39 protein-coding genes and 1 rRNA gene (1 of these 40 only partly in view) are annotated in these 52,938 nt (G+C 50.6%); 30 read left to right on the top strand and 10 right to left on the bottom strand.

Annotated elements, in window-relative coordinates:
• From rrf to L6H70_RS18880, 9 genes are all read left to right on the top strand, one after another.
• Positions 1-117 (top strand): 5S ribosomal RNA (rrf, locus tag L6H70_RS18920).
• Between the two features lie 278 nt (positions 118-395).
• Positions 396-1,103, top strand: coding sequence for an SDR family oxidoreductase (locus L6H70_RS18915; RefSeq protein ID WP_236335572.1), 708 nt, complete (start codon positions 396-398; stop codon positions 1,101-1,103).
• Positions 1,104-1,326: 223 nt separating this feature from the next.
• A complete protein-coding gene (locus L6H70_RS18910) occupies positions 1,327-2,517 on the top strand; it encodes a sensor histidine kinase (RefSeq protein ID WP_236335571.1) in 1,191 nt (396 codons plus the stop codon).
• A 3-nt stretch (positions 2,518-2,520) separates the two neighbouring features.
• Entirely contained in the window at positions 2,521-3,174 is a 654-nt protein-coding gene (locus L6H70_RS18905; RefSeq protein ID WP_236335570.1) for a response regulator, read from the top strand.
• A 55-nt stretch (positions 3,175-3,229) separates the two neighbouring features.
• Positions 3,230-4,006: an NAD-dependent epimerase/dehydratase family protein gene (locus L6H70_RS18900; RefSeq protein ID WP_236335569.1), complete on the top strand. Its 777-nt coding sequence runs from the start codon at positions 3,230-3,232 to the stop codon at positions 4,004-4,006.
• Positions 4,007-4,183: 177 nt separating this feature from the next.
• Positions 4,184-6,391 carry an MMPL family transporter gene (locus tag L6H70_RS18895; protein WP_236335568.1) on the top strand — a complete coding sequence of 736 codons (2,208 nt, stop codon included), beginning with the start codon at positions 4,184-4,186 and terminating at the stop codon, positions 6,389-6,391.
• Positions 6,363-7,148 carry a glycosyltransferase family 2 protein gene (locus tag L6H70_RS18890; protein ID WP_236335567.1) on the top strand — a complete coding sequence of 262 codons (786 nt, stop codon included), beginning with the start codon at positions 6,363-6,365 and terminating at the stop codon, positions 7,146-7,148. Before L6H70_RS18895 ends, L6H70_RS18890 begins: the two co-directional genes overlap by 29 nt.
• Before the next feature lie 237 nt (positions 7,149-7,385).
• Entirely contained in the window at positions 7,386-8,324 is a 939-nt protein-coding gene (locus L6H70_RS18885) for a ring-cleaving dioxygenase (RefSeq protein ID WP_236335566.1), read from the top strand.
• A 27-nt stretch (positions 8,325-8,351) separates the two neighbouring features.
• Positions 8,352-8,945 (top strand): flavin reductase family protein, encoded by a 594-nt coding sequence (locus L6H70_RS18880; protein ID WP_236335587.1) that lies wholly within the window; start codon positions 8,352-8,354, stop codon positions 8,943-8,945.
• 25 nt (positions 8,946-8,970) lie between these two features.
• Here the strand turns inward: L6H70_RS18880 and L6H70_RS18875 are convergent, their stop codons facing one another.
• The 5 genes from L6H70_RS18875 to L6H70_RS18855 form a co-directional block, all read right to left on the bottom strand.
• The gene (locus L6H70_RS18875) at positions 8,971-10,365 is read right to left on the bottom strand and encodes a HAMP domain-containing sensor histidine kinase (protein ID WP_341482753.1); all 1,395 of its coding nucleotides are present in this window, start codon (positions 10,363-10,365) and stop codon (positions 8,971-8,973) included.
• Positions 10,359-11,054, bottom strand: coding sequence for a response regulator transcription factor (locus L6H70_RS18870; protein ID WP_236335564.1), 696 nt, complete (start codon positions 11,052-11,054; stop codon positions 10,359-10,361). Before L6H70_RS18870 ends, L6H70_RS18875 begins: the two co-directional genes overlap by 7 nt.
• Positions 11,055-11,068: 14 nt before the next feature.
• Positions 11,069-12,538, bottom strand: coding sequence for a VCBS repeat-containing protein (locus tag L6H70_RS18865; protein WP_236335563.1), 1,470 nt, complete (start codon positions 12,536-12,538; stop codon positions 11,069-11,071).
• Between the two features lie 221 nt (positions 12,539-12,759).
• A complete protein-coding gene (locus L6H70_RS18860; RefSeq protein WP_236335561.1) occupies positions 12,760-13,665 on the bottom strand; it encodes an ATP-grasp domain-containing protein in 906 nt (301 codons plus the stop codon).
• 46 nt (positions 13,666-13,711) lie between these two features.
• Positions 13,712-14,752, bottom strand: a complete 1,041-nt coding sequence (locus L6H70_RS18855; RefSeq protein ID WP_236335560.1) for a LacI family DNA-binding transcriptional regulator — start codon at positions 14,750-14,752, stop codon at positions 13,712-13,714.
• A gap of 479 nt (positions 14,753-15,231) precedes the next feature.
• Here L6H70_RS18855 and L6H70_RS18850 point away from each other — a divergent pair, with 479 nt between their 5' ends.
• The 6 genes from L6H70_RS18850 (at position 15,232) to L6H70_RS18825 (ending at position 25,408) form a co-directional block, all read left to right on the top strand.
• Positions 15,232-16,125 (top strand): ABC transporter permease, encoded by an 894-nt coding sequence (locus L6H70_RS18850; RefSeq protein WP_232381218.1) that lies wholly within the window; start codon positions 15,232-15,234, stop codon positions 16,123-16,125.
• A gap of 17 nt (positions 16,126-16,142) precedes the next feature.
• A complete protein-coding gene (locus L6H70_RS18845) occupies positions 16,143-17,024 on the top strand; it encodes a carbohydrate ABC transporter permease (RefSeq protein WP_236335558.1) in 882 nt (293 codons plus the stop codon).
• A gap of 59 nt (positions 17,025-17,083) precedes the next feature.
• Entirely contained in the window at positions 17,084-18,700 is a 1,617-nt protein-coding gene (locus L6H70_RS18840; RefSeq protein WP_236335556.1) for an ABC transporter substrate-binding protein, read from the top strand.
• Between the two features lie 421 nt (positions 18,701-19,121).
• The gene (locus L6H70_RS18835; protein ID WP_236335554.1) at positions 19,122-20,606 is read left to right on the top strand and encodes a glycoside hydrolase family 32 protein; all 1,485 of its coding nucleotides are present in this window, start codon (positions 19,122-19,124) and stop codon (positions 20,604-20,606) included.
• A gap of 18 nt (positions 20,607-20,624) precedes the next feature.
• Positions 20,625-21,515, top strand: a complete 891-nt coding sequence (locus L6H70_RS18830; RefSeq protein WP_236335553.1) for an ROK family protein — start codon at positions 20,625-20,627, stop codon at positions 21,513-21,515.
• A gap of 92 nt (positions 21,516-21,607) precedes the next feature.
• A complete protein-coding gene (locus L6H70_RS18825) occupies positions 21,608-25,408 on the top strand; it encodes a GH32 C-terminal domain-containing protein (protein WP_236335552.1) in 3,801 nt (1,266 codons plus the stop codon).
• A gap of 121 nt (positions 25,409-25,529) precedes the next feature.
• On the opposite strand, the gene L6H70_RS18820 is transcribed toward L6H70_RS18825, so the two are convergent.
• Together L6H70_RS18820 and L6H70_RS18815 are read right to left on the bottom strand one after the other, a co-directional pair.
• Complete coding sequence (locus L6H70_RS18820) at positions 25,530-25,898, bottom strand: hypothetical protein (RefSeq protein WP_236335551.1); 369 nt, start codon at positions 25,896-25,898, stop codon at positions 25,530-25,532.
• 67 nt (positions 25,899-25,965) lie between these two features.
• Entirely contained in the window at positions 25,966-26,439 is a 474-nt protein-coding gene (locus tag L6H70_RS18815; RefSeq protein ID WP_236335550.1) for a DUF2798 domain-containing protein, read from the bottom strand.
• A gap of 137 nt (positions 26,440-26,576) precedes the next feature.
• Between L6H70_RS18815 and L6H70_RS18810 the strand changes: the two genes are divergently transcribed.
• The 3 genes from L6H70_RS18810 to L6H70_RS18800 all read left to right on the top strand — a co-directional run bounded on the left by L6H70_RS18810 (position 26,577) and on the right by L6H70_RS18800 (position 29,800).
• Complete coding sequence (locus tag L6H70_RS18810) at positions 26,577-26,993, top strand: MarR family winged helix-turn-helix transcriptional regulator (RefSeq protein ID WP_236335549.1); 417 nt, start codon at positions 26,577-26,579, stop codon at positions 26,991-26,993.
• A 113-nt stretch (positions 26,994-27,106) separates the two neighbouring features.
• Positions 27,107-28,936: an APC family permease gene (locus L6H70_RS18805; RefSeq protein ID WP_236335548.1), complete on the top strand. Its 1,830-nt coding sequence runs from the start codon at positions 27,107-27,109 to the stop codon at positions 28,934-28,936.
• A gap of 147 nt (positions 28,937-29,083) precedes the next feature.
• Complete coding sequence (locus L6H70_RS18800) at positions 29,084-29,800, top strand: hypothetical protein (protein WP_236335547.1); 717 nt, start codon at positions 29,084-29,086, stop codon at positions 29,798-29,800.
• Between the two features lie 105 nt (positions 29,801-29,905).
• Here L6H70_RS18800 and L6H70_RS18795 read toward each other — a convergent pair whose 3' ends face one another.
• Positions 29,906-32,245 carry a helix-turn-helix domain-containing protein gene (locus L6H70_RS18795; RefSeq protein WP_236335546.1) on the bottom strand — a complete coding sequence of 780 codons (2,340 nt, stop codon included), beginning with the start codon at positions 32,243-32,245 and terminating at the stop codon, positions 29,906-29,908.
• Between the two features lie 195 nt (positions 32,246-32,440).
• On the opposite strand from L6H70_RS18795, the gene L6H70_RS18790 reads away from it, so the two are divergent.
• The 8 genes from L6H70_RS18790 to L6H70_RS18755 all read left to right on the top strand — a co-directional run bounded on the left by L6H70_RS18790 (position 32,441) and on the right by L6H70_RS18755 (position 42,776).
• Entirely contained in the window at positions 32,441-33,964 is a 1,524-nt protein-coding gene (locus tag L6H70_RS18790; protein WP_236335545.1) for an extracellular solute-binding protein, read from the top strand.
• A gap of 86 nt (positions 33,965-34,050) precedes the next feature.
• Positions 34,051-34,599, top strand: coding sequence for a CueP family metal-binding protein (locus L6H70_RS18785; RefSeq protein ID WP_236335544.1), 549 nt, complete (start codon positions 34,051-34,053; stop codon positions 34,597-34,599).
• Positions 34,600-35,445: 846 nt separating this feature from the next.
• Positions 35,446-37,008, top strand: a complete 1,563-nt coding sequence (locus L6H70_RS18780) for an extracellular solute-binding protein (protein WP_236335543.1) — start codon at positions 35,446-35,448, stop codon at positions 37,006-37,008.
• Between the two features lie 133 nt (positions 37,009-37,141).
• Entirely contained in the window at positions 37,142-38,110 is a 969-nt protein-coding gene (locus L6H70_RS18775; protein WP_236335542.1) for an ABC transporter permease, read from the top strand.
• 22 nt (positions 38,111-38,132) lie between these two features.
• Positions 38,133-39,008: a carbohydrate ABC transporter permease gene (locus tag L6H70_RS18770; RefSeq protein ID WP_236335541.1), complete on the top strand. Its 876-nt coding sequence runs from the start codon at positions 38,133-38,135 to the stop codon at positions 39,006-39,008.
• 27 nt (positions 39,009-39,035) lie between these two features.
• On the top strand, positions 39,036-40,163 hold the full coding sequence (locus L6H70_RS18765) for a glycoside hydrolase family 88/105 protein (RefSeq protein ID WP_279306774.1): 1,128 nt from the start codon (positions 39,036-39,038) through the stop codon (positions 40,161-40,163).
• A 36-nt stretch (positions 40,164-40,199) separates the two neighbouring features.
• Positions 40,200-41,549 carry a glycoside hydrolase family 28 protein gene (locus L6H70_RS18760; RefSeq protein ID WP_236335584.1) on the top strand — a complete coding sequence of 450 codons (1,350 nt, stop codon included), beginning with the start codon at positions 40,200-40,202 and terminating at the stop codon, positions 41,547-41,549.
• Positions 41,550-41,765: 216 nt separating this feature from the next.
• On the top strand, positions 41,766-42,776 hold the full coding sequence (locus L6H70_RS18755) for a ketoacyl-ACP synthase III (RefSeq protein WP_236335540.1): 1,011 nt from the start codon (positions 41,766-41,768) through the stop codon (positions 42,774-42,776).
• A gap of 547 nt (positions 42,777-43,323) precedes the next feature.
• Here L6H70_RS18755 and L6H70_RS18750 read toward each other — a convergent pair.
• The gene (locus L6H70_RS18750) at positions 43,324-44,340 is read right to left on the bottom strand and encodes a LacI family DNA-binding transcriptional regulator (protein WP_236335539.1); all 1,017 of its coding nucleotides are present in this window, start codon (positions 44,338-44,340) and stop codon (positions 43,324-43,326) included.
• Between the two features lie 225 nt (positions 44,341-44,565).
• Here L6H70_RS18750 and L6H70_RS18745 point away from each other — a divergent pair, with 225 nt between their 5' ends.
• Positions 44,566-49,569 carry a carbohydrate binding domain-containing protein gene (locus tag L6H70_RS18745; protein WP_236335538.1) on the top strand — a complete coding sequence of 1,668 codons (5,004 nt, stop codon included), beginning with the start codon at positions 44,566-44,568 and terminating at the stop codon, positions 49,567-49,569.
• 180 nt (positions 49,570-49,749) lie between these two features.
• Here the strand turns inward: L6H70_RS18745 and L6H70_RS18740 are convergent, their stop codons facing one another.
• Positions 49,750-50,307, bottom strand: a complete 558-nt coding sequence (locus tag L6H70_RS18740; protein ID WP_236335537.1) for a GbsR/MarR family transcriptional regulator — start codon at positions 50,305-50,307, stop codon at positions 49,750-49,752.
• 255 nt (positions 50,308-50,562) lie between these two features.
• Here L6H70_RS18740 and L6H70_RS18735 point away from each other — a divergent pair, with 255 nt between their 5' ends.
• The 3 genes in view from L6H70_RS18735 to L6H70_RS18725 are tightly spaced (at most 16 nt apart) and all read left to right on the top strand, a layout consistent with a single transcriptional unit that may run on beyond the window.
• Positions 50,563-51,762 carry a quaternary amine ABC transporter ATP-binding protein gene (locus L6H70_RS18735; protein WP_236335536.1) on the top strand — a complete coding sequence of 400 codons (1,200 nt, stop codon included), beginning with the start codon at positions 50,563-50,565 and terminating at the stop codon, positions 51,760-51,762.
• Positions 51,759-52,592, top strand: a complete 834-nt coding sequence (locus tag L6H70_RS18730; RefSeq protein ID WP_279306773.1) for an ABC transporter permease — start codon at positions 51,759-51,761, stop codon at positions 52,590-52,592. Before L6H70_RS18735 ends, L6H70_RS18730 begins: the two co-directional genes overlap by 4 nt.
• Before the next feature lie 16 nt (positions 52,593-52,608).
• Positions 52,609-52,938, top strand: partial view of a glycine betaine ABC transporter substrate-binding protein gene (locus L6H70_RS18725; protein WP_236335535.1) — the 5' portion only. 546 nt of this gene lie beyond the right edge of the window; only the first 330 of its 876 coding nucleotides appear in the window; its start codon is at positions 52,609-52,611; its stop codon lies beyond the right edge, outside the window.

Here is a 52,938-nt window from a genome sequence, read left to right as displayed (position 1 = left end):
TTTGGTGGCGATAGCGGAAGGGTTCCACGCGTACCCATCCCGAACACGACCGTTAAGCCTTCCAGCGCCGATGGTACTTGGACCGAAGGGTCCTGGGAGAGTAGGACGCCGCCAAGCACTTTGAGAGCATCCCCTAGGGGATGCTTTTTTTGTTTCTGTGTCGTATATTGATTGAAAACATTGAACAAGCAGGAATTATATAATGAGAACGATCGGTAAAATAATACTTTACTGATCGTTCTCATTATGTTAAGCTTTCACCATAGTCAGGAAAGTGAACAGAAGGATGGTAATACTAGAACGATCGTTCACAAATATCAGGGAGTTCCGCTGACAATAGGTTATTTTTTTGAAGTAATTAGAATGGTCGGTCTCAAAAATAAGGAGGAATTATGATGAGTAAAAAAATCGCATTAGTAACAGGAGCCAGCAAAGGGATCGGTTTTGAAGTCGCAAAACAATTAGGAGAACAGGGAATTACGGTATTGGTGTCGGCACGTACTAAGGCTGATGCTGATTCAGCAGCCGGCCAGTTGAAGGAACTGGGGATTGATGCCTTAGGTGTAGAGCTTGAGGTGACCAATGGTGAGCATATCGCCGCCTTGGCTAAATGGATCGGCGAGGAATACGGTAAGCTTGATATTCTGGTAAATAACGCTGGGATCTGGGCGGAGCCGTCGAAAGTCGAGGGTGCTTTTGAAACTACTTTCGAGGTCAATACATTTGCGCCGTATCACATCACCGAAGCTTTGCTGCCGCTGCTGTTGGAGAGCGATGCAGGCAGAATTGTAAACCAGAGCAGTGCCTTAGGGTCGATTCAGTTCCTGCTGAGCAATGAGCTCGCACAACGGCTTGCTACGCCTGCTTATGCAGCGTCCAAGGCGGCACTCAATATGCTGACTGTCTATTGGGCGAAGAAGTACGAGGGGACGAATCTGAAGATTAATACTGTACATCCAGGTTTGGTAAAGACCCGTATGGGCGGAGAGAAGGCTGAATTGTCACCTGAAGAAGGTGCACGGACAGCTGTTCAGTATGCAACTCTGCCAGCGGACGGTCCAACAGGCGGTTTCTTTTATATGGATAATGAGCTTCCATGGTAATTCAACAGATTGAACAGGACTATTGTTTATGTGATTATTGAAAATAGAGTCTGATTCAAACTAAGCCGGTATTCTTTGAATGCCGGCTTTTTGCTGTTTTTTTGCCGAAATGCCGGAACTTAACTGATGGATGACAGCCCTGGATGTACGAAGGTACATGTACCTTCGTACATATGAACACAGAGCATAAATCCTTATAATAGAACATAAGGAGGGCGGCCAAGTGAAAGAAAAAAAAGACGGACTGGTGTTAATGAATGAATTATTCGAATCCAGAGTGACCGTTCTGATCTGGGTGTCGGTCGTTTATGTAGCGGCCATACTGATGCAGTTCATTCATGAGCCTCAAATATTGAGAAGTTTAGTGTTCACCGGTTTATTTACGGTCCATGTTCTGCTGCACTGGAATTTTTACCGGATATCCAATAAACAATTCTGGCTGCACTTTGCTGTGCAGGGTGTTCTAATCTATCTATGTGCAATTCTGCTGCCGGATGGTTATCAGGCTGTATTAATCGGGCTACTTCCGGTATTAGTTGCGCAAAGCTTAGCCTTTTCGTACCGGATCAGAAATGTTTTTTTTGTGTCAGTGATATGTTTGGTGCTGTTTTTTGATGCTGCTCTTACTTTAAGCGATACGGATGAAGTGGTCTTCATCCTTCCCTTTTTTGCATTGATGCTGATTGTTGTAGTGGCCTATGCCCTATTGTTCTTTCAGCAGGTTCAGGAACGGCTCCGGATTCAGAATTTCCTGCGTGATCTTAAGGAAGCGCATATGAAGGTAGAGGAGCTGACCCTTGCGGGTGAACGTCAACGTATGGCCCGCGATCTGCATGATACGCTGGCACAGGGAGTAGCAGGGCTGATTATGCAGCTTGAAGCTGCGGATGCCCATTTGACGCAAGGCCGTACGGAGCGAACGCAGGAAATCATCAGACTGTCGATGAAGCAGGCCCGCCGGACGCTGGCGGAAGCACGGCTGGCCATTGATAATCTGCGGTTGAAGTCGGCCTTTGAACTGGATTTCAGGGAATCCGTTGAGGCTGAAGTGCAGCATTTTAAAGACGCGACCGGTATCGACGCAGTAACTCAGCTGCAGCTCACGAAACGCTTGTCCAGGATGTTAATGGAACACGGTCTGCACATGGTTAAGGAGTGCCTTACCAATATTGCCCGGCATGCCCAGGCGGACAAGGTGTGGGTGAGTGTGTCTGACCAGAACGGCCGGTTGAGGATAGTGATCAGAGACAATGGAATCGGGTTCAGCGCGAATGCTATTGGGAAGGAGCCCGGACATTATGGTCTTTTGGGGCTTCAGGAACGGGTCCGGCTGATTGGAGGCAAAATGGAGGTTGACAGTAGCCAGGAAGGGACAAGCATTACAATCGAAGCATTATTCACCGAGGGAGAATAAACGATGACCCAATATAGAATCCTGATCGTAGACGATCATTTCGTTGTCCGGCAAGGCTTAAAGCTGATCCTGGAGACAAGTGAACAGTTTCAGATTGCCGGGGAAGCAGAGAATGGACAGCAGGCGCTAAGTCTGATTGATGAGGTGCAGCCGGATGTGATCCTGATGGATTTAAATATGCCGGTGATGAGCGGACTGGAAGCGATGCAGATACTGAGAGAGAGGGATATATCTGTACCGGTAATTATTTTGACGACCTATAATGAGGATGAATTAATGATTAATGGTCTTGCCTTGGGGGCGAGAGGTTATCTGCTGAAGGATACAAGCCGGGAGAATCTGTTCAGAAATATTGAATCGGCAGTGAGAGGGGAGACTTTACTGTCAGCAGAGATCATGGAAAAGGTAATTGCCGCCCGTGAGTACCAGAGGAGCCCTATACCGGTTAAGGGGGCGAGTTCCCTGTTGAGCGATAAAGAGGTGCAAATTCTGCAGAGCGTCGCCCGGGGATTCAAGAGTAAAGAAATTGCCTATGACATAGGGATTTCAGAACGGACGGTAAAAGCTCATCTAACAAGTATTTATAATAAACTTGGAGTGGATTCCCGGTCACAGGCAGTGGCTGCTGCTATGGAGCGTGGGATTATACAGATGTAACCGGGTAATAACTAACATTGCGATTAATCCACGGACGGGGAAGGAGCTTGCGATAATGAAACGCAAACTGCTTATAACAGGTGCGGCTGGCAGAATAGGCAATGTGATCTATCAGGGTCTTAAAGAAGATGGACGCTATGAGGTTAGCGGGGCGGATATTCAGGCGGACGACAGGCAAGAGATCCTGGAATTGGACATTACGGATGATGCAAGGCTGGCTGAGCTGACGCAGAATGTTGATACCGTGCTCCATTTTTCCTCGATTAAGGATGAGGAGGATTTTCTCGGCAAGGTGCTGCCGGGAAATGTGAGCGGTGCGTACAAGCTATTCGAAGCTGCGGTGCAAAACGGGGTGAAACGCATTGTATTCGCCAGCTCCAACCATGCGACTGGATTCTACAAGACGGATGAGAAGCCAGATCCGCTGGACCCTTACCGTCCGGATAGCTTTTACGGGCTGAGTAAATGCTATATCGAGTTGCTTGGCCGTCTATATGCGGATCAGGGCAAAATCTCGTCCTTCAATATCCGCATCGGCAACTTTCCGGGAGATGACCGTCCTCATTCGGAGCGTGCAGGGCATATTTGGATCTCGGAGCGAGACATGCTGCAGCTGGTTATTTGCTGTATCGAAGCAGATGAGCGAATGCCGTATTTGAATCTGTATGGCACGTCAGCCAATAGTGACAATTACTACAATATCGATTATTTGGAAGCATTGATCGGATATAAGCCGCTGGATGACGGAACTGAGCTGCTTGAACAGGCGAAGGCCGCGGGCTGGAAGGTACGTCAGGATGAAACCGCCTATCAGGGAGGACAGAAGCTGTAACAAGGAGCTATAGAATAAGCATTGATGCAGGGCCCTACATTGTGGGGCTCTTTTTTTTGTGTCTAAAGGGCTGCCCGAAAGGGCAAAGATGCCCCGCCCGTTCGGACGATGGCGGCAGGCCCCCGGTTCTATAAGATAAAGGCATAGAAAACACAATAAAGAGGAGACGATACTGAGATGTCAAAATTATTGTACCGGCTGGGATTCTGGTCGGCAAAGAACCGGATTAAGGTCCTAATAGGAAGCTTTACTCTGTTAGTAGTAGCAGCTATTGTGGCACTGTCTATGGGAATCCATTTTGGAGAGGAGACCAGCATTCCCGGGCTGGCCTCGCAAAAAACACTGGAGGTTATGGAGAAGGAATTTCCCAACCCGCAGGGTGACCTCGGTACTACCCAGCTTGTACTGAAAGCTCCGGATAATGAAACATTAGCTTCCGACGCAGCTCAGCAGCTAATTGGCACGCAGCTTAAAAAGGTGGCAGCAGATCCGGAGGTGGCTTCGGTTGTCAGCCCGTATGATAACCATTCACTCAATGCAGACAGCACGATTGGCTATGCCACCATCAATTATAAAGTGCCGGGTGCAGATGTCACCGAGGCTTCGAAAGACACAGTAATTCAGGTTGCGGACACCCTACGGGATGCCGGGTGGCAGGCCGAACTGATCGGGGACGGCTTTGTGAAAATGGCAACCAGCAGCCCGACCGAAGGGCTCGGGGTACTGCTGGCACTGGTCATCCTTGCGGTTGCACTGGGTTCTATCCTTACCGGCGTTCTTCCGATCCTGACGGCGGCATTGGGCATTGGCTTTGGGATCATGCTGATTATCATCGGAACAAGCCTGTTCGATATTCCTTCATTTGCTTTATCGCTGGCCGGTATGCTTGGACTGGCTGTAGGTATCGATTATGCACTGTTCATTATCGCCAGATACCGCCAGCAGCTTGCTGAAGGTTATGAAAGACGGGAAGCGATTGCCATCGCGAACGGAACGGCCGGGAGTGCAGTAGTGTTTGCAGGAGTGACCGTTATCATCGCGCTAATCGGATTTTCTTTTGTTGGAGTACCGTTTCTTACCGCGATGGGTATAGCAGGTGCGCTTACTGTCTTCACCGCAATACTCCTAACCATATTCGTCGTTCCGGCGATTCTGGAGTTGCTGGGGGGCAAGATTAAAGCGCCAGCCAAGCGTGCCAAAGGCACAGGAAGTAATCAAAAGGCGGCAAAACGCGGCAATGTATGGGGAAGATTTGTTACCGGTCAACCTTTAGTGGCTGTTGTACTGGGTGTAGCACTGCTAGGGACCATTGCCCTGCCGTTCTTCCACATGGAGACGGGACTTGGAAATGACGGGCATAAATCACCGGATAAGACCGAACGCCGGGCCTATGATCTTCTGTCCGAAGCTTACGGGGAGGGTTACCACGGACCGCTAGTCATTCTAGCTGAAACGGATGGCGGCCAGGAAGCTGCGGCTAATCTCACAAAAGTAATTAATGAAGTGAAAACCTATCCCAACGTTATTGCGGTAAACCCGGCGGTCACTGGCCCATCTGGAAAAGTACCGCTGATTACCGTCATGCCGGCAACAGGACCCAATGATTCCGAAACGATAGACCTAGTCCATCTGATTCGTGATAAGGCACCGGAAATAGAGCAGCAGGATCACGTCAAGATTGGTGTAACCGGCAGCACTGCTGTCAATATCGATATTACCCAGAAACTGAATCAGGCCTTGCCTAAGTTCTGCCTGATCATTGTCGGCCTGGCCTTTGTGCTGCTTATGCTGGTGTTCCGTTCGATTCTGGTTCCAATCAAGGCAGTGCTCGGATTTATCCTGTCGCTCGGTGCAACCTTAGGATTCGTTACCTATGTTGTTCAAGACGGGCATTTTCAGAATCTGTTCCACTTTTATGCGAAAGCACCGGTCTTTAATTTCCTGCCGATCATTGTAGTCGGTGTACTGTTCGGTCTGGCGATGGACTACGAAGTCTTCCTGGTCAGCCGGATGCGTGAGGAGTTCAGGAAGAGCGGAGATGCCAAAAAGTCGGTTCTTGCCGGTATACACCACAGCGGTGGAGTGGTAACGGCAGCAGGACTAATCATGGTTGCCGTGTTTACAGGATTTGTTCTGGCAGAGGAGCCTATGGTTAAGGTTATGGGGCTGGCGCTCGCCTTTGGTGTTCTGTTTGACGCTTTTGTCGTCCGGATGCTCATTGTTCCTGGCGTGATGACGCTGCTCGGGAAATCAGCCTGGTATTTTCCGAAGTGGCTGGACCGCTTGCTCCCGAATCTCGATGTGGAAGGTGAGGGAGTGATGGAGGAAGTGGAGAAGAAGCGGCTGGAAATAAAGAATGACACCAAAGTTAGACGTCTCGGCTGAAAATTCGAGCTGGGTAACGGAACGGAGATTTCTAGAAATTGAGGTGTTTCCTATGATCCGTCTTTCAGTCGTCGTGCCTGTCTATAACGAAGAGGGAAATATATATAATCTTTACTTGAGTGTCACTGACGCCTTGAAAGGAAAGATTGAAAATTACGAAATCGTGCTGGTGAATGACGGAAGCAAGGACCGGAGTTCTCTACTGCTGAACGAGATTGTCCGGATGGATTCAGCGGTAAGAGTTATTCATTTCAAAAAAAATTACGGGCAGACAGCGGCAATTTCAGCTGGAATAAAGAGTTCCAAGGGCGAACTGATCGCCTTAATGGATGCCGACCTGCAGACAGATCCCCGTGATATCTTCAAACTGATGCCGTTTATCGGAAAGATTGATTTTGTAAACGGAAGACGCTTGGTGCGTAAAGATACCAGACTTAAGGTAATATCCTCACGTACCGGAGATAGAGTCCGCAATTGGATCACTGGAGAAGCGGTATATGACGCAGGTTGTCCCCTAAAGCTCTTTACCAGGGAGGTGGCCGACAGCTTCCATCTATACAACGGAATGCACCGTTTCCTGCCGACTCTGGCCAAGATGAATGGATTCTCTGTCATTGAGGTATCAGTTACCCATCATGAGCGGAAATACGGAGTATCTAAATATGGTGTTCTGAAAGGTGCATATGCAGGATTCATAGATGCCATGGTGATTGGCTGGCTCAAAAAAAGAGGGAGTATGTATCAGATTAAAGGTTAAACATGCAGTCCTGATAATCAAGAACCCCTTGATTATCAGGACTTTTAGTATGTTTGAACTTTTTTATTCTGATAAGCCTTGACTTTCTTCCGAAAAGTTAGTACATTGATATCAGGAAATATCTTAATTTAAAGATAATTTTGAAGCTAATATCTTAATGTTAAGAATCTTTAAAGAATAGTATTGTTTAACATCTTTTTCTTAAACCAAACTAATAACATAAAGGAGTCGATTCTAATGACTAAGCAAACGATGGGGATTCATCATATTACGGCGATTGTCGGGCACCCTCAGGAAAATATGGATTTTTACGCGGGGGTACTTGGACTGCGTCTGGTCAAACAAACGGTTAATTTTGATGATCCGGGTACGTATCACTTTTATTTCGGCAATGACGGCGGGAAGCCGGGCACGATTATTACGTTCTTCCCTTGGCCGGATGCTTATCCGGGAAAGATCGGCGGAGGCCAAGTCGGCGTAACGACTTACAGCATTCCGGTGGGGGCCATGGCTTTTTGGAAAGAGAGACTTGCGAAGTTTAAGGTTGCTTTTACGGAAATGGAACGCTTTGGGGAACAGGTGCTTGAATTTGACGACCCGCACGGGCTGCATTTAGAATTGGTGGAACGGGAGGCCGGTGACCTCAACTCCTGGAATTTTGGGGGAGTTACGCCAGAGGTTGCGATCAAAGGCTTCGGTGGTGCCACACTGTTGTCCACTCAACCGGATGCAACAGCTGAGCTGTTAGAGAAGGTACTGGGACTGACGTTCATCGGCAAAGAGGATGATATCGCACGTTATCAATCTGCAGCCGATCTCGGGAACGTGATTGATCTCAAACTGACTGCGGTAGAGCGTGGAGAAATGGGTGTCGGAACGGTGCATCATATCGCCTGGAGAGCCAAAGACGACCAGGATCAGCTGGAATGGCAGAACTATGTGCACGATAATGGATATGGAGTAACCCCGGTGCAGGACCGGAATTATTTTAACGCGATTTACTTTAGAGAGCACGGAGAGATATTGTTCGAAATCGCCACCGATCCTCCAGGCTTTGCTCACGATGAATCGCCGGAAACGATGGGCTCCCGCCTGATGCTGCCTGCACAGTATGAGCCGCACAGAGACAAGATTGAACAGATCCTGCTTCCGTTCCAAGTAAGAGAGCTGGACTAAACCGCTATTAAGAAAGGGATGATCGACGTGATTGCAATTGATCCGTTAACGAATACGGAGAGAGACAACTATAAACTGCTGGTGGGAACTATTATCCCGAGACCGATTGCTTTTGTAACGACCGTGTCGGAGGAGGGGGTTCTGAACGGTGCGCCATTCAGCTATTTCAATATTGTCTCTTCGAATCCGCCGATGATTTCATTATCTATCCAGCATTCAGCGGGCAAACCGAAGGATACGGCAAGAAACATATTGGACACCAAGGAATTTGTTGTACACATCGTGGACCGGCAAAATGTGGAGCAGGTCAATATGACCGCCGCTCCCCTTGCACCCGATCAAAGTGAGATTTCATTAGCCGGTTTAACGCCGGTGGACAGCTCCGTGATTGCCGTACCAGGGGTCAGGGAAGCCAAAGTCCGTATGGAGTGCAGACTGGAACAGGCGGTGGAATTCCCCGGGTTTGAGCTGATCATCGGCAAGGTCGTTCAATTTCACATTGACGAGGCCATCTACGACCAGGGCAGAATCGACCCGGTTCAATTAGCGGCGGTAAGCCGTTTAGCGGGTAATAACTATGCTGCCATTGGTGAGATTTTTACGATTGAACGGCCTGTTTAAATGCTGTGCCTAGAGCTGTCCGCTGCTAAACCTGATAACGCGGCAGCTCTACAATGACGGAAGTTCCTTTGGTGAATTCACTCTCGATGCGCAGACTGCCGCCATGCAGTCCGATGATTTCCTTGCAGATCGCCAGACCCAGACCGCTTCCCGACTGGCGTGATTTCCCTTTGAAGAATTTAGTGCCCAGCTTGTCCAGATCAGCCGACTCAATACCCTCACCGTTATCCGATACCGTGATAACAATCAGCGCATCCTGGCTGATCGCTTTAATACGCACTGCTCCCTCTGCCGGAGTGAACTTGAAGGCATTGTCCAGCAGATTGACAAATACCTGCTTCAGCCGGTTGAAGTCGCCGTCGACCGGCAAGGGCTGATCGGGAATATCCGCGTAGAGCCGGATTTGCTTCGTCTGCCCGCGGTATCTGAACTGCAGCAGCAGATCCTCAAGCAGTCCTCTAAGATCATACGGCTGAAGCTCAACAGTAATCTCGCCGGCCTGGAATTTGGAGAAATCGAGCAGATCCTCCACCAGGCCGATTAGCCGGTCCGTTTCTCCAGTCATTACCTCGAGACCCTGCAGGGTCTCTTTTTTATCGGACAAATCACCCATTAGCAGTGTCTCGCCCCAACCTTTAATTGAGGTTAGGGGAGTACGAAGCTCATGCGTGACGGAAGAGATGAAGTCGTATTTGATTTTTTCGCTCTTGAGGATTTCCTCAGACATGTAATTGAGTGTGACCGCAAGCGTGCCGATCTCATCGTCATGCTGCTTCGCCGCCTTGGCTGCAAAGTTCCCGGTAGCCATTTCTTTGGCTACTGAGGTTAGCTGCTGAATCGGGCCTACGATGCGCTTGGCGATAAGCAGGCTGAGCACGAAGCCGAACAGGATGACAAGCAGCCCAACCCATACCGCATTCAGCACGATTTTGAGGATCACGTGGTATAGAGGCTCTGCAGAAATAGAGTAGCGAAGCACACCGATATTCATTCCGGATTCCTTTAAGGGGATGGACACAGCCATTATCCGTTCACCGTTCACCGGCGTGAGGCTCTGGTAGCTTCCTTTACCGCCGGCTAGAGCAGATTTGACGTCAGGTGTTTCGATCAGCTCCGAGCTGGAGAAGCCGAAAGAGTTGATTATGACATTCCCGGCAGTGTTAAGCACCTCAACCTTGCTGCTCTCTTCAGGGGAGAGATTCTCCAGAATATACCGGGCCCGCTCATTGATCGAATAGCCTTCCAGATACTTATTGAAAAAGGTAGCGGAGGTCGTGGCCCGTGAGGAGAGTGTCTCCATCGCACTGCCCAGATAAAAGTAGTGGACAGCCACAATAAACACCCCTTCCAGCAGCAGAACGATCAGGAGCAGGACAATAGTAATATAGAGTATAAGCCGGGACCTGATACCTTTCAGCAATGTTGTACCCTCCATAGATAGCCGAATCCCCACACCGTCTCCAGATATTGCGGCCCGGAGGCGTCTTGGCCGATCTTTTGCCGGATCCGGCTGATATTTACATCAACGATCTTAAGCTCCCCCATGAAATACTGCCCCCAGACCGAGGTCAGAATATCATCCCGGTTCATCGCCTTGTTAGGCTGCTCCATGAGCAGCCGGACAATGGAGAATTCTGTAGGGGTTAAAGGAATCTCAACCGTATTCTTCAGTAATTTCCGTTCATCAAGCATAAGGGTAAAGGGGGGGAGCTGGATGCTGTTCTCCTGAAGTACCTCTTCCCCCGGATACATCCGCCGGTATAATGACCGGACCCGGGCCAGCAATTCAACCGGGCTGAAGGGCTTGATTACATAATCATCGGCACCGGAATCCAGCCCCATTACTTTATCGATTTCCTGGCTCTTGGCAGTCAGCATAATAATTCCGAGCCGGGGGAATTCCCTGCGCAGGTGTGCGCATACCTCAAATCCGCTGATCCCGGGAAGCATCAGATCCAGAATAGCGATGTCAAAATCCCGCTGCTCCCGGGCGGCAGCCAAGGCGGCTTCGCCAGTGGCTGCTTCGGCAACCTCAAAGCCTGCACGCTTCAGATTCACCTGAAGAAAATCACGTATAGGCTTTTCATCTTCCAATACCAGCACCTTCATGGAGACCCTCCTTGTTATTGCAAAGGCTGCTGCGGTGTGCCGGCCAGCTGCCGGACTTTCGTAACCGATAACTTAAGCTGGTTATACTCCGTAAGGGAAGCACCGCTCAGCTTACCGGCGACATCCGCCGGCGGCAGCACTGCAACGAGCACCGTCGGTGCCGTAGTATCCTCTGTATTCTGAAGCTCATAGAGCAGCTGATAGGATCTGTTCTTCGCCTTCAGTACGGCTTCTGCGGCCTGCCAGTTCTGCTTAGTGAGCAGGCGCAGTTCGAGCAGTGCAGCTTCTTTTCCGGATGCGTGATCATGGTAGATAAAGCTGATACTCTCCCATGGGGCAGGAGATTCCCCGGCAATCTCAAGCGTGTATTTCCCTCTCCAGTTCTGCGGGATAGAGAAATTGAAGCCCCATCTGTCGAACTTCTCTTCCGTGAACTTCAGACCCGATTGTCCGTCCCACTGATAATATTTGGTGATAAACGGGGTGGCCAGCGGAGCCATGCTCTCTGTTCCGGCAGGCGGAACAAGGAATCCGACCTCAACAATACCGTCACCGTTCGCGTCCGAGCTGTACAGCGGGTAATCCTTGATCGCCATATTGTTCTCGCCCAGTTTACCGCCTGGGCCGGGAGTAAAGGGTGTCAGTGTAATATCTTTGCTGTCCGCAAGCTCTGCATGATGATAATCATCTGCTGCCAGTATATCAATAAATTTACCATTTTCCCAAGTCAGCAGCAGGGTATAGGAAGAATGTGCACCAATAGCCATATCTACGAACAATGCGCTGGCGGCTGGCGCCGCCTTAGCGAATACAGCCTGAATCACAGCCCCGTCAAGCGTCTGGTCGGCAAGGATCTGCTGCTTGCCCCCGCCCAGCCGGAATAATTGCAGGCGGGCAACCGGCTGCATGTCCGTTGTAAAGGTTGTCTGGAACAGGGCGATATCAGTCTTTCTCTCCCCTGTCAGATCGCCGACCACCAAATAGTCATACGCCTGCTTAAGTACTTCGGTCAGCACGCCGCTATTCAGACTGTAGACAGACAGCTCGTTGCTGAGTCCCTGGCCGCCGCTGAAACCCAGCAGCATATCCGTCTGCCCATCTGCAGTAACATCAGCAAACTGTACATAATCCAGCTGGCTGCCCACCCCGGTAATTGTGGTCAGCTTGTTCCAGTCCCCGCCGGTTTGCTTAAGGACAAGCGTATTGATCTCATAATCGGTTTTGTCTGTTTTATAAAAGGCCAGAATCTCATTCTGGCCGTCTTTGTCGAGATCCTGGAGCTGGATGGCGCTGCCGGATTCGGAATGGACGGGGACTGTCAGGTGGGCATTCGCCGGGAGAAAAGATTTCACGACACTGGTAATGGTCCCATCGGCGCTGCCCTGTGAGGGGGCCCGGAGCAAATCACTGGGAGCCTTGGGGGCACCGCAGCCTGAGGCTATTAAGGTTAAGAAGAGAAGGGCGCTTAAAGCAGATTTATTCATAAGTTATAATCTCCTTTGGTTCATCTGTGGCTAGTATATCCCAACCTGCCGGCAAAGTAGTTGCAAAATGGTAAAGGCGAAGCCTTGCCGCGGCTGATATGATAGGAGGATAGCTGGTTAATTGGAGATTGAAAGGGTAGAGATGGCGCACTATATAAATGCGGAAACCGCCTGTGGCTAAGCCAAGGCGGGCATGAGTATTACTATTATATAGGGCGGGATCAGCCGTTAGTAGCATCCATTAACTTCTCATAAAATGCGCTGACATCCATTTGCACAGGCAGACCGGAAACTCCACCGTCCCCCAGTTCAACAATAATCCAGCGGCCCTCTGATGTTTTGGCGATGTCCATGGTGAAGAAGCGGCTTGTAATCGTCCGGGCGATGTCCCTGAAGGGGGTCAGCTCCGGCTGCTCCTCGTCATATGCCGCATCATCCCAGTAATTCAGAAAAGCTATGATCTGCTGATCCAGGAAAAATATCCGGTACTCCTTGGAAAGCGGCATCCCACTTTTATCGTGTGTCTGCAAGTACTCCAAAGGTACGAATTCACGGAGAACGATGCCTTCGCTCAGCCCGTCCCCCTGTCTCTCCACGAAGTTGGATACTACACGCCGTACGTTTTCGTGGTCTGAAGCATCAGGAATATAGCATGCATCAGACCATTCATGTTTTCTGGACTTCACATAGTCCTTAACAATTAAAGGAGATTGGCCGAAGACGGCAATTTGTGCGAACAGCTCCGTCCAGCCTTCCGGCTCACCCGGACTTGTGCGCCAAACCGTACGCGGGGTCATGGAGGCGATTAACGAATAGGAATAGGGCAGGTAATGGCAGTGAGCATAAGCAGAAGGATCATTAATGAGTTCAATATTCTTCGATAGGAGTGCATAGTAGAGTTGCTCATAATGCTCCGGCTTCATCATCCAGCCCCGGTAGACGGCAGATTCCCTGGGAAGTGCCGGCGCAATCTGCCGGATTGACCGGACAGCCTCGCCCTCCAGCAGGTCTTCCAGCGACAGCAGCTCCGTCTTGAAGCCGGCAGCCTGCGCCCCGTGCCATTCAGCTTCGTAATCCATATCCACCCGTTTAGCATCCAGCGGGTCCCGGCAGAAAATAACTCTCATCACAATCCCCCTCATCTCGAAAGCAGGTTATCATCCATTCCAGCTCTTACTTAAGATCCGCTGTAGATGCTCTGTAGACCGGTTTCGTATAGATATGAGAGACCTGATATGGCTGGTCTGGAGTATTGATCCGGGACAGCAGCATTTCGGCAGCTTTGACACCCATTTCATTGCTGTAGATATGAACGGTGGTCAGGTGCGGCTCAATAATTTTCGATTCCGGACCATTATCAAATCCGCAAACGACAATATCGCCGGGAATAGAATGATTCAGATTCTTAAGCGATTTCATAAAATTCACAGCGATAAAATCGTTCGCGCATACAAAAGCGGACGGGAGCTCCGCGATGCCGTTCAGCTTCTCTTCCGCCCAGCCTTGGCTGGCGAAAAAAAGATCATCCTCATCCAGAACACACTGTGCAGGATCAAGCCGGATTCCGGCCTCGGTCAGCGCGCGGTTAAACCCCACCCACCGCTCATTAAAGCTCCGGCAATGATTGTAATCCCCAATGAACCCCAATGTAGTGTAACCGCCATCAATTAGCTTCTTGGTAACCTGATACGTACTGTTTTCGTTCTCCATTAACAGGACATCCGCCTGGAATTCAGGGTAACAGACATGTGCAGAGCAGTCGATGAAAATCGTCGGAATCCCAAGACTAGTTATGAGATTACTGTAGGCCAAGTTAAACAGCTCGATACATATAATCCCGTCTACATTGGAAACGTCGAAATTATTCGGAAGAGACAGCGATTTCTGGTCGATCTCCCGGATGATATGAATGGATAGATTATATCCCTCAGCACTGATCCGCTTCTCCAGGCCGCTGATCAACGTTGATCCAAAGTGGGAGGTGTTGGGCAGATTTTCAGTTAATAAAGCGATATTGCGGGAGCTCTTTGGCAGAACCGTTTCCGGTTCTATCAAAGAAAATTGTTTATACTTTAACTCAATCGCCTTCTTGATGACTTTGTTTCGGGTTTCTTCAGGCAGGCCTTCGGTTCCGTTCAAAGCTTTGGAGGCCGTGTTTCTGGAGATCCCCAGCGCATCGGCGATATCTTGTATCGTTACTTTTCCCCGTGCCATATATGTAGGTTCACCTCTATAATATTGATTCTCTTCGTTTTACTCCCTTAAATGTATAATAGTTTTCTCAAAATAGCAATCTCAATTTTACAAATGCACAATTTAGTTTACATTATTTATTGTTAATGTTTGCTAGTACTATCTTGAATAGCAGTTATTATGAGTGTATTAGGTTGAAACAAGGGCCTTTTTGTACTATGAATAAGGTTTTCATGAGTTTTGACAAACTAATCAAGCCATTTACAAACAAATTAATAGTCAAATGAACAAATTTATTTTTACAAAATGTATTGACTGATCTAGCGGTCTTTGTTAAATTGTAAAAGAACCAGAGGGCATATGCGCCAAAATGTAAGCCTTTTTAGTGGTGTCCCTGAAGCAGTGAACTATAAACCATGTAAAGAATGGAGGTAAAGGCATTGCAAAACTCAATACAAGTGAATCACAGAAAACTGGCGGCGGGACGGAAGAGTTCCCTGATGGAATATTTCAAGAAGCATTATTTCCTGTATTTAATGCTGTCACCGGCGCTGATCCTGACCTTAATTTTTAAATATGGTCCTATGTATGGTGCGATTATCGCCTTTAAGGATTTCAGCCCGATCAAAGGTATTCTGGGCAGTGAATGGGTGGGGTTGTACAACTTTGAGAAATTCCTGTCTTCCCCGAACTTCGAAGTTATTTTTATGAATACGCTTAAATTGAGTTTTTTCGGACTGATTCTGAGCTTCCCTGTTCCTATTCTGCTTGCGCTAATGCTCAATCAGGTCCGCCGGGCCGGAGTGAAAAAGAACATCCAGCTGTTCCTGTATGCCCCTAACTTCATATCCGTCGTTGTCGTGGTGGGTATGCTGTTCATTTTCTTATCTCCGACAGGACCGATTAACCAGCTGTTTAGCTGGATAACAGGTGAACCGGTAATGTTTATGTCGCGGCCGGAATATTTCCGCTGGATTTATATTCTGTCTGATATATGGACGGGTGCGGGCTGGGCTTCCATCATCTATGTCGCGGCGCTGGCCAATGTGGACCCTGAGTTACATAATGCAGCAAACTTAGACGGCGCGAACCTTCTGCAAAGAATCCGTCATATCGATCTTCCGACCATCCGGCCGATTATGGCCATTGTATTCATCCTTGCCGCGGGCGGTATCATGTCGATCGGATTTGAAAAGGCTTATCTGATGCAGACGGCCACGAACCTGCCAACCTCGGAGATTATCCCGACCTATGTTTACAAAATCGGCCTGCAGTCAGGCGACTATGCTTACTCAGCTGCAGTGGGGCTGTTTAACTCAATCATCAACGTCATCCTGCTCCTAACGGTGAACTTCACAGTGAAGAAGCTGAATGAGGGCGAAGGTCTTTATTAAGAAAGGAGCAACAAGTCATGTTTGTAAAACATTCGCGGCTGGACCGTTTTATGCTCGCACTGAACGCCGCCTTTTTAACACTAGCCGTGCTGATTGTGATTCTTCCGCTCATTTATGTGGTGATCGCCTCCTTCATGGACCCGTCCGTTCTGCTCAGCCAAGGAATCTCGTTCCGAATCTCCGACTGGTCCACTGAAGGCTATAAGATGATCCTCACCAATCCGGCAATGCTGCGGGGATTTGCAAACGCTGTTTTTTATGCCTCCGCCTTTGCTGTTCTGACTGTAATGGTCTCTGTCTGCGCCGGGTATGCCCTGTCAGATGACCGGATGAAGGGGAAAGGCTTTTTCATGACCCTGTTCCTGTTCACAATGTTCTTCGGCGGCGGGCTTGTCCCGACTTACCTGCTGGTTAAGAATCTGGGACTGCTGGATACTGTGTGGGCTGTCATTATCCCGGGGGCCGTCAATGTATGGAATATTATTTTGTCCAGAACCTTCTTCAAAGGTGTACCGAACGAACTGAAGGAGGCGTCCAATGTGGACGGGGCTTCGGAGATGAGGATTTTTTTCAGCATCGTATTGCCGCTCTCTAAACCGATCATCTTTGTGCTTGCGCTGTATGCCTTCGTCGGCCAGTGGAATTCGTACTTTGATGCCATGATCTATCTCGATAATCCGAATCTTCACCCGCTGCAGCTCGTTCTGCGCTCCATCCTGATCCAGAATCAGGTAGACCCCAGCATGATCAGTGATCAGCTGGCTGCAGCAGAAATGAAACGGTTGTCTGAAATCATCAAATATGCCGCGATCGTTGTCTCCAGCCTGCCGCTGATCATTATGTATCCGTTTTTCCAGAAGTACTTTGAGAAAGGTGTCATGGTCGGCTCCATCAAATAGGAAGCGGACTGCACATAGATAAGGTTCTTCATTCATTATTACTTTGGAGGTCATATCCGATGAAAAGATCAAAAAGATCAAAGGTTTTGTCAAAAGCAGCTTCTGCCTCAGTCCTTGCTTCCTTCATGTTCCTTGCCGCATGCGGCGGCGGGGGCGGGGGAGGTAACGCTGCCAGTGAAAAACAGGATCCAAACGGGAAAGTGACCCTGAACTTCATTACCCAAAGCTCCCCGCTGGCCCCGTCCGACCCGAATGACAAGCTGATCAATAAACGTCTCGAAGAAAAAACGAATGTGCATATCAACTGGAAAAACTTCACCAGAGATGTGTTTGTGGAAAAAAGAAATCTGGCCGTCGCCAGCGGCGATCTTCCGGATGCGATTTTTAATGCCGACTACAGTGACTATGAGCTGCTGAAGCTTGCCAAGGACGGCACCATCATTCCGCTGAATGATCTGATCGAGAAGAATATGCCTAACTTTAAAAAAGTGCTGGAAGAAGCCCCTGAATACAAAAGCATGATTACGGCGCCTGACGGCAACATCTACGCGTTTCCTTGGATCGAAGAGCTTGGGAACGGCAAAGAAAGAATCCAGGCGGTGGACAGTATGCCTTGGATCAACGTGGAATGGCTGAAGAAGCTGGGCCTCAAGATGCCGACAACGACGGAAGAATTGAAGCAGGTGCTCATTGCCTTCAAGACAAAGGATCCGAACGGCAACGGTCAGGCTGATGAAATCCCTCTGTCCTTCATTAATAAGCCGGGAGCGGAGGACTTAGCCTTCCTGTTTGGTTCTTTCGGACTTGGTGAGAACCCTGACCATGCGGTTGTAAGCAATGACGGCAAGGTGATCTTTACGGCTGCGCAAGAAGACTATAAAAATGCGGTATCGTATATCCACGAGCTGTATACAGAAGGCCTCATTGATATCGAAGCGTATACCCAAGACTGGAGTACTTACCTGGCCAAGGGGAAGGATCAGAAGTACGGCCTCTATTTCTCCTGGGATAAAGCGAACATCTCAGGAGCGAACGATGCTTATGAAGTTATGCCGCCGCTGGCTGGACCGGACGGTGAAATCAACGTAACCCGTACGAACGGTCTCGGTCTTGGACGCGGCAAAATGGTCGTGACCAGCGCGAATAAAAACCTGGAAACCACAGCGAAGTGGGTGGATCAGCTGTATGACCCAATCCAGTCTGTCCAGAACAACTGGGGAACCTACGGGGATGATACCCAGCAGAACATCTTCGAATTTGATGAAGCCAAGGGCATGCTGAAGCATTTGCCGCTGGATGGTACGGCTCCGGTTGAGCTGCGCGAGAAAACAAGCATCGGCGGACCGCTGGCAATTCTGGATTCCTACTATAATAAATATACAACCATGCCGGATGATGCCAAGGGCAGAATGGATATCATCAAGAACATCATGGCTCCAAAAATGAAGGCTGAGAACGTCATGCCGAGCGTATTCCACTCCATTGACGAGTTGGACCGCCTGACGACCATTGAAACCGACCTGTTCGCCTATGTGCTTAGAATGCGCACCGAATGGTACCAGAACGGCAAAATCGATGCAGAGTGGAATGATTATCTCAAGGAGCTGGACCGCCTGGGCCTGCAGGAATGGCTGAAGATCAAGCAGGGCGGCTACGACAGAGCAACGCAAAAATAATATAAATATAAAAAATATTATAGATTGAACTGGAGTCTTGAGGAAAGGGAGCGAAGCGGCGGAGGGAAAGCTTGGAACTGAAAGCCGGCATCGGAAGGATAGGTCACATTGATTGAACTTGAAAAACAGAAATAGGGGAAAAGTGGCGGAGGGGAATTTTGGAACTGTAGGAGCGATAGCGTCCGCCTTTGTCTGCGGATTTCCACCGCTAATAGCGGTTAAATCAAGAAATCTGCAGACAACAGCGGCCGAAAGTCCAAACATTCTCTGTAGTCACACCATTCCCGGAAATAAAAATCACAAGTTCACTCTAAGTCCAATCCTGTCAGCAGCCGGAAGTCCAAACATTCCCCGCAGCTGCGACTGACCTTTGCTCTAAACTTCCCGGTTCAATCTATCCAGGAGTAAAGGAGAAATCATAATGTCAGCGATAACTAAACAAAACTACCGGGGTGTCTATCATTTTTCACCTCAGCAAAATTGGATGAATGATCCGAACGGGCTGGTCTATTTTGAGGGCGAATACCATCTGTTCTTCCAACATCACCCCGATGGAATGACTATGGGAGAGATGCATTGGGGCCATGCGGTGAGCAGGGATCTGGTAGCTTGGGAGGAGATGCCGATTGCACTGGAACCAGATGAACTGGGCATGATCTTCTCGGGCAGTGCCGTTGTTGACTGGAAGAATACAACGGGATTTTTTGAGGATAAGCCGGGGCTGGTTGCAATCTTCACGCACCACCTGAATAGGCCGGAAGGAGAGCCTCCGGTACAGTACCAAAGTATTGCGTACAGCAAGGATAACGGCAGAACGTGGACGAAATACGCCGGAAATCCGGTGCTTGAGCATGATAGCTTCATTGATTTCCGTGATCCCAAGGTGTTCTGGGATAAACAGCAGAGCCGGTGGGTGATGATCGTGGCTTGCGGCCAGACGGTATGCCTGTATCACTCGCCTGATCTGATTCACTGGACCTTTGCCAGCGAATTCGGAGCCGGGATCGGTTCGCATGACGGGGTATGGGAGTGCCCGGACCTATTCCCGCTCGCTGTAGATGGAGATAAGGATAACACCAAATGGGTGATGCTCGTGAGCATCGGCGCAGATCCGGCCTTTGAGGAAGGCTCGAGAACGCAGTATTTCACAGGTGATTTCGACGGAGCGGTATTCACTCCTGACGAAGCATCCCGGAGCATCCGCTGGGTGGATTACGGCAGGGATAATTATGCCGGAGTGAGCTGGTCCGATCTTCCTGAGGAAGACGGAAGACGCTTGTTTATCGGCTGGATGAGCAACTGGATGTATGCTCAGCAGACACCGACGGAAGGATTCCGTGGTTCGATGACCATTCCCCGAGAGCTTACGCTGGAAACGAGAAACGGGGAAGCGACACTCATTCAAAAGCCTGTTAAAGAGCTGGAAGCAGCGCGTATCCCGGTTCTGTCCCTTACCAATGTTTCAGTACAAGAGATCAATGCGGCTTGTGCCAGCCTTCAGCTGGATGCTTACGTTATTGAGGCGAAGCTCACACCTGGTACGTCTGCCGGCTTCCGGGTAAAGGCAGGTGCCAAGCAGCAGACCGTTGCCGGGATAAACGCGCAAACGGAAGAGCTGTATATAGATCGCACAGCTTCCGGGAAGAGTGACTTCCATGAGTTGTTCCCGGGGCTGCATTCTGCAAAGCTTGCGGCATCGGATGCTGCCAATGAGCTGTGTATTTATGTGGATCGTTCCTCGGTTGAGATGTTTGCAGGCGGGGGGCAGGCAGTCATTACGGATCTGATTTTCCCTGAGCCTGAATCCGCCAGTCTTGCTGCTTTTGCAGAGCATGAAGAGGATGTATTCCTTTCGCTGGATATCTATGAGCTGGCCTCATCTGCTGCAGACGGCAGCAACCAGTAACCGGGAGGAGGAACTTACATGCGCATAGGAGCAATTGAGGCAGGCGGAACGAAATTTGTCTGCGGGATTGGTGATGAAAGCGGGCGGATTGAGGATCAGATCAGCTTCCCGACCGGACATCCGGATCAGACGATGCCCAAAGTGATTGATTATTTTCAAGGTAAAGAAGTAGAAGCCATCGGCATTGGATCATTTGGTCCGATCGACATCGCTCATGGCAGTCCGACTTACGGCTACGTGACAACAACACCTAAACCGGGATGGGCGAATTATAATCTGCTCGGGACTCTAAAGCAAGTCTTCCCTGTTCCGTTCGGCTGGGATACGGATGTTAACGCAGCTGTATATGGTGAGGTCAAATGGGGGGCTGCTCAGGGTATGTCCAATTGCTTGTACATTACCGTAGGCACGGGGATTGGTGTCGGGGTATATGCAGAAGGCCGGTTAGTCCATGGTCTTGTACATCCTGAGGGCGGGCATGTGCTGACGAGGCGCCATCCGGAAGATGATTTTGCCGGTATCTGTCCTTATCACGGGGATTGTCTCGAAGGAATGGCGGCGGGTCCTGCGATTGAAGCCAGATGGGGGAAAAAGGGGCATGAGCTTCCGGAGGATCATCAGGCATGGGAGATGGAGGCCTTCTATATTGCAGGAGCTTTGACTGATACTATTTTACTTCTTTCTCCGCAGAAAATAATATTGGGCGGCGGTGTGATGCAGCAGCCGCAGCTGTTTCCCCTCATCCGGGAGGCCGTACGCCGGAATCTGAACGGATATGTCAGTTCTAATTCGATTCTGGATCACATGGAGGAGTACATTGTTGCACCGGGGCTTGGCCAGCAGGCGGGATTATGCGGCGCTCTGGCCTTGGGACTATCAGCGATAAGCAATAAGGTTTCTTCTATATAAAAAAACAGATAAGGCCGGCCGGTTATGCAGATGCAGCAAGCCGGCCTTTTTCTTCAAAAGGACTAATCATTTACAGGAAAAGAGGGAAAAGGATGAACCGGAAAGCAAAATTCACACTAAGCCTTCTGCTCACTGCGGGAATCTTGGTGACTTCGATGATTACAGTTAATCGTGAGACAGACCGGGCCCTGGCTGCAGATGAGGCGTTCGCCAAAGAAAAAAAGGAGGGAATATCTATTTCTGAAACCGCTACCAATCTAAACAGCAACCTGACGGGATGGTATGTAGCCGGAAAAGGCAGGATGGAGAACACAGCGGAAGGGCTACTGCTGACATCGGACCCGCAGGAAAATGTACTGGCGTTATCGCAGACCACTGCGGATGATTTTATCTATGAAGCTGACGTAATGATTAAGGAGGGAGAGCCTGACGCTACGCTGCTATTCCGTTCAAGTAAGGATGGACAGCAGGCATACATGCTGCAAATCATACCTCAGGCCGGCATAATCCGTTTACGGGACGCGGACGGTGGGGAAGGCAGACTGAAGGAGGAGCGCCAGGTTCCTTTAGTCCAGGGTGAAATCTATCATCTTAAGGTGAAGGCAGAGGGCTCCTCACTAAGGGTATATTGGGGAAATCAATATAAGCCTGTGATTGATATGGAGGACAGCGCTTATCACTCCGGGCAGCTCGGGCTGCAAGTCTGGGATGGGGCTGCGTTGTTCCAGAACATAACCGTAAGTGATCTGAAGGGGAACCTGGAGACAGTGCTGGCAAGTACAGGTCAGTGGCAGCCTGATCTCAGCGGTAAAAAAGGGATCTCTGCCAATCAGAGCAAGGCGCTGCTGATCTATAACAAGCCGGCTGCTGATCTGGTGTACGAGGGACAGATTTCATTTCCTGACGATGGGACTGCAGGCCTCGCCTTCCGCTCCTCTGCTGACGGATTAAGCGGATATGAAGCTTCTCTTGTGAAGGAGGGCGATCAGCTTCGCGTCCGTCTAACCCAAGCAAACGGCAAGGTCATCGCAAGCTCAGCACGTACTTATCCGAGCCGGGCGGGGGCAAAGCATGCGGTAGAAGTCCAGGCGAAGGGGGAAAGAATCCAAATTTTTGTGGATGGATATACTCCGGCGGCCATTGATGTTACGGATAGTTCGTACACAAATGGGAATGCAGGGCTTGTTGTAAACAGCGGGACCGCCTATTTTCAGAACACCTATGTTACAGAAGCTTCCAGCTATAATAATGAAAAATACCGGCCGCAGTATCATTACACGCCGATGCGCGGTTCTGTGAGTGATCCGAACGGGTTGGTCTATTTTGCCGGAGAGTATCATCTCTTCCATCAGGATGGAGGTACATGGGCTCACGCAGTCAGCAAAGATATGCTGAATTGGAAGCGTCTTCCTATCGCCCTTCCCTGGAATGATTACGGGCATGTCTGGTCCGGATCGGCTGTAGCGGATTTGAATAATGCCTCAGGCCTGTTCACGGATTCGGGCGGCCAGGGGCTTATCGCCTACTATACTTCCTTTAATCCGGATGCCTTTAATGGCAACCAGCGGATTGGTCTGGCTTACAGCAAGGATCAGGGGCGTACGTGGGCATATGCCAAGGATCGTCCTATTGTTATTGAGAACCCCGGAAGAAGCGGAGAGGACCCTGGAGGCTGGGATTTCCGTGATCCTAAGGTAGTGCGTGATGAGGGGAATAACCGCTGGGTCATGGTTGTATCGGGCGGCGATCATATCCGGTTTTTTACCTCAACGAATCTGCTCGACTGGACGTTGACCGACAATTGGGGTTATGGCACTTATGTCCGCGGCGGTGTGTGGGAATGTCCTGACCTGTTCCCGCTTACGGTTCAGGGGACGGCAGAGAAGAAATGGGTACTCATGATCAGTACGGGTGCGAATCAGGCAACGGGCGGTTCGGATGCGGAATATTTCGTGGGGAGTCTGACGGCTGAAGGAAAATTCGTGAATGATAATCCGGCTGGAACCGTGCTGAGAACCGATTTTGGAAAAGAGTTCTATGCCTCCATGTCCTTCTCTGACATGCAGGATGGACGCAGAGTGATGCTGGCCTGGATGTCGAACTGGGATTATCCGTTTGCCTTTCCGACACTGGGCTGGAAGGGGGAATTGACGATCCCGAGAGAAGTGACCCTGGTGAAGACGAGCGACGGGATACGGCTTGCCCAGAGTCCGGTCAAAGAGCTGGAATCGCTGCGCAGCGCCCTTTATTCGGCGTCTAACAAGGATATCAGTCCCTCTTCGCAAAATCTGCTGAAAGGCATGACTTCCGGTGCCTACGAAATCGAAGCTGAGGTGGAGATTCCCGCCGGCAGCAGTGTATCGGAATTCGGATTTAACTTGCGTGAGGGTGCCGCCCAGAAGACGGTTGTGGGCTACAAGCCGGGCGTGAGCACGGTATTTGTGGACCGCTCTCTTTCGGGAATAACCGATTTCTCCAGCCTGTTCAGTACCAGACATGAAACGCAGGCATTAACGGAGAGCGGCCGGATCAAACTGCGCATTCTGGTGGATGAATCTTCGGTAGAGGTGTTTGTGAATGGCGGGAAGTCCGTGTTCTCGGATGTCATTTTTCCGGACCCGGCCAGCCGGGGGATGAGCTTCTATACCAAGGGCGGCAATGTGAAGATGGTCTCCTTGAAAGTGTATAAACTGGCGTCGGTTTGGAATTCTGAGCCGGTTCTCTCCCCCCGGATTGTCATGGATACCCGTAACCGTGAACTGGGTGTAGGGCATATTGAAACGCTGCAGGCGGTCCTGGAAAATGGACCCGGCATCGGTACAGAGCCGCTGAAATGGAAGTCCAGCAATCCGGAAGCCGTCAACATTAAGGCTGCAGAACATTCCCAGGCGGTGATTGATGCGCTAAAAGTTGGGGCAGCCGTCATTTCAGTATCCACACCAAATGGAAAGATATCTGCAAGTGTTCGAGTGAATGTCTCCGGAGGGGAGTTCCGTACCAACCTCAGCGGTTGGACCCAAGATCGGTCCGTGGCTTCATGGCTGCTCAGTGAAGATGGCATCCGCGGGAATTACACCGGTGGCGATGCGAATTATATTGCCGGGGAGCAGGCGGGGGATTTCACTTATGAAGCTGAGATGAAGCTCGGCACGGCCGGAGGAGCGGGCTCCCTCCTGTTCCGGGCAAGCCCGGACGGGCGCAGCGGTTATTACCTCAATCTGGACCCGAATATGAAGTCGGTCCGTCTGTTCTACAAAATAAATGGGCGTTTTGAAGAACGGCAGGTGTTGGCCAAGGTTCCAGCCTTTATTCTTCCAGACCGGACGTATCGTTTAAAGATACAAGCGGAGGGACCGCATATTGCAGTGTACCTGGGAGGAGAGCGAATCATGGATGTGCAGGACGGAACCTTTGCGGCAGGCCATTTTGGACTGCATGTATTCGGGGGGGCTGCTTCTTTTCAGAACGTAAATATAAGCGGAGCGGTTCCGGCGAACCTGATAACCTCAAGCGTGGTAAACGAAGGATTCCGGAAAGCCCTGTATACGGCTAACCAGGTAAATGGTGAACCCGTCACGGTCAGCGATACTCATGAAGCGACAGATCAAAAGTGGACGTTCGTGCCGACGGGCGATGAAGCAGGCTCGTACTCCATCCGTACGGCTTCCGGCCAGGCTCTTGATCTGAACACGGAGCGGAACGTAATCCAACTCTATTCCTACTTAGGTTACAACAACCAGCGCTGGATCATCCAAAAGAATATGGACGGCTCAGCGGCCATCCTCTCTGTTCATAATCATCTGGCGCTGGCTGTCTCTGAGGACGGATTGAGCCTGACCCTGGCGGCCGTTCAACCCGGTGCTGACGCTCAGAAATGGTCTCTGGATTTCTAGATTTCTCCGAAGTTTTGAATATGAATTCTGTACAGCAGAAGTATTTATTGTAATCCGACAAACAGTCCCGGTGCAGATCTAATGCACACGGGACTGTTTATTTTTGCGATGGATATAGAACTTAAATCTGCCGCCCATCCTCTCCCTTAAGCTCCTTGCGCAGCAGCAGGGATTCGGCGTAGGTAACCATGGCCTGGAGAAAAGTGAGTAAAATCTGATTCAGCAGACTCATCTCGGAAGCGATAATAATCACGAGAGCGATGAGCCCGGTAAGCAGTGACAGCAGGATCAGACCGATGGACGGTTTACGGTTAACACTTGGCCTGAACAGATTCAACAGCGTGATGAACACGCCTTGGGCCAGAAAACAGTTGACGAGCAAAGTGAATTTGTCCCACATCAGCGAATCCAGGGATGAGCCGAATATATTAATGAGTACAAGAGCTGCGACTAGAACGAAGAGTGAGATACCATCCTTTTTGGTAAGCACGGCACAACATCCTTTCCTGGCAGATTGTATCCATTATTACCCAGGAATCTGCAGGATCAAGCAATGCTTATGCGCTTTGCACCGCAGTGTTCACCGGAAAAATTCTGGTGAACAGGAAGCGGGTCAGGGGTCCAACCACCAGCAGCTGCAGCGGTAGGGCACAGATGAAATTAAATCCGAGGGTAGACAGATAGTGACGGAGGAAGTTGTCTCCGAATCCGTAGTGTGCTAGTGTGCCATATAGGGACATGCAGATAACCATACCGCAAACCATAAAGACGGAAATGGTCAGCACTTTTTTGATCATCGGATCGGAAGGCTTAACCAGCTTGAAGGCCAGCCCTTTGGCGATTTTGCTGATGACAACAATGTCCAGGAATAAGGCAACAATCAGTGCCGGAAGCAGTCCGGCGGCAACTTCAAGGAATACTCTATTGGTTGCACCGTTGAATAGAATTACGTTATAAAAGCTCATTCCGACGACCATTAAAAAGCACATCATACTGGTGAAAATCAGTGCTTCTTTTTTATTTTTACCCATCGTTCAAACTCCCTTAAAGTTAAGTTGTTAAGCTTCACTCATAGTATCAGGAGGATGAAATATTGTCAACCGAGTTGACAAAAGTGAAAGCATTCCTTCAAACTGAATCCGTATCCCATTACTGGAGGGCCTTTATTATGAAGGAGTATATCCGCGATTTAAATCTGATTGACCTGGTTAGTGAGAAGCATAAGGTTCTACGGGAACAGGTAACCGGACGAAGCGGTGATCCGCTGAATCACACTGAAACACATATTCTGGCGAAGCTGGAGCTGTACGGCAGACTGTCCATCTCCGAAATCAGCCGGCAAATCAGTATTTCCCGCCAGGGAGCACAAAAAACGATCAATGTGCTGCTGGACGAGGGCTATGTGGAGACCGTTCAGGTGGAAGGGAACAGCCGTGATAAATATATCGTTCTGACGTCAAAAGGAACCGAAGTGTGCCGGAGGATGCTGGAGATCAAGCAGGGGATTGAGCAGGAGATAGCTGCGCGGATCGGCGCGGAGCAGGTGCAGCTGCTGAAACAGCTGCTTACCGAGGACTGGCTTTAAGTTGCCCCAAATTAAATCTGTTGCGCAATCGCCTGGTGAAATGTATATTATGGATTGAATTTAATCAATACTTTTCTGGGTAATATAACTTTAAAAAAAGTCGGGTGAGGCAGATGATGATTTCGGTAAAAAGATTCCTGATTGGACGGCCGCTGAAATCAGATCAATTGGGCGACCAGAAACTAAACAAAACAAAAGCGCTAGCCATTCTATCATCAGATGCATTATCCTCGGTTGCTTATGGTCCTGAGCAGATTCTGCTGGTTCTGATTACGCTCAGCACGGCTGCGTTCTGGTATTCGATTCCTATAGCCATTGGAGTTCTTGTACTGCTGACGGCCCTGATTTTATCCTACCGGCAAATTATTTTTGCTTACCCTCATGGCGGGGGAGCTTACGTTGTGTCCAAAGAGAATCTGGGCAAATATCCCGGTCTGGTGGCCGGAGGCTCACTGCTCGTGGACTATATATTAACGGTTGCCGTAAGTGTATCTGCGGGTACGGATGCGATTACTTCCGCTTTTCCCAGCCTGCATTCGTACAATGTCATTATCGCCGTCATATTTGTTCTGCTGATAACGACCCTGAATTTACGGGGAGTGACGGAGTCTGCGTCATTCCTGGCCTACCCGGTGTATCTGTTTGTGCTTGCAATCTTTGTAATGCTTGGAATGGGGCTGTTCCGGATTATGTCCGGAGATGTACCTTCAGATCTTCATACCCCTATAGGCACACCGGTAGCAGGGATCAGCCTGTTTCTGCTGCTAAAAGCGTTCTCGTCGGGCAGCTCGGCCTTGACCGGGGTCGAGGCAATTTCCAACGCCATTCCCAACTTCAAGGCACCGGCGCCGAACAATGCGGCCAAAACGCTCGCTGCCATGGGTGTACTGCTGGCTTTTTTATTTTCAGGAATTGTGTTCTTGGCATACTATTATGGAATAACGCCGAATGAAAAGGTTACCGTCGTTTCAGAGATTGCTGAACAGGTTTTTGGACGGAACTTCATGTATTTCTTTGTCCAAGGGACCACGGCTCTGATTCTGATTCTGGCGGCGAATACGGGGTATTCCGCATTTCCGCTGCTGGCGGTTAATCTGGCTAAGGATAAATTTATCCCGAGAATGTTCACGGTCCGCGGTGACCGGCTAGGGTATTCAAACGGTATACTCAGCCTTGGAATCCTCTCCATTATTCTGATCATCGCCTTCGAAGGACGCACTGAGCATCTGATTCCGCTGTATGCGGTGGGGGTGTTCATTCCCTTTACGCTGTCCCAGACCGGCATGATGATTAAATGGATCCGCCAGAAGCCGGAAGGCTGGGTCAGCAAGCTGATTATCAACACGACTGGCGCATTAATCAGCTTCATCGTTACTATTATGTTCTTCCTGACTAAATTCCCGCAGGTGTGGCCGGTGCTGGTTTTCCTGCCGCTGATCATCCTGCTCTTTTACCGGATCCGCAAGCATTACGAGGCAGTGGCTGACCAGCTGCGGATTTCAACCTGTGAAGAAGAGCCTCTGGCGATTGAAGGCAATATTATCATCCTGCCAGTTGCCGGGATTACCCATGTGGTGGAGAACTCGCTACGCTATGCGCAATCATTGTCCGCCGATCAGATTATTGCCGTCCATGTCCCGTTTGAACGGGATGATGAGAATATATTTGAAGAGAAGTGGAAGAAGTTCCACCCCGAGATCAGGCTCGTGACGCTGTATTCACCTTACCGCAGCATCATCCATCCGCTGACCAAGTTTATCGATACGGTTCAGCGCAAGGCAAGTGAGTCCAATTATCAGGTGACTGTAATCGTACCGCAGTTCATTCCCAAGAAGGGCTGGCATAACATTCTCCATAACCAGTCCAGCCTGCTGATCCGGGCCCATCTGCTGTACCGGAGAAATGTAATTATTACTACAGTTCCCTATCATTTGAAAAAATAAACGCTGTATAGTCAAACGACCGCAGGCATCCGGGATTACCGGTGGCTTGCGGTCTTTGTTATGTTCGGTGTCCGCTGATCCGCAAAATCAAAGGCTCCGTAAATTATGTATAATGAAAAGAGAAATGAAGCAACTGGAGGGATGAGATTGAAAAGGATAAGATTATGTTTAGCCATGCTAATCCTGTCCACATTGCTTCTCCTGGCCGGCTGTGCCAGCGGTACAGCGCATATGACGGTGAAGAAGGACGGGAGTCTAGACCTCGCCTTCAGTATTCTGCTGGATGCCCGCACAGAGTCGCTAATCGGAGGGAAGCTGGAGGAAGTACTGGTAACCCGGCTTGCGGCTGCAGACATTCAATTGCATAAGAGCCAAAGCGGCAAATCCACGAATTATCAGTTTATGAAGACGTATGATTCCTTGGAGGATATGCAGGCGACTGCGGGAAATATCGACATTGTGGACACGCAGGTGGTTACAACGGACAGATGGCTGTATACCAAATATGATGTTGAAGCCCGGCCGAAGCTGAACGCCTATTCGGACGAGATCGCGGACGGCCTTGGGAAGCTGAATATGCCGAAATCACTGGCAAGGCTGCTGATGCAGAGCCTGGCAGTCAATTTTAAATTAACGCTGCCTTATGACTTATATGGAGCGAATAATGCAGTCTCCCAAGAGGGCAACACCTTATCCTGGCGTATTACGCTGGCTGATTCCGAGCCGCTCCGTCTGGTGGTATATGTGCCTGATATCAAGAACATCGCTATTGCGGGCGGTGGTGTTGTGCTGCTTGCCGCTGCTGCTATTATTTGGTTTATAAGATCAAGGAAGCCGCGTAACCCCAAAGCTATTGAAAGGTAAGGTAATCTTCATTATTATCATAGCGCATCCGAAGTAACTCATTTCAAGCCGCCGGCCTCAGCGCTCCTGCTGTCATACCGGCGGTCTTTGCGTTATGAGCTATACTCAGTAATCATCCGGTACCGCTTTGGGCCGGGAGCTTGCGTTGTCACGGTATTGGCCAGGCGTCATCCCTTCCTGCTTGCGGAAGGAGCGGATGAAATTCTGTGAATTGTTGTATCTGAGCTTCGCAGCAATGTCTTTAATCGGCATATCGGTTTCCTCCAGCCATTTTTTGGCCATTTTGAACCGGTACATCGCAAGATATTCACTGAAATAATACTGCGTCTCCTTGCGGAAGACACTGCTGATATAGTTGGCATTATAATGAAGGCGTGAAGCGCATTCCTCCAGCGTCAGATCCTTATCATAATCATGCTGCACGATGTCGATAATCTTCTCGGAAATGTTATGGTACTGGGCATTTTGCCGGCTGTGGAAAATCCTGATCATCGGCAGAATCACGATACTCCAGAACCAGTCCTCGATTTCGGCGACAATATGCAGATCAGTCAGCTCCTCGAATAACGAACCGTTCGCATGATAGATCTGATTCAGGCTAATCCCCGACTCCTGCATCATAATGAGAATATTGCCCAGCAGACGGGTCAGCGGAATCTGATATTCCTGCGGTGACAGCCCCAGCTTAAAAATACAGGCAAACAGTTTATGCAGCAGCTCCTTCGCCTTTTCGGTATCGGCCAGTTTAATAGCATCCATCAGGTCATTTTCAGTATGTGTCGGATAGTTTAAGTTGAGATAATGCTTGCCGGAGTTGATATTCTCATACTGGATGATGATGCCTTTGCCGAGTGTGATCCGGTATTTCAAGGCTTCGAGACTTTCCTTATAGGCAATAGACAGTTTATCGATGTTGTGAAAAGGCAGACTCAAACCGATACTGACCTGCAGCTTCAGGTAATTGTTAATTTCCTGCTGCAGATTCTCCGTCAAGGCATACAGTGTCTGGTGAAAAGATTCCGCGTTATCTTCCGTGCTTCCAATCAGCGTGACAACAGCGTGGTCGATGATCACCGGGGCAAGTCTGCCTTCCGGCGGAACGAGCTCTTCAATCATATTATGGGCGGCAAACAGCAGCAGGTGGAGATCCTTTTTGTCATAGCTGTTCTCAGCAGAGAAGTCGATGCTAAGCGTAATGACGGCCATTGTTCTCCATTCTTCAACTAAGGGCTGGTAGCCGTATTGTTCCAGCTCCTCAAGCAGCTCGCGCTTTCTGATATTGCCCTGAAAGGCTTTTGTCAGGAAAAAGGTGCGCACCTGCCGGAGATGCTGGTTCAGCTCCTTTTCGAGCTGCGATTTGGACTGGAATAAATGATGCATCTGCTCGCCGATCGACTGGAACTCATCCGTGAATTTTGCTTTGACTCCCGGTCTACGCAGCCCCATCTGATTCAGCAGCCGCTCGATCGGAGTGTACATGCGGCGGGAACCGAGCCAGGCGAGCAGAATGGACAGCAGCAGCATCATGGCACAGACAATGATTGTGTAGGTCCCGATTTTGCCCGATTCCTTGGTTAATCCTTCAATGGAGGTTACCGACAGATAGGTCCAGCCGTTCAGCTGCGAGCGCAAATAAGTAACAGAGTAATCCTGTTTACCGATGACCGTCTTGAATTGTCCTGTAGGCTTAACTTTGCCGGAAACGAGCGGGAAATCCGTAAATCCGCTGGCAACGGCAGGCTGGCCGATCAGCGTCTTATCCGGGTGCAGCAATATTCTGCCGGATTCATCGAGGACAATAATACTGTCCAGCGGATCTATCTCAGAGTTGATGAAATCCTGAAGGCTGCAGGCCGGGATATTGGCAAGGGCCAGACCGTATTTTTGCAGCTTGGAGGTGGGCAGCTTCTTGATCAGACTGATGCTGTAATCACAGCCGGTAACGTTGATGCTCTCCTCGCTGTAGAACAGGGAAGAGGGGTTCAATACCCAGGAGGTGGAGTCGGGCACATTCATCAGATTGGCTAGCTGCTCATAATTCTGGTATTCATTCAGGCGGTAGAGCCCGGAGTTCTTGATCATCCAGTTTTCCCGCTGATTCAGCAAAATCACATCTTCCAGCTTCGTGTCAAAGGACTGCATATTACGGATTTCGTTTCTCAGGTCGTTATATAAAATGAAATCGTTTACATTTAACGGGTTATTCAAAGCTTTTTTGAGTACAGAAGAATTAACGACCTGGTTCAGGGTCTGGTTGACAGTAGTCAGCTTATGCTCTACATTTGAGTTAATTTGTAAAATGAGTTCCTTTTTGCTTTTGTTAACATTTTTTTGAATTTCGCTGGAGGATGTGAGGTAAGAGAAAGAACCGATGAACAGCACAGGAAGCGTACTGATTACAAAGGTGAATAAGGTTAATTTACTCAGGAAGCTTAAGTGTTTCACTGGATTCAGCACCTTTACTTTAGGTAGAAACAGCCTGCTTTAAGTGTATGCATCACGAAGGATAATAACAATAATCATCTGGTGCCGCAATAATCATTATCTCTAATAATGACTACAGTTTGAAGAATATTCAATAATTAGCAGTTATATCAATACATATTACTTAAGATTATTTCTATTTAGGAGGAACTAGGAATGCTTAGAGACCTCGCACGGAGAACGGCAGTCCGGTATTTCTGTCTGCTTGTCTTACTCCCGTCCTTTTTATTAAGCGCTTGCAGTAATGTGAATTCTGTTCAGCCGCGTCCCAGCCAGACTCCGCCGTCGATCTCGATTCTGGCTCCGCTGCATTTTCCGCAAACACCTTCGAAGGAAATCGTGACGGAAATTGAGAAGCTCACCGGCGTGAGGCTTAATATTACCTGGGTACCTGAAGGCGTCTATACGGATAAAATGAACACCGCCCTGACGACCAATTCGCTGGGGAAGGTTACGTTTGTTAAATTTACCGATTATAATCTGGTGAAACCGGCGATCCGTTCGGACGCTTTTTGGGAAATCGGCCCTTATCTTAAGGAATTTCCGAATCTGAAGCAGCTTGATCCTGCGATACTCAGCCAGTCCGCTGTGGACGGCAAAATTTACGGCCTGTATACCGAACGGCCTTCTTCCCGGCAGGGCATCATCATCCGTAAGGATTGGCTGGATCATCTTAAGCTAAGCAAACCGCAAACACTGGATGAGCTGTATGAGGTCATGAAGCAGTTTACCTATAAGGATCCGGACGGCAACGGCAAGCAGGACACAATCGGCCTGGTTGACCGCAATGATCTGGTCTATGGCGTATTCAAAACGCTCAGCTCTTATTTCGGCACGCCGAATAACTGGAAGCTGGAGAACGGGCAGTTCATCCCGGAATTCGCGACGCCCGAATATATGGACACGATGAACTTCATGCGCAAGCTATATAATGAAAAAATCATCAATCAGGACTTCGCCCTGACCAGCAAGGAAGTGCAGCGGGATAAATTCATCCGCGGGACTGCAGGGGTCTTCATTGGAAGCATGACGGATGTGCAGCGGCTCTCTATTGAAGCGCAAACGATTAATCCGCTGGCCGAACTCACCCTGATCAACCGGATTAAAGGGCCGGACGGCTACAAAGTATGGTCGATCCCCAATTACAACGGGCTGTATCTGTTCTCAAAAAAAGCGATTGCGACGGAAGATGAACTGAAGCAGGTGCTGCGTTTTTTTGACCGGACGATGGATAAAGATGTAGCCAATCTGATGAGGTACGGGATCGAAGGCCGCCATTACAAGCTGGAGAACGGGAAGGTCATTCTGCCGGAGGAAACCTCGCAGCTGCGGGTGAATGAGGTCAGCCCGCTCTATTCCCTGATGATCGCCGATATCAGTAACAAGAACGTCATGGAGGTGGCGCAAAAAGAGCAGCTGACCGCCCTGGCGGACCAGCTGAGCGAAGACAACGAACAGTTCCTCGTGAACGATCCGACACTCACGCTAAGCTCTCCGACCTTTGATGAAAAGAATGTCGAGCTCTCAACGATCATTGTGGATGCTACTTATAATTATATTATCGGCAATATCAATGCTGCAGAGTTTAATAAGGAAGTTGAGAAATGGAAATCCAGCGGCGGCGACCTGATCATGCAGGAGTACGCTGAGGCCGAGGCCAGAGCGGGGAGCGGGCAGTAGGAGGGCATATTGTCATAGATTCGTCTTGTTTGCAGCAGTACTCCCTGGACTATAATAATAGTAGAGAGACTGGAGGATGACATTCTATGAGAAAACAAGTCTTGCTGACTGCCGGATTTGCCGTAGTCATTGGCTTAGGAACATACCTGTATGCAGAAAATAACGCCCGGGAAAGTGCAGGCCCAAGCCCGGCGGATACGCAAACCCTTAAACAGCTGGTACACGATTACAGCAGCCGCAGTATCACCGCTGAATCGGCTTCCATTTCATCAACTCAGCTGATCGTCAAGGAGAGTGGCGGCAAATCTGCTACCTATAGCTTGCCGGACGACGAGTTTTTTGTCTCCATTGCACCCTACGTCAACCAAACCCATCCATGCGCAACCCATAGCTTGACCGGTTGTCAGGGCGAGATGGTGGAACAAGAGTTTAACGTATCGGTCCAAGACACCGAAGGTAATCTGGTAATGGACAACGAAACGGTAAAATCCCAGCCTAACGGATTTATCGATCTGTGGCTCCCGCGCGATAAGACGTATCATGTTACCATTGAACAAAATGGCAAAAAAGCCGAGTCTGACATTTCTACTTTTGAGAAAAATGATACTTGTGTAACTACTATGCAGCTAGGATAAGCTAGCAAAGCGGAAGCATACCCTTGCTACAGAAAAGCAGAGCAGGTGCCTCTCCTATCAGGAGGAGCACGGCTCTGCTTTTTTTGCTGTGGCTACTACTAACGGACACAGGAGCCGCTAATTGTTGATTTTGCCGCATTTTGGTTCCCTTACGGACACAGCTGCAGTTAAGTAAGCCGAAACGCGCTGATCTGCCCAAATCCACAGTAAATAACGGCACAGCAGTCCGCTAAGTCGCACCTGTGCCCGGAATCCCGCAAATAGAGTCATCTAAGTCCGTAATAATTGGTTAACGGCCTGCAGTTCGCCGAAACTCCTCCATCAACGCCGAAATTGAGCTCCGCTCTAACTAACTATTATCGTTAACACCTTTGCATCCACTACCGTATACCCCCGCCGCAAGTGGAGCGGCGGGCCTCCTTGCCCCTTTCAACCGGATAAGTTGAAAGGAACCCCTCAGAGAGGTGAGAAGTAACGGAGGGGAAGTTTGGAACTGTAGGAGCGGAAGCGTCCGCCTTAAAGCTTTCCGTAGGAAAGCTAGCATCGGAAGCATAGTCTAGGTTTGGATTTCTACCGCGATTAGCGGTTTGAAATGAGGAAATCCAAACCTAACAGCGGCCGGAAGTCCAAACATTCCTCGGAGTTACGACTCCCACCTCGCAAGCACCTTCTCCAGTATCCCCTCAAGTTTCCTTTCACCTTATCACCCAATAATCATTTGATCAGACCCCCGCCCGAAACCCGCTGCAAACCCCCAACTATGAGTAAATGATTGTTTTCGTAACCTGGCCGAGGCTGTAGTGTGAGGCTTGTAACCAATACAAGTCAAACGGAGGTCAAAAAGGTATGACGAAAAAATCCTTTACCCTGCTTCTTAGCTCGCTGTTAACATTCAGTATGCTGACTGCGGCGTGCGGCAACAACAACGGCAATAATGAAGCAGCGGCCACCACAGATCCCGGCACCAGCGGCGGAACCAATACCGCAACCACAGAGCCGGCGCCAGAGCCGGAGAAACCGACAGAAATTAAGATTATGCTTCCACTGAACACGGCAGAGACCCCGCCCGATACAATTAAGGCCGAAGTGGAGAAATTGACTAATACCAAGCTGACTTATCAATTTTTCCCGGCGGATACCTATGAAGAAAAGCTGAATTCTTCCTTCGCCACAGACTCCCTACCGCAAGTGACATATTTGAAGAACCAGACCACGTTCATCCAGATGAAAGAATCGATCAAGGACGGACAGTTCTGGGAAATTGGACCTTACTTGCCGGAGTTCCCGAACCTCAACAAGCTGAAACCGGAAATCCTCAACAATACCAAAGTGGAAGGCAAGCTGTACTCGCTGTATATCGGCCGTCCGCTGGCCCGTCAGGGGATCATCTACCGCAAAGACTGGGCGGATAAACTCGGACTGAAGGCTCCGGCCAATCTTGATGAACTGTTCGCTATGGCCCAAGCCTTCACGGAGAAGGACCCGGACGGCAACGGTAAAAAGGACACGATCGGACTCGTGGACCGCAATGAGCTGGTGTACGGGGCCTTCAAAACCGTCTCCTCCTGGTTCGGTACGCCGAACAACTGGGGCGAGAAGGATGGCCAGCTTGCACCGGAATTCACCTTCCCGCAATACATCGACACGATGGATTTCTTCAAAAAGCTGCGTGACGGCGGATACATGAACAAGGATTTCGCAGCCACCAGTAAGACGGATGCCGTAAACATGTTCGTCAGCGGCAAAGCAGGGCTGTACATCGGCGGCTCCATGCAGGATATCGATACCCTTAATAAGGACCTGATCAAAAACTTCCCGGATGCTGTACTGGATACGCATAGTATGGTAGCCGGACCTGACGGCAAATTCGCCCAATGGATGATTCCAGGCTATAACAACGTTGTGCTGTTCCCGAAATCTGCGGTTAAGGATGAAGCCGAGCTGAAGAAGATTCTGGCCTTCTTTGACAAGATGATGACTCCGGAAGTGGCCAACCTGATGTACTGGGGGATTGAAGGCAAGCACTACACCGTTGTAGACGGCAAAGCAAAACCGGCAGACGACAAAGAACTGATTGAACGCGAGGTCAAAGGCTATAAGGACAGCGTGATCGGTGAATACGAAACCAATGGCATGTACCAAAGCTTGAACGTACTGCCTGGACGGATTCATGCCGAAGAGCTGGTGCTTGAGAATGTCAAAGTGGGTGTAGCAGACCCGACAGCTGCTCTGGATTCGCCGACCTATACTTCTAAGGGTGTTGAGCTCCAGCAGATTATTACGGATGCCACCTACAACTATATTTACGGACAGCTGGACAAAGCCGGGTTTGAAAAACAAGTGGAAGCCTGGAAGAGCCGCGGCGGAGCGGCCATTATCGAGGAATACAACGCTGTATACAAAAAATAGAATGCCACTTGTGAACATGTATCGCAGATAGTCCAGTGTACAGAAGGCTGGCGAAGCAGCTTCGGCAGCCTTCTTTTACCACACCAAACCCACAGTCAGGCTGGAAATTTAGGAAGCAGAAAGGAAGAGGATTATGCAGGAAGTCACCGCTCAGGCTAGTAGGGTTCCCGAGCTGAAGCCCGTAAGCTATAAGAGCAGCAGTGAGCTCAAAAAGCGGCTGTGGAGAAATAAATATCTGTACGTCATGCTGATACCGGGAGTGCTGTTTTTCGTTCTTTTTAAATATCTGCCGATGTACGGACTGATTATTTCCTTTCAGGATTACAAGCCTTATCAAGGCATCACCGGCAGCGAATGGGTCGGCATGGAGCATTTCAAACGCCTGTTCACCGAGCCGGATTTCCTCAAGATCCTGGGTAACACGCTCATATTGTTCGGAATGAATATTATTTTTTATTTTCCGGTGCCGATTATCCTCGCTCTGATGCTGAATGAGCTCAGGGGCACATTCTTCAAACGGTTTTTTCAGACTCTCGTTTACCTGCCCCACTTCATGTCCTGGGTTATTGTCGTCTCCATCACCTATGTTATGGTCACGATGGACGGAGGGATTATCAACGAGCTGCTGATTTATTTTGGCTTCGAGCCGATTAACTTTCTGCTGAATCCGGGCTGGTTCAGGCCGATGTACATCATTCAGATCATCTGGAGGGAAGCGGGCTGGGGAACGATCATTTATCTGGCCTCTATTGCCGCTATCGATCCCGGGTTGTATGAAGCTGCACGTATGGATGGTGCCGGACGGCTGAGACAGATTTGGCATATTACCCTGCCGGCGATCCGCAGCGTCATCATTACCCTGCTCATTCTGAAAATTGGTTCCGTGCTGGATCTTGGATTTGAGCATGTCTACCTGATGCTGAACTCCATGAATCGAGAGGTTGCGGAAATTATTGATACGTATGTCTATACTGCTGGGTTGAGACAAGGGCAGTTCAGTTACAGTACAGCTATCGGATTCTTCAAATCGGTTATTGGGCTGATTATGGTCATGTCGGTCAACAAGCTGTCCAAAAAAATGGGCGAAGAAGGCGTTTATTGAGAGACTGCGGGAGGAATTGAAAATGGTAGAAGACAGATCCATAGGCGGCAGAATTTTTGCTGCGGTTAACTTTACGCTGCTGGCCCTCATTGCGCTCGTGACGGTGCTGCCTTTTATTCACGTGGTGGCCGGCTCCTTCACAACGAGTGCGGAAATCGCAGCGAGCAAATTTGTACTGATCCCGAAAGTGTGGAGCTTCGAAGCGTATAAGTTTATTTTTTCCACGGATACGATTTTTAAAGCGATGGGTGTGTCGATTGGGGTTACGCTGATCGGTACTTTGTTCAGTATGTTCATCACGGCGCTGATGGCTTACGGCCTCTCCAGAAGAGATCTGGACGGACGGAATGTGGTCAATTTCCTGGTTGTGTTCACGATGCTGTTCCATGGCGGAATGATTCCTACATTCCTTGTAGTGAAGGAGCTGGGGCTGATCGATTCCTATGCGGCGCTTATTCTTCCGTCTGCGATCAGTGCGTTCAACATGATTATTCTCAAAAACTTTTTCCAGAACATTCCGGAGGGTCTTGAGGAATCCGCCAAAATCGACGGCTGCAACGACTTCGGCATCCTGTTCCGGATCGTGCTGCCCCTGTCCATGCCGGCGATCGCGACCATTTCGCTGTTCTATGCGGTTACCTATTGGAACACTTATATGAGTGCGATTCTGTATCTGGATGACAGCGCCAAGTGGCCGATTCAGGTGCTGCTGCGGCAGATTGTTGTCCTGGCCAGCGGGATGGATCACAGCGCCACCCTCGATGCGGCTGTTCCGCCGCCGGATCAGGCGATCAAGATGGCGGTTATCGTCGTGGCAACCCTGCCGATTCTGATGGTGTATCCATTCCTGCAGAAGCATTTTGCCAAAGGGGCCATGCTGGGTTCTATGAAGGGATAGTTGCGATACAGAGACTCTGATACTGATATGGAAGGGGTAGGAAGAGAGATGATAGGCAGTCTGCCAAAAACGCCCATGGAATGGGCCCGCAAGGCCTGTGATTCTTTAATGGATACTTATCAGGCGGGAGAGCTTCCTCCTGCCCACCGCTGGCACTACCATCAAGGCGTGTTTCTGTGCGGAATGGAGCTGCTGTGGCAAGCTGCCGGGGAAGAGCGTTATATCGAATATATTCAGGCGTATGTAGATGATCTTGTGGATGAATACGGTAATTTCTATTTTGCCCGGGATGAGCTGGATGCGGTACAGGCGGGGCTGCTGCTGTTCTCGCTGCATGAGCGGACAGGCAAAGAGAAGTATAAGATTGCTGCAGAGAAGCTGCGGAATCTGCTGCGGACGGTCAACCGGACGTCCGAAGGCGGCTATTGGCATAAGGATAAATATCCGTATCAGATGTGGCTCGACGGTCTGTATATGGCTGGAGTCTTCTCGCTGAAATATGCGAATGTCTATGGCGAAGAAGAGCTTCGTCAAAGTGTACTGCATCAGGAGAAGCTGATGCGCAAATATATGAAGGATGAAGCGACGGGCCTGCTCTATCATGCCTGGGATGAGAGCCGGCGTATGCCTTGGGCCGATAAGGATACGGGCTGCTCCCCTGAATTCTGGAGCCGCTCGCTCGGCTGGTACGGTCTGGCCTTGTCACAGTTCCTGGACCTGCTGCCGGCAGAAGAGCCAGGACAGCCGGAGCTGGCCGCTGCACTGAGTGAATTCGTGCAGGCGCTGATCCGTTATCAGGACCCGGTGAGCGGTCTGTGGTATCAGGTTGTTGACAAAGGCGCTGAGCCGGACAATTGGCTGGAGACTTCCGGCTCATGCCTGTTCGTGTATACCATTGCCAAAGCGGTGAAGCTGGGCCTTGCTACGGATGAAGCAGGAGCAATGGCTGCGGCCCGGAAAGGCTACGAGGGGCTGATCAGGGTGCTGCAGCAGGATGAACAGGGCCGGCTGATTCTCCCGGACATCTGCATCGGCACTTCTGCGGGTGATTACGAGAACTACGTCACCCGCCCTAAAGTAAGCAATGACCTTCACGGCGTTGGGGCGCTGGTGATGGCTTGCGTGGAGATGCAGTCTCTGTATCCTGCGGATTAACGGAAATGCGGTTCAAAAGTACGCGAAAGGAGAGAGCTGCAGTTGTATAACATTGTAGATTACGGTGCGCTCAAAGATAGCCCGGTCCCCGCGACCGGTGCTATTGCGGCCGCTATTGAAGTAGCCGGTAATCATGGAGGGGGAATAGTTTATGTTCCCGCAGGAACCTTCATTACCGGAGCGGTGCGGCTGGGGAGCAACATTGAGCTGCGCTTAAGCCCCGGGGCGGTGCTGAGCTTCAGCACAGATCCGGCAGACTATCCGGCGGTAGAGGCACGCTGGGAGGGAGTGAAGCGCCAAGTTCATTCCCCCTGTATTTACGCTGAGAATGCAGTGAATGTATCTATTACCGGAAGCGGGACCTTGGAAGGTAACGGCGCACCCTGGTGGAACAAGCACCGGAATCATCCGGAGGCGCTGGAGTATCCCCGGCCGACGCTGATCGGCCTGAACAACTGCCGCAGGGTTACGATCAAAGACGTGACGCTGCTGAATTCACCGAGCTGGACGGTCAATCCGATTCAGTGCAGCAATGTGACCATCGATAATATCTCGATCCTGAACCCGGCGGATTCGCCGAATACGGACGGGATCAATCCGGAGTCCTGTTCAGGCGTACGGATCAGTAATTGTAACATCGATGTCGGCGATGATTGCATTGCGATCAAAGCGGGAACCGAAGATACAGCAGAGCGTATCCCTTGCGAGAATATTTCGATCATGAACTGCACGATGATCCACGGGCACGGAGCGGTGGTGCTGGGCAGTGAGATGAGCGGAGATATCCGCAATGTGACGATCAGCAACTGTGTATTCAAGGAGACGGACCGCGGAATCCGCATGAAATCACGGCGGGGACGCGGCGGGATCATTGAAGATATCCGGGTCAGCAATATCGTGATGGACGGTGTTATCTGCCCGTTTACGATCAACCTGTATTATTTCTGCGGGCCCAAGGGCAAAGAGAAGTATGTCTGGGATAAAAATCCCTATCCGGTGACCGTGGAGACGCCGGCTGTAAGGCGGATTCATTTCGCCAATATCACCGCCCGCAACGTCCATGCCGCCGCAGGTTTTCTGTATGGGCTGGCAGAGCAGTATGTTTCGGAAATCAGCTTCACGAGTGTCGATATCTCAATGGCCCAAAATGCGGTTCCCGGCCACCCGGATATGATGACAGGCATCGATAACATGAATAACCGCGGATTTTTTCTGGGGAATGTGCGTGATGTCCAGTTTCACCAGGTGACGGTCGAGAACCATGAAGGTCCTGCTTTTTATGTGGAGAATGGTGAGAATGTTCAGGTCATCAGTTGTGTATCCAGAAACACCGCCAAGCCGGAAAAGCTTGTTGAACAGGTTGAAGTTATGCCGGCGAATACATGAAAGAAAACGCCTGAAGGAAACCACGTAAACAGGTTTGCTATTTAGCAAGCATTAGCATTATAAGTAATTTTAAATGGAGCTGTGGCCTCACTTGAGGTCATGGCTCTTTTTTGTCGGCTTTCCAGTATTCTTATTTTGCAATTTACCGTGCGTCCGGATATAATTAGTACCAAGTACTAATACCAGATACTATAAACTATACGAGGTGAGTGAAAAATGAAGGGTGCGAAAATTACAGCCATCGGATCATATGTCCCTGCCCGCAGGCTGATTAACAGCGATTTGGAGCAAATGGTGGAGACGAATGATGAGTGGATTGTGCAGCGGACGGGTATCCGTGAACGCAGAATCAGCCGTGAGGATGAATATACCAGTGATTTATGCGTTGCTGCTGTCCGGGATTTGCTGACACGTTACGGAAAAACTGCTGCGGATGTGGACATGGTTATCGTGGCTACGAGCACCGCTGACTTTTCCTTTCCCTCGGTAGCCTCCATCATCCAGCACCGTCTCGGCATTCCGCTGACTGCCGGAGCGGTCGATATGAGCGCTGCCTGTGCCGGCTTTGTCTATGCGCTGCACACCGCCCACGCCTATGTGGCTTCCGGCCTGCACCGTAAGGTGCTCGTGCTCGGAGCTGATACACTGTCCAAAATCACGGACTATAGTGACCGCAGTACCTGCATCCTGTTTGGCGACGGGGCCGGTGCAGTGCTCGTGGAGGCGGATGAGCAGCAGGACCGTTTTCTGGGCTTCCATCTCAGCAGTGACGGCGGCGGGGCGCATCATGTCTACCGCACGGGACTGGCAAGTAGAGTTAACGGCGTAGCGCTTTCGGATACCGGGAAGCTGGTGCAGAACGGCCGGGAGGTGTTCAAATGGGCGGTGCGTACGGTTCCGCAAGGGGTGCGGCAGGTACTGGACAACGCCGGAGCAACGCTTGCGCAGGTGGACTGGTTCATCCCGCACAGCGCCAATCTGCGGATGATTGAGCCGATTTGTGAGCGCCTGGAGTATCCGTTTGAGCAGGCGCTGTATAGCCTCGAATACTTCGGCAATACCTCTGCCGCCAGTATTCCGCTTGCGCTGGACCTCGGCATCCGCGAAGGCAAGGTGCAGAGCGGCCAGCGTGCACTGCTCTACGGATTCGGTGCCGGTCTGGCGCAAGCCGGCCTGCTGGTTGAGCTTAGGCTGGATGAGCAGGTTATGCCGCCTGCTGTTTTATAGAGCTGCGTAACCAGCTGCGGGGGGAGAGGCTGATTGGGGTTCTCTCCCCCTCATATCCGAAAAATGGACCCTGAAATCAGAAAAACCGTGCCTTGAAGGCTAACTTGAAATGAGAGATTATATTATCGAAAACGTTTTCGGTGAGGGGGGATCGCGTAGCGCCTGTTCTTCATGAGCTTTCTTATTCACAGCGTTGGAATCTCAGAGGTGTCATTTGCGGAGTTCATTTCATGGTTTACTTGGCGGTCTGCCTGGAGGAATATCGGGTAGAGTTCAAGGCCGTATTCGTTATAATTGCATTTTGTGCAATAGAATCGCTCAGTATGGGCCGGAAACCGGGTTTAATTGTATTCTGTACAACTGAATTTGCGGAAATGGGATGGATTTTGCGATTCAGACCATTTTAACTGTACAGAGTACAATAGAATCGCTGCGGGTCGCTTTATGGCCTTTTTCTACTGTACAAAGTGCAATTAAATTCGGAATTGTTTCCGAATCCGCGGTTCGTAAGCTCAGTCTTCGAGAATGGCGCCGCCGGAATTCGTTGTCAGCGGTTCAAGCCGCTGCCGCAGGATTCGCGGATGATCAGGGCGGGCTCAACGACAAAGGAGCCGCCTTCTGACTGGTTGTTGATGAGGTCAAACAGCATGTGGGCGGCAAGCACCCCGAGGCGTTCCTTGTTCTGGCGGATCGTGGTCAGCGTAGGGCTGGTGTATTTGCAGGCTTCGATATCATCACAGCCGATTACGGCAACATCCTCAGGAATGCGAAGTCCATGCTCCTTCAGGGCACGGATCGCCCCGAGAGCCAGTAAATCAGATGCGGCAAAAATGGCCCGGGGCAGACTGCCGCTCTCAAGCAGACGCTGCATCGCCGCGTAGCCGCTAGGCTCAAAGAAATCATCACCATGCGCGAACCAATTGGGATTAAGCGTCAGACCGAAGCTTTCGATCGCCTTGATATATCCTGCTTCCCGCTGATTAGAGATATCCGAGTCGCCCGTGCTGCCGATGAAGCCCAGCTCCCTGTAGCCCAGCAGATAGAAATGCTCCACAACCTTGGAGGCGATCTGAAAATTATCCGACATCACGTATCCGGACTTTCTGCCCTTAAGCTCCAGGTCTACGCCGATGCAGGGAATGCTGCTCATATCCAGATCATGGATGGCCGGCTCCATCTTTTCCCCTGAGATGATCACACAGCCGTCCACATGGAAATGTACGCAACGGGATAAGTAATCTCCGCCGCTGATGAACTTCTCATTGGAGAAAAAGATTAGGTCGTAACCCAGCACGCCCATCTGCTTCTTGAAGGAGTTCAGTACCTCCACAAAAAAAGGATGCGTAATTTCCACATTAAGCTCACCGGCAAAAATAACACCGATCAGATTGGACTTCTTGGTGGCCAGCGTTTTAGCGGAGTTAGAGGGGGAATATCCGGTTTGTTCAATAATCTCCAGTACCCTTTGTTTCGTTTTTTCGGAAACATCACTGTAATTATTCATGATTTTCGAAACGGTAGAGACAGATACACCGGCCATTTCGGCAATTTTTTTGATGTTCATTGGTACGATTGTCCACCCTCCGCTTAATAATGAGCAAGAACTGAGAAGACTGCTATAATGCCGTTATTTTATGAATTTTAGGCTTATATCCGGTACAAAAAATAATCACATTTAAGTCTATTCAACTTCCCGAAACAAGTCAAACAATTCTTGTCGGATAAATCGAAACCGATTTCGATATTCGCAAGAGGAAACGTTACTGTACATTGAGGAGGAATACACTGGATGAAAAAGAATATTTCGGCGGCGCTTGCTGCCGTGGCCCTAGTAACCGGACTGTTGTCGCCTTTGGGCAGCGGGGCCGTTACTGCAGCGCCAGCGTCAAGTACACAGCAGTCTGCTGCAGCCAGTAATATGAAAGCGTTTACTGATGTGAAAGCGGACCATTGGGCTGCCCGGTCGGTGCAGCGCTGGAGTGACACTGGCATCATCGGAGGGTACGGAGACGGCACCTTTCGTCCGAATAACCAGGTGACGAAGGCGGAGTTCGCCGTCATTATGAACCGGATCTTTAATTACAAGGCCGAGGCAGCTGTGCTTCCTGCCGATGCTGCAGGGCATCTCTGGTTCAGCAAAGATATCGCCAAAGGCATTGCCGCAGGATATTTAAGCGTGGACCCGGCTAACCTCATTCATCCTTCTGCGATGCTCTCGCGTGCCGAGGCAGCGGTGGCGCTGCAGAAGATTTTCCGGCTGGAAGCCATTAAACCGCAGGCGGTTTACACGGATTTGGCAGGCGCCGGCAGTGAACTGACCGATGCCATTACGGCACTAACGGCAGCCGATTATTTACAAGGCTATCCCGGAGGCTTATTTAAGCCGGGTGGAGCAATCAGCCGCGCTGAGCTGGCCCGGATCGTGGATCTGATGGTTCCCGGTCTCGTTACGTCGCCGGGAGAGGTTTCTTTGGGAACTGTAAAAGGCAACGTAGTGCTGAACAGTACGGATATTCTTTTAAAGGACACGGTAATCGAAGGCAATCTCTACCTTACGGAAGGGATCGGTGAAGGTAACGTCATGCTTCAAGGGGTGCAAGTGACGGGTACAACCTTCATCCGCGGAGGCGGAGAACATAGCGTGAGCCTGGAGAACAGCAAGCTCGGAAAGGTAGTGGTGGCCAGACCCGGCGGCAATGTGCGTATTCAGGCCAGCGGCGGAACCGCCGTGGGAACGGTACAGCTTGACTCCGGGGCAACACTGGAGGAAGGAAAGCTGACCGGGGCTGGATTTACAGATGTTGAAATCCGCCCAGGAGCCAAGGCGGTGACATTGAAGGGTGAGTTCAGCAATGCCAGTACAGCCGACAACCGAACAGGCAGCTTAGCGCTGAGCCTCTCCGGCAAGCTGGGGAAGCTTACCTTGAATACCCCAAGCCAGGTTCTGCTTGTCGGCAATGCCCGGGTCGCAGAGCTGCTGATTTCCGCGAATGCCGCTGGCACAGCGCTGCTGGGTAACGGGACCTTTGGTGCTGTCACGAATAACGCCGAGGGCGTCACCAGCGGAGGTGCGGCGCTAACTAAAGGCAGCAGCAGTGAGCTGAAGGTGGTTGCACCAGCCTCCAGCCCGTCACCGGCGAGCGGCGGCTCCTCCGGTTCTGGCGCTACAGCAGCCCCAACGGCTGCACCAACAGCAACACCAAAACCAACAGCAACGCCAACACCAACACCAACGGCAACACCAACAGCAACGCCAACACCAAAACCAACAGCAACACCAACACCTTCGGCGGACCCATGGACGCTGGTGTGGAATGATGAATTTAATGACGGTGTCATCGATCCCGCGAAGTGGACTTATGATCTTGGAGACGGTTCGGCTGTCGGCAACCCCGGCTGGGGCAACAATGAGCTGGAATGGTATACGAATGACGAGAAGAATGTAAAAGAAGCAAACGGCAATCTCATTATTACCGCACGCAAAGAGGCGCAGAACGGTAAAGAATATACCTCCTCGCGGATTAAGACGAACGGGCTGTTCGGCAAGAAGTACGGCAAATTTGAGATCCGCGCGAAAGCTCCGACCGGCAAAGGCTTATGGCCGGCAATCTGGATGCTGCCGGAGGACTATGTCTACGGATCATGGGCCGCATCCGGCGAAATTGATATTATGGAAGGCTGGGGCAGCCGTCCGAACACTGTTGCCGGTACCATTCATTACGGGGCCCAGTGGCCGGATAATGTCTACTCCGGCAAGGAATATGTGTTCCCGGATAACGGAACCATCGGACAGTACCATACCTATTCGATCGAATGGGAGCCAGGGGAAATCCGCTGGTATGTGGACGGTGTTCTCTACTCGACCAAAAATGACTGGTACAGCCTCAGCAGCGGCCAGCCGGCTAACAATGCTTATCCGGCACCGTTTAACCAGGAGTTTCATCTCCTGCTGAATCTGGCGGTAGGCGGCAACTTTGACGGCAACCCGACAGCTGAGACGGTGTTCCCTCAGTCGATGGAAGTTGATTATGTCCGGGTATATGAGTTGACGGGCAGAGCTTACCGTGAGCCGGTGCCGGTAACACTTCCGAAGGAACCTTATCTGGAGGGTTCACTTGCACCTCTTGCAGACGGCAACTTTATTCACAACAACGGATTCACGGAGCAGGTGGAGGGTGATGCCGGTATGGGTATTCCGAATACAGCGCACTGGGTGCTGTACAAGGAAGACGGAGCTGGTGCAACAGTATCGCTCGAACCGGTTAACGGACAGAATTTCCTTAAGGTGAACATCAGCAGCGCGGGCGGGAATTCCTATTCGATCCAGCCGCAGGCGATCGTGTCACTGGCCAAGGGAAGATTCTACAAGCTCAGCTTTGATGCGAAAACCGATTCCGCGCGGAGCATAAATGCCAGATTGACCGGTGGAGCATCGCGGGGTTATCAGGCGTATTCGCCAGGACTCAAGGCGGAGCTGACCGGAACACTGGGCCACTATGAAATGATGTTCCAGATGAAGGAGAATTCCGATATTGCAGCACGGGTTGAATTCAACCTGGGTACAAACAGCTCACCGGTGTGGCTGGGCAATGCCCGGCTGGAGGAGATTGACAGCATTCCGTTCGAACATGACAGCGCCAAGATGCCGCTGGGCAGCGGCAACCATCTGTACAACGGCACCTTTGACCTTGGGGAGACAGACCGGCTAAGCTACTGGCATACCGTAGCTTCCAGCGGGGCAGAGGTCAGCAGCCACGTTGACGGTGAGGGACAGCTGCAGCTGCAGATTACAGGCAGCGGTGCAGCAGGAGCCGATGTCATCCTGCTGCAGAAGGGGATTTTCCTGGTGCAGGGCCAGGATTACAAGCTGACCTTTGACGCGGCTGTCTCTTCCGCCCGTACAGCGGTAGTAGAACTGCGAGGCAAGGACGGAACGCTTTATGCCTCACAGGAGGTGCAGCTACCTGCAGGGGCGCATAGCATCACTGCCGAATTCCCGGGACTTGCCGGAGCAACGGATCATGAAGGGCAATTCGTTCTGCGGCTCGGCGGCTCGCCGGGCACCGTCCGGCTGGACAATTTCGTCCTGCTTCGCACAAGTACCTATTATGATCCGTCTCTAGTCTATTACCCGCTGGTCAACGGAGATTTCAGCTTTGGCTGGAGCAGCTGGGAACGCCTATTGACCGAGCAGGGCGGACAGAGCACGGCAGCCGTAACGGATGGGGCCGCCAAATTCAGCATTTCGAATACCGGCAGCCAGAATTATTCAGTCATGCTGTTCCAGAACGGGCTGAAGGTGGCTAGTGGAACAGAATACATCATTGAGTTCGATGCCAAATCCAGCGTTGCCCGCAAAATCAGCGTCAACGCAGAGAATGCGTCGTATAAGCCTTCGTTTAGCCAGACCATTGATGTATCGCCGGCTGGCGCCCATTACAGGTTCGAATTCCGCCAGGGTGAGAAGGATACACTGTCGCTGAAATTCCTGATGGGCAAGGTGGATGGCGTCAGCATTCCCGGATCCCATGATATTACCATTGATAATGTGAAGTTTGAGATTAAGAATGCCCCCGCCAAGCCGCAGGAGCTGCAGGGTGACAGCAGCAATAACAGAGTCGGGCAGCCGATTGAGCTGACATTCATAGACAATGCCGCCTGGCGCAGCAAGATTGGCGCGGTCAAGGTGAATGGAACTGCAGTAGCAGACGGGCAATATACGGTTCAGCCCGGTGTTATCACTATCGCTGCCGCAGCCTTCCCTACTGAAGGAAGCTACACGGTCACTGTGGAAGCCGGTGGTTATGTGAATGCGGCTGTCACGCAGGCCATTCTGGCGAATGACCATAATCTGGTGGTTAACGGGTCATTCAGCAGCGGCCGCACCGGCTGGTCTACATGGTCCGGGGAAGGCGGGGCTGCGGTATTTAGTGCAGATGAGGGTGTGGCTAATATCGCGATCAGCGCCGCCGGCAGCCAGACCTGGGCCAACCAGTTTTTCCAGGAAGGCATCCAGCTTCAGGCCGGCAAAACCTATGAGCTGAGCTTCAAAGCCAAATCGACGGTACCCCGGCAGATTATCGTGGAATACAGCGGAACCTCGGCCGCTTCTGCGCAGGCGCGGTTTAACATTACGGCCACTTGGGCGACCTACAAGGCACAGTTTACAGTGGCCGACGGCAGTCCGCTGAAGCTGAATGTTCTGATCGGTGCCAGCGCGGGTGACGATAAAACGGCAGACAGCACGCCGCATACGCTGTCTCTGGACGATATTGTCATCTCAGAAGTAACCGGAAGCACACCGGTGGAGCCGGCTAGCGGCACACTGGATAACGGAACCTTTGATGCGGCAAAAGGGTTGACCGGCTGGACGCAGTATTTCGACGGAACCGGCTCCGCCCAGGCCCTGAACGGGGAATTGGCTGTCAGCCTGACGGGAACCGGCGGAGCCAATTTCAGTGCGCAGGTGGATTACGCGGAGCTGAAGCTTGAACAGGGCAAGACGTATAAGCTGACGTTTCAGGCCCGCTCCGACATTGACCGGCTGATCGAAGTGGCTGTAGAGCATAAAGGCGGGGATTACACCAAATATCTGCCGGCCCGGCAGGTTGCCCTGACGGACGAAATGAGCGAATACAGCTATACCTTTACTATGGATGGGGCAACGGATTCCTTGGTGCATCTGGTGTTTCTCATGGGACTTATCGCAGGCAACAGCGCGGAAACGAATCAAGCGGTTAAAGCGGGCAATCAAATTGTGATTGATAACGTAACACTCGTGGAGATTCCTTAAGCGGAAAAAAGAAAAGCTGCCAGAACAACAAATGGCCGTGGCCCCTTATATGGGGACACGGCTATTTTTGAAAATATAAGAATTAATTTGTTTTACGTAATAAATTATCCTTCTATTTCTCGCAGAAACGGAGACCGTCCTAAGCAGGGCGGCAAAGCCGTTCTTTCTTGTGATATACAATTAGGTTTCCTTGGGAATAAGTTCAAAAATCTTGCCGGTTTCCAGCGCCTCGATCAGCTTCAGCAGCCAGCGGTAGTATTTGATGGCTTCCTCAATTTTGGCTTCATCATTCGTCAGCAGCCGCAGCACCTCCGTATCCTCCGCGTATTCGGTCTGCATCGCTTTGATTTCGGCCAGTGACTTGGCCAGTGCAGTCATATTGCCCTCCACGGCTTTGCGCCACTTGATAGAGAAATAGTCGCTGAAATTCTGATGCCAGTCAGGCACGACCTCGAACAGATCCTTGCGCGTACCTTTTCCCCACACTTTGTCAATCATCTTCAGATCAAGCAGTGTGCGGACGCCTGTGCTCATGGAGGTCTTGCTCATCCCCATGGTGCGGCTTAAATCATCCAGCGTTACGGGTCCCTCATTAAAATACATATATCCATATAAATGCCCGATGGACAGCGTAATTCCGTACAAATCCATATTTTTACCGATGGAATCAATCACCCGCTCGCGGGCCTTGATGATTCGCTGTATCTGCTCGGGCGGAAGCCCTTCTAAATCGTTCATGATGTCCCTCCTGAGGAATAGGCTGATAGACTGCAAACCTCTCAAATGTATTGTAATCAAATCCTTAGCGATAAGTAAAGAATTCATGCAGAACGGAATATGGCGTAAAACAGAGTATTCTTTATGTAAAGTACGTAAAGTTAAAACTGTACACTAAATTTTTAGCGTATACGCGCTTTGCGTCTCTTTTCACAACTCCGCTACACTTAGTGAGGAGCAACTACCTGAATAACATAAGGGGAGAAGGAGGTCACCATGGCAATTATAGAGGTGAAGCAACTTACCAAAGTATTCGGTAACGATGCAGGACGTGCCCTTCCATTACTGGAACAAGGCTGGTCCAAAGAGAAAATTGCCCGGGAGGCCAAGCTGACTGTAGGGGTCAATAAGGCCGAGTTCAGCATCGACGAAGGAGAAATATTTGTCATTATGGGCTTGTCGGGCAGCGGCAAATCGACGCTAGTCCGTTTATTGAACCGTTTGATTGAGCCCACCGGGGGCCAGGTTTTTTTCAAAGGCAAGGATGTAGTTAAGATGAATTCCGAAGAGCTGCGTACGTTCCGGCGTAAAAATATCGGTATGGTATTTCAGAAGTTTGGCCTGTTCCCGCACCGCAGCGTGCTGGCCAACGCCGAATACGGCCTTGAAGTGCAGGGTGTAGATAAAAGAGAGCGGACCCGACTTGCGATGGAGGCGCTGGAGCTCGTAGGCCTTAAAGGCTGGGAGAACCACCGCCCGGATCAGCTGAGCGGCGGTATGCAGCAGCGGGTCGGCCTTGCCAGAGGACTTGCTAATGATCCTGACATTCTGCTGATGGATGAAGCCTTTAGTGCGCTGGATCCGCTGATCCGCAAGGATATGCAGCAGGAGCTGCTGGAGCTGCAGGCCCGGGTGAAGAAGACGATCGTCTTCATTACCCATGATCTGGACGAGGCGCTGCGGATCGGCGACCGGATTGCCCTGATGAAGGATGGGGTGATCGTGCAGATCGGTACACCGGAAGAAATTCTCATTCAGCCGGCCAACAAATATGTAGAGCGGTTTGTCGAGGACGTGGATCTGTCCAAAGTGCTGACCGCTTCCCACATCATGCGCCAGCCGGAAATGATCCGGCCGGAGCGCGGGCCTCGGGTTGCGCTGCAGCTCATGCGGGACAGCGGCGTGTCCAGCCTGTATGTGGCGAATAATGAAATGAAGCTGCAGGGTGTACTTACAGCTGATGATGCTTCAAGAGCACTGAAAGAAAATAAAAGCATTCTTGAGGTGCTGCAGCGGGAAATTCCCCGTGTCAGCCCGGATACCCTGCTGAATGATCTGTTTGAGCTTATGTCGGAGACCCATCTGCCCGTTGCGGTCGTAGACGAAGCCGATAAGCTCAAGGGGATTGTCATCAAAGGAGCCGTATTGTCCGCACTAGCCGGTAATGCGGTTCCGGAAGGAGGCTACGGCTCATGAACATCCCTAAATTACCAATCGGGAAAGGCATCGAGTGGCTTGAGAAATGCCTGATGACCTATTTTGGCCCTTTCTTTGACCTCATTCATGCTGTGATCGGCGGAATGGTAAGCGGAATTGAAGCCGCATTAACCTTCCTTCCGGCCCTTGTTCTTACTCTAATTATTACTGCTCTGGCCTACTGGATCGGCAAATGGCGTATGGCGCTGTTTGCGGTAATCGGGCTGCTGCTGATTGATAATCTCGGCTTGTGGAACCCGTCTATGCAGTCACTGGCGCTGGTATTGACCGCTTCAGTGCTGGCTGTACTGATCGGTGTTCCGGTCGGCGTACTTTGTGCCCAGAGCAAGACGGTGCAGAATATTGTAACTCCGGTGCTCGATTTTATGCAGACCATGCCTGCGTTTGTATACCTGCTGCCCGCGGTATCCTTTTTCTCGCTGGGCGTCGTTCCCGGAGTTATTGCTTCTATTATATTTGCGATTCCGCCAACAATCCGGCTGACGAATCTGGGGATTCGCCAGGTATCGCCTGAGCTGGTCGAAGCAGCGGATGCCTTCGGATCTACGGCAGGCCAGAAGCTGTTCAAGCTGCAGCTGCCGATTGCCCTGCCGACCATAATGGCCGGCATTAACCAGACAATTATGCTGTCGCTGTCGATGGTCGTGATCTCGTCGATGATCGGTGCGCAGGGCGTGGGAGCCTACGTATACCGCGCGGTATCACAGGCGAAGACCGGAGCGGGCTTTGAAGCGGGGATTGCGATCGTCATTATTGCGATTCTGCTCGACCGCCTGACCCAAAAGCTGTTCAAAGCTAAACAATCATAGGAGTGTGATGAGATTGATGAAGAAGAAAAGCATAGGATTACTGCTCGCCGTACTGCTGGTGGCTGTCATAGCCGGATGCTCGTCCAAGGTGAGCGGCGGAGGCAAGACGGTGAAGCTGGCGTATGTGGCCTGGGACTCGGAAATTGCCAGTACTTATATCGTCAAAGAAGTGCTGGAATCTAAGCTTGGGATGACTGTAGAAATGCTGCAGGTGGATGCCGGCCCGATGTGGGCAGGCACTGCTGACGGAAGCGCGGATGCGATGGTTGCCGCTTGGCTGCCTGGCACACATGCCTCTTATCTGGAGCAGTACGGCGATAAAATTGAGGATTTAGGACCGAATCTG

It is taken from the genome of Paenibacillus auburnensis, assembly GCF_927798115.1.
Classification (GTDB): Bacteria; Bacillota; Bacilli; order Paenibacillales; family Paenibacillaceae; genus Paenibacillus_AQ; species Paenibacillus_AQ auburnensis.
The sequence above is the reverse complement of the archived record's forward strand: the minus strand, read 5'-3'. Positions and strand labels throughout refer to the sequence as shown.

Bases quoted from the DNA above. Each gene is read 5' to 3' on its own strand.
- L6H70_RS18805 (WP_236335548.1), top strand. From the start codon at position 27,107: ATGATGATTTCGGTAAAAAGATTCCTGATTGGACGGCCGCTGAAATCA.
- L6H70_RS18885 (WP_236335566.1), top strand. From the start codon at position 7,386: ATGACTAAGCAAACGATGGGGATTCATCATATTACGGCGATTGTCGGG.
- L6H70_RS18835 (WP_236335554.1), top strand. From the start codon at position 19,122: ATGTCAGCGATAACTAAACAAAACTACCGGGGTGTCTATCATTTTTCA.
- L6H70_RS18730 (WP_279306773.1), top strand. From the start codon at position 51,759: ATGAACATCCCTAAATTACCAATCGGGAAAGGCATCGAGTGGCTTGAG.
- L6H70_RS18815 (WP_236335550.1), bottom strand. From the start codon at position 26,439: ATGGGTAAAAATAAAAAAGAAGCACTGATTTTCACCAGTATGATGTGC.
- L6H70_RS18780 (WP_236335543.1), top strand. From the start codon at position 35,446: ATGACGAAAAAATCCTTTACCCTGCTTCTTAGCTCGCTGTTAACATTC.
- L6H70_RS18745 (WP_236335538.1), top strand. From the start codon at position 44,566: ATGAAAAAGAATATTTCGGCGGCGCTTGCTGCCGTGGCCCTAGTAACC.
- L6H70_RS18770 (WP_236335541.1), top strand. From the start codon at position 38,133: ATGGTAGAAGACAGATCCATAGGCGGCAGAATTTTTGCTGCGGTTAAC.
- L6H70_RS18765 (WP_279306774.1), top strand. From the start codon at position 39,036: ATGGAAGGGGTAGGAAGAGAGATGATAGGCAGTCTGCCAAAAACGCCC.
- L6H70_RS18830 (WP_236335553.1), top strand. From the start codon at position 20,625: ATGCGCATAGGAGCAATTGAGGCAGGCGGAACGAAATTTGTCTGCGGG.
- L6H70_RS18740 (WP_236335537.1), bottom strand. From the start codon at position 50,307: ATGAACGATTTAGAAGGGCTTCCGCCCGAGCAGATACAGCGAATCATC.
- L6H70_RS18840 (WP_236335556.1), top strand. From the start codon at position 17,084: ATGAAAAGATCAAAAAGATCAAAGGTTTTGTCAAAAGCAGCTTCTGCC.
- L6H70_RS18850 (WP_232381218.1), top strand. From the start codon at position 15,232: ATGGAATATTTCAAGAAGCATTATTTCCTGTATTTAATGCTGTCACCG.
- L6H70_RS18735 (WP_236335536.1), top strand. From the start codon at position 50,563: ATGGCAATTATAGAGGTGAAGCAACTTACCAAAGTATTCGGTAACGAT.
- L6H70_RS18790 (WP_236335545.1), top strand. From the start codon at position 32,441: ATGCTTAGAGACCTCGCACGGAGAACGGCAGTCCGGTATTTCTGTCTG.
- L6H70_RS18750 (WP_236335539.1), bottom strand. From the start codon at position 44,340: ATGAACATCAAAAAAATTGCCGAAATGGCCGGTGTATCTGTCTCTACC.
- L6H70_RS18865 (WP_236335563.1), bottom strand. From the start codon at position 12,538: ATGAATAAATCTGCTTTAAGCGCCCTTCTCTTCTTAACCTTAATAGCC.
- L6H70_RS18905 (WP_236335570.1), top strand. From the start codon at position 2,521: ATGACCCAATATAGAATCCTGATCGTAGACGATCATTTCGTTGTCCGG.
- L6H70_RS18825 (WP_236335552.1), top strand. From the start codon at position 21,608: ATGAACCGGAAAGCAAAATTCACACTAAGCCTTCTGCTCACTGCGGGA.
- L6H70_RS18845 (WP_236335558.1), top strand. From the start codon at position 16,143: ATGTTTGTAAAACATTCGCGGCTGGACCGTTTTATGCTCGCACTGAAC.
- L6H70_RS18755 (WP_236335540.1), top strand. From the start codon at position 41,766: ATGAAGGGTGCGAAAATTACAGCCATCGGATCATATGTCCCTGCCCGC.
- L6H70_RS18870 (WP_236335564.1), bottom strand. From the start codon at position 11,054: ATGAAGGTGCTGGTATTGGAAGATGAAAAGCCTATACGTGATTTTCTT.
- L6H70_RS18785 (WP_236335544.1), top strand. From the start codon at position 34,051: ATGAGAAAACAAGTCTTGCTGACTGCCGGATTTGCCGTAGTCATTGGC.
- L6H70_RS18915 (WP_236335572.1), top strand. From the start codon at position 396: ATGAGTAAAAAAATCGCATTAGTAACAGGAGCCAGCAAAGGGATCGGT.
- L6H70_RS18890 (WP_236335567.1), top strand. From the start codon at position 6,363: ATGACACCAAAGTTAGACGTCTCGGCTGAAAATTCGAGCTGGGTAACG.
- L6H70_RS18855 (WP_236335560.1), bottom strand. From the start codon at position 14,752: ATGGCACGGGGAAAAGTAACGATACAAGATATCGCCGATGCGCTGGGG.
- L6H70_RS18900 (WP_236335569.1), top strand. From the start codon at position 3,230: ATGAAACGCAAACTGCTTATAACAGGTGCGGCTGGCAGAATAGGCAAT.
- L6H70_RS18810 (WP_236335549.1), top strand. From the start codon at position 26,577: ATGAAGGAGTATATCCGCGATTTAAATCTGATTGACCTGGTTAGTGAG.
- L6H70_RS18775 (WP_236335542.1), top strand. From the start codon at position 37,142: ATGCAGGAAGTCACCGCTCAGGCTAGTAGGGTTCCCGAGCTGAAGCCC.
- L6H70_RS18860 (WP_236335561.1), bottom strand. From the start codon at position 13,665: ATGAGAGTTATTTTCTGCCGGGACCCGCTGGATGCTAAACGGGTGGAT.
- L6H70_RS18895 (WP_236335568.1), top strand. From the start codon at position 4,184: ATGTCAAAATTATTGTACCGGCTGGGATTCTGGTCGGCAAAGAACCGG.